51 protein-coding genes (1 of these 51 running past the window's edge) are annotated in these 56,540 nt (G+C 66.2%); 17 read left to right on the forward strand and 34 right to left on the reverse strand.

All coding sequences use genetic code 11. The annotated features are described in order from the left end of the window. The first annotated feature begins 750 nt into the window (after nucleotides 1-750). The 3 genes from msrA to ACQR1B_RS17995 all read left to right on the forward strand — a co-directional run bounded on the left by msrA (nucleotide 751) and on the right by ACQR1B_RS17995 (nucleotide 2,642). Nucleotides 751-1,467 carry a peptide-methionine (S)-S-oxide reductase MsrA gene (gene msrA, locus ACQR1B_RS17985; RefSeq protein ID WP_434836237.1) on the forward strand — a complete coding sequence of 239 codons (717 nt, stop codon included), beginning with the start codon at nucleotides 751-753 and terminating at the stop codon, nucleotides 1,465-1,467. A gap of 60 nt (nucleotides 1,468-1,527) precedes the next feature. Next, nucleotides 1,528-1,953 carry a peptide-methionine (R)-S-oxide reductase MsrB gene (gene msrB, locus ACQR1B_RS17990; protein ID WP_434836236.1) on the forward strand — a complete coding sequence of 142 codons (426 nt, stop codon included), beginning with the start codon at nucleotides 1,528-1,530 and terminating at the stop codon, nucleotides 1,951-1,953. Between the two features lie 401 nt (nucleotides 1,954-2,354). Beyond that, on the forward strand, nucleotides 2,355-2,642 hold the full coding sequence (locus ACQR1B_RS17995) for a hypothetical protein (protein WP_434836235.1): 288 nt from the start codon (nucleotides 2,355-2,357) through the stop codon (nucleotides 2,640-2,642). Nucleotides 2,643-2,730: 88 nt separating this feature from the next. Here the strand turns inward: ACQR1B_RS17995 and ACQR1B_RS18000 are convergent, their stop codons facing one another. From ACQR1B_RS18000 to ACQR1B_RS18030, 7 genes are all read right to left on the reverse strand, one after another. Further along, on the reverse strand, nucleotides 2,731-3,270 hold the full coding sequence (locus ACQR1B_RS18000; protein WP_434836234.1) for a DUF4112 domain-containing protein: 540 nt from the start codon (nucleotides 3,268-3,270) through the stop codon (nucleotides 2,731-2,733). A 60-nt stretch (nucleotides 3,271-3,330) separates the two neighbouring features. Then, nucleotides 3,331-3,771 carry a DUF5413 family protein gene (locus ACQR1B_RS18005; RefSeq protein WP_434836233.1) on the reverse strand — a complete coding sequence of 147 codons (441 nt, stop codon included), beginning with the start codon at nucleotides 3,769-3,771 and terminating at the stop codon, nucleotides 3,331-3,333. Nucleotides 3,772-3,825: 54 nt separating this feature from the next. Beyond that, complete coding sequence (locus tag ACQR1B_RS18010; RefSeq protein ID WP_434836232.1) at nucleotides 3,826-5,472, reverse strand: hypothetical protein; 1,647 nt, start codon at nucleotides 5,470-5,472, stop codon at nucleotides 3,826-3,828. A gap of 36 nt (nucleotides 5,473-5,508) precedes the next feature. After that, the gene (locus tag ACQR1B_RS18015; protein WP_434836231.1) at nucleotides 5,509-6,801 is read right to left on the reverse strand and encodes an adenylosuccinate synthase; all 1,293 of its coding nucleotides are present in this window, start codon (nucleotides 6,799-6,801) and stop codon (nucleotides 5,509-5,511) included. Between the two features lie 380 nt (nucleotides 6,802-7,181). After that, on the reverse strand, nucleotides 7,182-7,865 hold the full coding sequence (locus ACQR1B_RS18020; RefSeq protein ID WP_434836230.1) for an ABC transporter ATP-binding protein: 684 nt from the start codon (nucleotides 7,863-7,865) through the stop codon (nucleotides 7,182-7,184). Continuing rightward, nucleotides 7,858-9,084 carry an ABC transporter permease gene (locus ACQR1B_RS18025; protein WP_434836229.1) on the reverse strand — a complete coding sequence of 409 codons (1,227 nt, stop codon included), beginning with the start codon at nucleotides 9,082-9,084 and terminating at the stop codon, nucleotides 7,858-7,860. Before ACQR1B_RS18025 ends, ACQR1B_RS18020 begins: the two co-directional genes overlap by 8 nt. Beyond that, nucleotides 9,081-10,346: an efflux RND transporter periplasmic adaptor subunit gene (locus ACQR1B_RS18030; RefSeq protein ID WP_434836228.1), complete on the reverse strand. Its 1,266-nt coding sequence runs from the start codon at nucleotides 10,344-10,346 to the stop codon at nucleotides 9,081-9,083. The genes ACQR1B_RS18025 and ACQR1B_RS18030 overlap by 4 nt, the downstream gene beginning before the upstream one ends. Nucleotides 10,347-10,565: 219 nt before the next feature. Between ACQR1B_RS18030 and mgtA the strand changes: the two genes are divergently transcribed. Both mgtA and ACQR1B_RS18040 read left to right on the forward strand, forming a co-directional pair. After that, entirely contained in the window at nucleotides 10,566-13,130 is a 2,565-nt protein-coding gene (mgtA, locus tag ACQR1B_RS18035; protein ID WP_434836227.1) for a magnesium-translocating P-type ATPase, read from the forward strand. Between the two features lie 143 nt (nucleotides 13,131-13,273). After that, complete coding sequence (locus ACQR1B_RS18040; protein WP_434836226.1) at nucleotides 13,274-14,203, forward strand: DMT family transporter; 930 nt, start codon at nucleotides 13,274-13,276, stop codon at nucleotides 14,201-14,203. 9 nt (nucleotides 14,204-14,212) lie between these two features. On the opposite strand, the gene ACQR1B_RS18045 is transcribed toward ACQR1B_RS18040, so the two are convergent. Then, on the reverse strand, nucleotides 14,213-14,983 hold the full coding sequence (locus ACQR1B_RS18045; protein WP_434836225.1) for a sulfite exporter TauE/SafE family protein: 771 nt from the start codon (nucleotides 14,981-14,983) through the stop codon (nucleotides 14,213-14,215). 36 nt (nucleotides 14,984-15,019) lie between these two features. After that, nucleotides 15,020-15,625 carry a TetR/AcrR family transcriptional regulator gene (locus ACQR1B_RS18050; RefSeq protein WP_434836224.1) on the reverse strand — a complete coding sequence of 202 codons (606 nt, stop codon included), beginning with the start codon at nucleotides 15,623-15,625 and terminating at the stop codon, nucleotides 15,020-15,022. A gap of 172 nt (nucleotides 15,626-15,797) precedes the next feature. Here ACQR1B_RS18050 and ACQR1B_RS18055 point away from each other — a divergent pair, with 172 nt between their 5' ends. Both ACQR1B_RS18055 and ACQR1B_RS18060 read left to right on the forward strand, forming a co-directional pair. Further along, on the forward strand, nucleotides 15,798-16,748 hold the full coding sequence (locus tag ACQR1B_RS18055) for a DMT family transporter (RefSeq protein WP_434836223.1): 951 nt from the start codon (nucleotides 15,798-15,800) through the stop codon (nucleotides 16,746-16,748). 121 nt (nucleotides 16,749-16,869) lie between these two features. Next, nucleotides 16,870-18,225 (forward strand): esterase-like activity of phytase family protein, encoded by a 1,356-nt coding sequence (locus ACQR1B_RS18060; protein ID WP_434836222.1) that lies wholly within the window; start codon nucleotides 16,870-16,872, stop codon nucleotides 18,223-18,225. Nucleotides 18,226-18,285: 60 nt separating this feature from the next. Here ACQR1B_RS18060 and ftsH read toward each other — a convergent pair whose 3' ends face one another. The 6 genes from ftsH to ACQR1B_RS18090 form a co-directional block, all read right to left on the reverse strand. Next, nucleotides 18,286-20,121 (reverse strand): ATP-dependent zinc metalloprotease FtsH, encoded by a 1,836-nt coding sequence (gene ftsH, locus ACQR1B_RS18065; protein ID WP_434836221.1) that lies wholly within the window; start codon nucleotides 20,119-20,121, stop codon nucleotides 18,286-18,288. 188 nt (nucleotides 20,122-20,309) lie between these two features. Continuing rightward, nucleotides 20,310-21,896 (reverse strand): ABC transporter substrate-binding protein, encoded by a 1,587-nt coding sequence (locus ACQR1B_RS18070; RefSeq protein ID WP_434836220.1) that lies wholly within the window; start codon nucleotides 21,894-21,896, stop codon nucleotides 20,310-20,312. 8 nt (nucleotides 21,897-21,904) lie between these two features. Beyond that, nucleotides 21,905-22,108 carry a hypothetical protein gene (locus ACQR1B_RS18075; protein ID WP_434836219.1) on the reverse strand — a complete coding sequence of 68 codons (204 nt, stop codon included), beginning with the start codon at nucleotides 22,106-22,108 and terminating at the stop codon, nucleotides 21,905-21,907. A 298-nt stretch (nucleotides 22,109-22,406) separates the two neighbouring features. After that, nucleotides 22,407-24,074, reverse strand: coding sequence for a mucoidy inhibitor MuiA family protein (locus tag ACQR1B_RS18080; protein ID WP_434836218.1), 1,668 nt, complete (start codon nucleotides 24,072-24,074; stop codon nucleotides 22,407-22,409). Between the two features lie 198 nt (nucleotides 24,075-24,272). Next, on the reverse strand, nucleotides 24,273-25,862 hold the full coding sequence (gene serA, locus ACQR1B_RS18085) for a phosphoglycerate dehydrogenase (RefSeq protein WP_434836217.1): 1,590 nt from the start codon (nucleotides 25,860-25,862) through the stop codon (nucleotides 24,273-24,275). A 189-nt stretch (nucleotides 25,863-26,051) separates the two neighbouring features. After that, nucleotides 26,052-27,224, reverse strand: coding sequence for a phosphoserine transaminase (locus tag ACQR1B_RS18090; RefSeq protein ID WP_434836216.1), 1,173 nt, complete (start codon nucleotides 27,222-27,224; stop codon nucleotides 26,052-26,054). A gap of 316 nt (nucleotides 27,225-27,540) precedes the next feature. Here ACQR1B_RS18090 and ACQR1B_RS18095 point away from each other — a divergent pair, with 316 nt between their 5' ends. Together ACQR1B_RS18095 and ACQR1B_RS18100 are read left to right on the forward strand one after the other, a co-directional pair. Further along, complete coding sequence (locus ACQR1B_RS18095) at nucleotides 27,541-28,527, forward strand: aldo/keto reductase (protein ID WP_434836215.1); 987 nt, start codon at nucleotides 27,541-27,543, stop codon at nucleotides 28,525-28,527. Then, entirely contained in the window at nucleotides 28,524-29,375 is an 852-nt protein-coding gene (locus tag ACQR1B_RS18100) for an amidohydrolase family protein (protein WP_434836214.1), read from the forward strand. Before ACQR1B_RS18095 ends, ACQR1B_RS18100 begins: the two co-directional genes overlap by 4 nt. Here ACQR1B_RS18100 and ACQR1B_RS18105 read toward each other — a convergent pair whose 3' ends face one another. The 4 genes from ACQR1B_RS18105 to glmM all read right to left on the reverse strand — a co-directional run bounded on the left by ACQR1B_RS18105 (nucleotide 29,376) and on the right by glmM (nucleotide 33,467). Then, a complete protein-coding gene (locus tag ACQR1B_RS18105) occupies nucleotides 29,376-29,831 on the reverse strand; it encodes a GNAT family N-acetyltransferase (RefSeq protein WP_434836244.1) in 456 nt (151 codons plus the stop codon). Between the two features lie 28 nt (nucleotides 29,832-29,859). Next, complete coding sequence (locus ACQR1B_RS18110) at nucleotides 29,860-30,687, reverse strand: outer membrane protein (RefSeq protein ID WP_434836213.1); 828 nt, start codon at nucleotides 30,685-30,687, stop codon at nucleotides 29,860-29,862. Between the two features lie 199 nt (nucleotides 30,688-30,886). Continuing rightward, nucleotides 30,887-31,729, reverse strand: a complete 843-nt coding sequence (locus ACQR1B_RS18115; RefSeq protein ID WP_434836212.1) for an outer membrane protein — start codon at nucleotides 31,727-31,729, stop codon at nucleotides 30,887-30,889. A 385-nt stretch (nucleotides 31,730-32,114) separates the two neighbouring features. Continuing rightward, the gene (glmM, locus tag ACQR1B_RS18120; protein ID WP_434836211.1) at nucleotides 32,115-33,467 is read right to left on the reverse strand and encodes a phosphoglucosamine mutase; all 1,353 of its coding nucleotides are present in this window, start codon (nucleotides 33,465-33,467) and stop codon (nucleotides 32,115-32,117) included. 438 nt (nucleotides 33,468-33,905) lie between these two features. Between glmM and ACQR1B_RS18125 the strand changes: the two genes are divergently transcribed. Continuing rightward, nucleotides 33,906-35,042 (forward strand): alpha-hydroxy acid oxidase, encoded by a 1,137-nt coding sequence (locus tag ACQR1B_RS18125; RefSeq protein WP_434836210.1) that lies wholly within the window; start codon nucleotides 33,906-33,908, stop codon nucleotides 35,040-35,042. Nucleotides 35,043-35,329: 287 nt separating this feature from the next. On the opposite strand, the gene ACQR1B_RS18130 is transcribed toward ACQR1B_RS18125, so the two are convergent. The 9 genes from ACQR1B_RS18130 to ACQR1B_RS18170 form a co-directional block, all read right to left on the reverse strand. Next, a complete protein-coding gene (locus tag ACQR1B_RS18130; protein ID WP_434836243.1) occupies nucleotides 35,330-35,890 on the reverse strand; it encodes a hypothetical protein in 561 nt (186 codons plus the stop codon). Between the two features lie 161 nt (nucleotides 35,891-36,051). Continuing rightward, entirely contained in the window at nucleotides 36,052-36,894 is an 843-nt protein-coding gene (locus tag ACQR1B_RS18135; RefSeq protein ID WP_434836209.1) for a shikimate dehydrogenase, read from the reverse strand. Nucleotides 36,895-36,959: 65 nt separating this feature from the next. Next, nucleotides 36,960-38,720: a SulP family inorganic anion transporter gene (locus tag ACQR1B_RS18140; RefSeq protein WP_434836208.1), complete on the reverse strand. Its 1,761-nt coding sequence runs from the start codon at nucleotides 38,718-38,720 to the stop codon at nucleotides 36,960-36,962. Between the two features lie 94 nt (nucleotides 38,721-38,814). Further along, on the reverse strand, nucleotides 38,815-39,117 hold the full coding sequence (locus ACQR1B_RS18145; RefSeq protein WP_434836207.1) for a helix-turn-helix domain-containing protein: 303 nt from the start codon (nucleotides 39,115-39,117) through the stop codon (nucleotides 38,815-38,817). A 135-nt stretch (nucleotides 39,118-39,252) separates the two neighbouring features. Further along, entirely contained in the window at nucleotides 39,253-40,278 is a 1,026-nt protein-coding gene (locus ACQR1B_RS18150; RefSeq protein WP_434836206.1) for a histidine kinase dimerization/phosphoacceptor domain -containing protein, read from the reverse strand. Nucleotides 40,279-40,535: 257 nt separating this feature from the next. Continuing rightward, the gene (locus ACQR1B_RS18155; protein ID WP_434836205.1) at nucleotides 40,536-42,584 is read right to left on the reverse strand and encodes an elongation factor G; all 2,049 of its coding nucleotides are present in this window, start codon (nucleotides 42,582-42,584) and stop codon (nucleotides 40,536-40,538) included. A gap of 191 nt (nucleotides 42,585-42,775) precedes the next feature. Further along, nucleotides 42,776-43,246, reverse strand: coding sequence for a DUF992 domain-containing protein (locus ACQR1B_RS18160; RefSeq protein ID WP_434836204.1), 471 nt, complete (start codon nucleotides 43,244-43,246; stop codon nucleotides 42,776-42,778). Nucleotides 43,247-43,406: 160 nt separating this feature from the next. Then, nucleotides 43,407-43,931: a DUF992 domain-containing protein gene (locus ACQR1B_RS18165; RefSeq protein ID WP_434836203.1), complete on the reverse strand. Its 525-nt coding sequence runs from the start codon at nucleotides 43,929-43,931 to the stop codon at nucleotides 43,407-43,409. 122 nt (nucleotides 43,932-44,053) lie between these two features. Beyond that, on the reverse strand, nucleotides 44,054-45,256 hold the full coding sequence (locus tag ACQR1B_RS18170; RefSeq protein ID WP_434836202.1) for a pyridoxal phosphate-dependent aminotransferase: 1,203 nt from the start codon (nucleotides 45,254-45,256) through the stop codon (nucleotides 44,054-44,056). Nucleotides 45,257-45,447: 191 nt separating this feature from the next. On the opposite strand from ACQR1B_RS18170, the gene ACQR1B_RS18175 reads away from it, so the two are divergent. The 5 genes from ACQR1B_RS18175 to ACQR1B_RS18195 all read left to right on the forward strand — a co-directional run bounded on the left by ACQR1B_RS18175 (nucleotide 45,448) and on the right by ACQR1B_RS18195 (nucleotide 48,754). Continuing rightward, complete coding sequence (locus tag ACQR1B_RS18175) at nucleotides 45,448-46,680, forward strand: glycosyltransferase family 87 protein (protein ID WP_434836201.1); 1,233 nt, start codon at nucleotides 45,448-45,450, stop codon at nucleotides 46,678-46,680. Between the two features lie 193 nt (nucleotides 46,681-46,873). Beyond that, the gene (locus tag ACQR1B_RS18180; RefSeq protein ID WP_434836200.1) at nucleotides 46,874-47,524 is read left to right on the forward strand and encodes a glutathione S-transferase family protein; all 651 of its coding nucleotides are present in this window, start codon (nucleotides 46,874-46,876) and stop codon (nucleotides 47,522-47,524) included. Nucleotides 47,525-47,732: 208 nt separating this feature from the next. After that, complete coding sequence (locus tag ACQR1B_RS18185) at nucleotides 47,733-47,966, forward strand: hypothetical protein (protein WP_434836199.1); 234 nt, start codon at nucleotides 47,733-47,735, stop codon at nucleotides 47,964-47,966. Nucleotides 47,967-48,040: 74 nt separating this feature from the next. Then, nucleotides 48,041-48,229: a hypothetical protein gene (locus tag ACQR1B_RS18190; RefSeq protein ID WP_434836198.1), complete on the forward strand. Its 189-nt coding sequence runs from the start codon at nucleotides 48,041-48,043 to the stop codon at nucleotides 48,227-48,229. A 63-nt stretch (nucleotides 48,230-48,292) separates the two neighbouring features. After that, entirely contained in the window at nucleotides 48,293-48,754 is a 462-nt protein-coding gene (locus ACQR1B_RS18195; protein WP_434836197.1) for a GNAT family N-acetyltransferase, read from the forward strand. Nucleotides 48,755-49,014: 260 nt separating this feature from the next. Here the strand turns inward: ACQR1B_RS18195 and ACQR1B_RS18200 are convergent, their stop codons facing one another. From ACQR1B_RS18200 to ACQR1B_RS18220, 5 genes are all read right to left on the reverse strand, one after another. Continuing rightward, a complete protein-coding gene (locus ACQR1B_RS18200) occupies nucleotides 49,015-50,997 on the reverse strand; it encodes an AI-2E family transporter (protein ID WP_434836196.1) in 1,983 nt (660 codons plus the stop codon). A gap of 349 nt (nucleotides 50,998-51,346) precedes the next feature. Then, complete coding sequence (locus ACQR1B_RS18205) at nucleotides 51,347-51,610, reverse strand: endonuclease domain-containing protein (protein WP_434874929.1); 264 nt, start codon at nucleotides 51,608-51,610, stop codon at nucleotides 51,347-51,349. 276 nt (nucleotides 51,611-51,886) lie between these two features. After that, entirely contained in the window at nucleotides 51,887-52,207 is a 321-nt protein-coding gene (locus tag ACQR1B_RS18210) for an antibiotic biosynthesis monooxygenase family protein (RefSeq protein ID WP_434836195.1), read from the reverse strand. A gap of 140 nt (nucleotides 52,208-52,347) precedes the next feature. Next, complete coding sequence (locus ACQR1B_RS18215; protein ID WP_434836194.1) at nucleotides 52,348-53,571, reverse strand: DUF1501 domain-containing protein; 1,224 nt, start codon at nucleotides 53,569-53,571, stop codon at nucleotides 52,348-52,350. After that, nucleotides 53,568-55,091, reverse strand: coding sequence for a DUF1800 domain-containing protein (locus tag ACQR1B_RS18220; protein ID WP_434836193.1), 1,524 nt, complete (start codon nucleotides 55,089-55,091; stop codon nucleotides 53,568-53,570). Before ACQR1B_RS18220 ends, ACQR1B_RS18215 begins: the two co-directional genes overlap by 4 nt. 149 nt (nucleotides 55,092-55,240) lie before the next feature. Between ACQR1B_RS18220 and ACQR1B_RS18225 the strand changes: the two genes are divergently transcribed. Further along, entirely contained in the window at nucleotides 55,241-55,462 is a 222-nt protein-coding gene (locus ACQR1B_RS18225; RefSeq protein WP_434836192.1) for a cysteine-rich CWC family protein, read from the forward strand. Beyond that, nucleotides 55,459-56,142: an HAD family hydrolase gene (locus tag ACQR1B_RS18230; RefSeq protein WP_434836191.1), complete on the forward strand. Its 684-nt coding sequence runs from the start codon at nucleotides 55,459-55,461 to the stop codon at nucleotides 56,140-56,142. Before ACQR1B_RS18225 ends, ACQR1B_RS18230 begins: the two co-directional genes overlap by 4 nt. A gap of 6 nt (nucleotides 56,143-56,148) precedes the next feature. On the opposite strand, the gene ACQR1B_RS18235 is transcribed toward ACQR1B_RS18230, so the two are convergent. Next, nucleotides 56,149-56,540 carry the 3' portion of a TetR/AcrR family transcriptional regulator gene (locus ACQR1B_RS18235; protein WP_434836190.1) on the reverse strand. It continues 235 nt past the right edge of the window, so only the last 392 of its 627 coding nucleotides appear in the window; its start codon lies off the right edge, out of view; its stop codon occupies nucleotides 56,149-56,151.

The following is a 56,540-nucleotide window of genomic DNA, read 5'->3' on the forward strand; positions in this document are numbered from 1 at the left end:
TCGCTATCGCTCGTGATCACGCCGGTGCGGGCGGTCCCAGACCCATAATCAGGATTCTTGCCCAGCCTCGACGGGCAAATCGGCCGGGACGACGTCACAAGCTGTCAAGCCCTTCCGAAAAACATAAATCATTTCACGATTTGCCAAATCAGGCCTATCCTCGCGGCGTTTCGTTGCACGGCAGGGGACGGATCGCGATCGTCACGGACGTTGGCAGCGGAATGCGATGGACGCGACATGTTGCAGCGGGCGAAAGCCTGCGGACGAACGGCATGGCGCGGACTGCGAAAGCGTGTGGTCCTGACCTCCCGACGCTGAGGCCAAGCCGGCGGTGATGATCCGCTGGCGACGGGGGCAAGAGAGCCCGGTCCCCGGGGAGAGCACGTATAAGCGTTAACACCATCGCGCAGGGAGGGCCGGGTGGATCCGGCTGAACCTGTGGTTCTGCCGCGTGCTTTTTTGCTGCACGCGGACCATGGGTGTCAGTCGACGCCCGGCCTTCCCTGCGCCCTCCGCCAGTCGGACGGGCCAGAGATCCAGCATCCCTCGGGCCTCCATGCCGCGAGAACGAATTCTCGTGACCGGACCGATCGCGTCCATCTTTGCGGCGCAAGGCGGCCCCATCTTCACGCAGTCGTGTGGCGGCCGCTGTAACGCCGGCCGAGCCTCGACGTATCTTGCGACAGAGGCCGGACCGGGCCAGTGTTTCCGGCCGGCGATACGAGACGAGCCACCCAGCGAGGATCCAAGATGCGCCTCCCCCGATCCCTCTTCGTGAAGACAGCCGTGCTCGGCGCCATCGCGGCCGCCGGCATCCTGGCCTTGAAACCGCTGCACGCCGCCGAGGACGCGGTCGTGATCCCGCCCCCGGCCCAGGATCAGCCGGCGTCCGACGGGCTCGAAACCGCCGTGGTCGCCGGCGGCTGCTTCTGGGGCGTCCAGGGGGTCTACCAGCACACCGCCGGCGTCGTCAGCGCGGTGTCCGGCTATGCCGGCGGCACCAAGGCGACGGCCGACTACCGCACGGTGTCGGGCGGCGGCACGGGGCACGCGGAGTCGGTGCAGATCAAGTACGATCCGAAGAAGGTCACCTACGGCAAGATCCTGCAGATCTTCTTTTCGGTGGTACACGACCCGACCCAGCTGAACCGCCAGGGCCCGGACTCAGGGCCGCAATATCGCTCGGCGATCTTCACCACCTCGGAGGCGCAGAAGAAGGTCGCCGAGGCCTATATCGCCCAGCTCGACAAGGCCAAGGTGTTCGGCAAGCCGATCGTCACCAAGGTCGGCAAGCTCGAGGCGTTCTACCCGGCCGAGGCCTATCACCAGGACTACCTGACGCTGCACCCGAGCCAGCCCTATATTGCCTATAACGACCTGCCGAAGATCGAGAACCTGAAGAAGATCTTCGCGGAGAACTATATCGAGAAGCCGACGCTGGTCGGCGAGGCCAAAGCGACGAATTGAGGGCGCGCCAGGCCGGCACAATGAAGGGGCGGACCGGACGGGTCCGCCGGAGGAGCTGACATGAGCGACACCAAGACCGGAGATACGAAGACGAGCGACAAGGTCGTCAAGAGCGAGACGGAGTGGCGCAAGGAACTGACGCCGATGCAATATGCGGTGCTGCGCGAGAAGGCGACCGAGCGCCCGTTCAGCGGCGAGTACGAGCATGATCATCGCGCCGGGACCTATGTCTGCGCCGGCTGCGGCCAGACCCTGTTCGAATCCGACGCCAAATTCGATTCGGGCTGCGGCTGGCCGAGTTTCACCCGACCGGCGGCGGAGAGCCACGTCGACGAAGAGACCGACGTCAGCCATGGCATGGTCCGCACCGAGGTGCTGTGCTCGAAATGCTCGGGCCATCTCGGCCACGTCTTTCCGGACGGTCCGGGGCCGACGGGCCTGCGCTATTGCATCAATTCCGCGGCATTGAAGCTGAAGCCGCGCTGACATGCTGCGAACGGCCCCCTCGTTCCGTCGATTGGCGGTATTGGGGGGCCGGCAGACGGTGGCCGGCGGCTCCGCGGCAGCCAAAATCGGCCACAACGCGCGAGATTTTCGCCGCGCGGATCCGTCTCCCCTGCATTCACAAGTTGCGGATCATTCAAGCTGTTGAAAAAATAGGATATTTCGTGACAGGCGGAAGCAGCCTGGATTTACGATGTGACCGGGCGGGATTCGCATTTCTGCCAAATCGGCCTATATTAGGGGCCGTAACTGACAATGCAGGGCCGGGCCGCCTGGAGCGGCAAATACCGCCCTCCACCCCCGCAATCGCTGGCGTCATGCCAAGCTGAATGTTTTGAAAGCTCGCGTCAGCGCTTCAAGCCGACAAGAAGAGGTCTCAGACCATGCGTCCACTGCGTCCGTTCAACTTCAACACCTCCGCCGAACTGTTTCCCGCCGCCATTCGCAAGAAGAAGCGGGCGGGCTTCGCTTATCGGCGGTTCGGCACCGCGGCCGAGGCCGTGCGCTTCGCCATGGAGGAGTTGCCTGCGGATTCGCTGAATGGCGCCTATCTGCAGGTCGAGGAGGCCCGGTTCGACCAGAACGGCATCCGCACCCTGTATGAGAGCGAGGCGTTTCCGCTGCCGCGCCGCCCCGTCGAGGACAAGGCGCCCGACGCCGATGCGGCCTGACAGCAGCTGGTGCATCAGACGACACCCTGCCCCGCCTCGCGCGGGGCAGTTTTTTTCTGGGGGCCACTTTAACCGGTTTTGCCGCGTCTCACCGCGGCTGCGTATCGAGCCACCGCCGCAGCAGCTTGGCATTGCGCATGTTGGCGCGGAACAGCACGTCGAAGGCGTCGCCCGCCACCGGCACCATGCCGATCACGCCCTCGACCGCGACGTTGCCGAGCATGCGGGTGACGACGTGCCATGGGGCGCCGAGCGCACGGGCCTCGCGCACCAGCCACAGCGACAGCGCGGTGGCGATGAGGTCGCCGACCACCGGGATCAGGCCGAGGATGCCGTCGATGCCGTAGCGGATGTTGGTGCCGGGCAGCACGAAGGCGACGTCGAGCAGCTTCGCCACCGCCTCCAGCCGCGCGATGCGCTGCTCGCGGGTCAGGTTGCCGAACAGGTTGGCGGCGTGGACGTCGAAGCGAAGCCCTCCGGGCCCCTCGAAGGTTCCGGCGAACGGCCCCTGGAACGGACCTTGGGGGATCTCCCGCCCGTCCTGGTCGATGACCGGCCCGCGCGCTTCACGGGCGTCGAAATGCGCCTCCGAAGCCCGTCCGGAGGCGCGGCGAGACGAACTCGTCATCTGGTCCTGCATGCTCATCACATGGAAACGCAAAAGCCGGGCGCAAGTTGCGTCACGCCGTCACGCGCCGTGCGAGCTCGGCTGGGCGGCGGCCGCGGGCGTTTCATCGACGAATTTGTGCACCAGCCAGGAGGACACCGTGGCCGGAATGAAGCCGACCAGCCCGTAGAGAATCCACTGCACGGCGCCGGAGTCGGAGCCATGCGATGCGTAATTGAAGCCGGCGAGCACGAAGGCGATGCCGCCCACGATCAGCATCCGCAGGACCGGCGGGATCCGCCTGACGTGAAACAGGATGTCGTCGATCGCGCACATCATCAGCGCGGGAAGGAAACCGAACAGATAGCTGTATTGCAGCGAGGTGAGGAACACCTTGAACAGCTTGGCCACCTCGCCGGAATCGGTCTTGGTCCAGTAGCCGGACATGTAGGTGATGACCAGGAGCAGCGCGAAGCCGCCCAGCGCCGGGCCGACGGCGACGAAGATCAGGTAACGCTTCATGCCAAACCTCCTGCCTCGCCGGTGCGCCGACGGCGCGAAGCCCGTGCCGTCCGGTCAGTCACCCCACAGCGCGAAGGCATCGTTGAAGGCGCGCTCGCCGGGGGCGCCCTTCTCGATCGCGATGATCGCCCGGCGTTGATTGCTGTAGACCAGGGGAACGTCGAACCAGGACCGCTCCTTCAGGAGCTGCACGTTGCGGCTCCTGTCGGCGTCGACATTCGACAAGCCGACCAGGAAGAAGCCGTCGGTGACCTTGACGGCAAGGCCGGCCAGCGGCGTGCCGCGCGACTGCTCGTTGGACTTCATCAGGATGCCCGGCACGTTGCCGACGCCACCGCCGGTGAAATCCTGCGGCAGGATGAAGGTCAGCTCGGCGGTGTGGCTCGCCGGCAGCGAGGTGTCGGTGTTGCGGCGGAACGACATCGTCATCTTGAACTTGCGATCGGGAATCTCGATGTCGGCGCGCACGGCGATATCCGCCTTCTGCGTCCCCGTCGCCTTGATCTGCTCGGTGCGCCAGACCACCGAGCCGATGTACTGCTTGCCCTTAGGATCGGCGGGATCCTCGTCATACAGCACGACCCGCTGCGCCACCGGCGCGATCTGGTCCGAGGACGGCGCCTGGCCGACGCGATCGGTGATCTTCGGCTTGGTGAGCGGAGCGCCGGTGTCCTTGGGCGCCTCGACCATCGAGGACGATTTGAACAAATTGGCGACGGTCCCGACCAGCGGCCGGCCCCACAGGATGCCGGCGCCGATCAGGATCAGCACGACGCCGGCGGCAATTGCGGCCTTGAACGGGAAGGTCGAGCCGCCGCGCTCCGACTTCTTCTTGGCCTCGCGTTCGCCGGCCGTCCGCTGCCGGGTCGAGGTGGCCGGCACCGCGTAGCGTTCGGCCTCCTGGACCGACTCGTCGTAGGAATAGGGCGCCTCCGGCAATGGCGGCCGATCGTCATCGTCCTCCAGCCGGTCCAGATCCGTGGCCGGAACATTGGCGTAGGTCTTGCGCGCAGCGCGGTTGGCCTGGGCGGTGGCCTTGCCGAGATCATCGACATCGGCGGTGATGTCGCGGAAACCGCGCATCGACGGCGTCGATGGCAAGGTGCCGTTGTTGTCCTGGCCGCGGCGCGGTATGGCCGGACGCTCGCGGACGGCCGGCGGCGTATCCGGAGCGGCAGCCTGGGGCGGTTGAGGACGCGACGACGGCGCGGCGGGTGCTGCAGCGGCCGGAGGCTGCTCGGGTCGCGAGGCGCGAGCCGGCCTTGCCTCTGCCGGCTCGCCACCGAGCGGCGGCCGGTCGGTACGGGCCGCCGGCTGGGCAGCGGCTGGCCGCGGCCGCGGCGCGGGAGCCGCCGCTTGATCGGGCGTCGGGCCGGACTGAGCCGCGGGGACCGCCGGAGCATCGGAATTGCGCGAGCCGGCGCGGCGGAGCGCATCGCCCGGTCGCCCAGCGGCGCTGGTGCTGGCGCGCTGCGCCTCGCGGGCGCGCTGGGCCGCTTCGGCTTCGACCTTGCGGACCGCCTCCTCGAGCGACAGCCGCTCGCGCGTGATCTCGGATTCGCTCAGCGGCGGCTGCACGCTGCGCAGCTGCGCGATCAGCGCCGCACGAGCCCGCTCGTAAAGCGCGCGCCGGCTTTCGCCGGGAGCGTTGGGGTCCAATCCGGCAATGGCACGGGCTATCAGCGGGTAGTAGTCGGCCATATCAACTCAATTCGCGGGCTTCGCTGTCGGGTCCCTTCACGCCTCGAAAGGATTCTGGACCAGAATAGTATCCTCGCGTTCGGGGCTGGTGGAAAGCAGCGCAATTGGGCAACCCACCAGTTCCTCGATGCGCCGGACGTATTTGATGGCCTGGGCCGGCAGATCGGCCCAGGAGCGCGCATTCGCCGTCGGCTGCTTCCAGCCTTCGATGGTCTCGTAGATCGGCTCGACCCGGGCCTGCGCACCCTCACCTGCCGGAAAATGATCGATCTCCTTGCCGTCCAGCCGATAGCCGGTGCAGACGTCGATCGTGTCGAAACCATCGAGAATGTCCAGCTTGGTCAGTGCAAGACCGTTAATGCCGCAGGTCCGCACCGCCTGGCGGACCAGGACGGCATCGAACCAGCCGCAACGACGCGGCCGGCCGGTGTTCGTTCCGAACTCGCGGCCACGCTCGCCGATCTTGCGGCCGGTCTCGTTGTCCTGCTCAGTGGGAAAAGGTCCCTGCCCGACCCGGGTCGTGTAGGCCTTGCACAGGCCGAGCACGTAGCCGATCGCGCCCGGTCCGAGGCCGGCGCCGGTCGCGGCCTGCGCCGCCACCGTGTTGGACGAGGTCACGTAGGGATAGGTGCCGTGGTCGACGTCGAGCAGCGCGCCCTGGGCGCCCTCGAACAGCATCCGCTTGCCTTCGCGGCGCTTGATGTCGAGCAGCCGCCAGACCGTCTCCGCATAGGGGAGCAGCTTCGGCGCAAAGGCGGTCAGTTCGCGCAGGATCTGCTCGCCGTCGATCGGCTCGAGGCCGAGGCCGCGGCGCAGCGCGTTGTGATGGGCGAGCAGGCGATCGATCTTGTGCGGCAGCGTATCGAGATCGGCGAGGTCCATCAGCCGGATCGCGCGGCGTCCGACCTTGTCCTCATAGGCCGGGCCGATGCCGCGGCGGGTGGTTCCGATCGCGGTCGCGGCGCTGGCGGATTCCCGAAGGGCGTCGAGCTCACGATGCAGCGGCAGGATCAGGGTGACATTCTCGGCGACGCGGAGATTGTCGGGGCTGATGGCGACGCCCTGCGACTGGAGCTTGCCGACCTCGTCGAGGAAAGCCTGGGGATCGAACACGACGCCATTGCCGATCACCGACAGCTTGCCGGAGCGCAGGACGCCCGACGGCAGCAGCGCCAGTTTGTAGATCGCGCCGTTGATGACGAGGGTGTGGCCGGCGTTGTGGCCGCCCTGGAAGCGCACGACGATGTCGGCCTGCTCCGACAGCCAGTCGACGATCTTGCCCTTCCCCTCGTCACCCCATTGGGCGCCGACGACGACGACGTTAGCCATTCGCAGCTCTTTCCTCTGCCAAGATCCAAAACAGCACGATCGGCTCGTACGATATCGCTTCCGATGAGGGGCCGTCCTGGCCAACCATGCGCCCAGCCCAAATCGCGGCCGGGACCGCTCGCTTGCGAGGCGTCCCACCGGATAAAGGAAGCCGCCGGGCTAGGCAAGCAAGAACGGGCCGTCGGAGCACACAAGAGCGCCACCAAGCCTTTGATAAGCCCCAAAATTTCATGCCGCCCCGGCTGCGGATCGGGCGACCCGGTCCGGCGCTTCTGGCGGCGCGTGGATACGGGCAGCCGCATTGAGCAATGGAACGGCGGCAAATCTACGATGGAAGCCGCAAACACGACGCCGCGGTACCAGACGACGGACCCCAATTGTCAGGTCCGGATGCGGCCATCGACAACCTCGATGATGCGATCGCAGCGCCGTGCCAGATCGAGGTTGTGGGTGACGAGCAGGAAGCTGGTGCCGACATCCCGGTTTACCTGGCGCATCAGATCGAACACGGCCTCGGCCGACTTGGTGTCGAGGTTGCCGGTCGGCTCGTCCGCCAGCACCAGATCGGGGTTCATCGCCAGCGCCCGCGCCACCGCGACGCGCTGCTGCTGGCCGCCCGACATGTTGGTCGCAAGGTTGTCGGCGAATTTCGCCAGACCGACCTGGTCGAGCAGCCTGCCCGCTTGGGCCTCGATCTCCGGGCTCGGAAAACCGCGATCGACCAGCAGCGGCATCATCACGTTCTCCTTGGCCGTGAAGGCGGAGATCAGCAGATGAGATTGGAAAATGAACCCGATCGTGTGCCCGCGCAGATGAGTGAGTTCGGTATCGCCGAGCGCGGCGGTGTCCTGGCCCTTGATCGTCAGCCGGCCGGAGGTCGGCCGGTCGAGCAGGCCGACGATGTTGAGCAGAGTGCTCTTGCCCGAGCCGGACGGGCCGATCAGCGCGACGAACTCGCCGCTGTCGACCTCGATGTCGATGTCGTGCAGCACCTCGGTCTCGGTCGGCAGGCCGACATTGTAGGCCTTGCAGACCTTCTCCAGGCGCAACAGGACCTCAGCCACGGATCGCCACCACCGGATCGAGCTTGGCCGCGCGCAGCGCCGGCGCGGTGGCCGCGAGCAGTCCCGTCACCGTTGCGAGCAGCGCCGTGATCACGAACAGGCGACGCTCGAGGATAAGCGGAAACAACTCCGAACCATCGGCCTGGCGCTGCACCGCATGCCAATAGATCAGAGCACCCGCGCCCATCGCCGCGCCGAACAGCGAGCCGATGAAGCCGAGCAGCCCGCCCTGCAACAGGAACACGCGCAGGATCTGGCCGCGCGAGGTGCCCATCGCCCTGAGGATGCCGATCTCCTTGGAGCGCTGGATCACCGAGACGATCAGCACGGCGGCGATGCCGAAGGCGACGGACAGCGCGACGAAGATGCGGATCAGCGTGTTGGACGTCTCCTGCGCGCGGACAGCAACAAAGAACTGCGCATTGGTCTTGATCCAGCTGTCCGCCTTGACGAGATTGGCCGCCTGGATGCGCTGAGCGATGTCCTCGGCCGCGTAGATGTCGTGCACGGTGATGTCGATCGTGGTGACGCCGCCGACCATGCCGAGCAGCGACTGCGCGGTGCGCAACGCCACATAGGCGGCGCGCTGATTGACGCCCTTGTTGCCGAAGTCGACGAGCCCGGCCACGGTCAGCACACGGTTGGCGCCCGAGGCCGCCTGGACGTTGAGCTTGTCGCCGACGACGGCGCCGAGGTCCTTGGCCAGCTCGGTGCCGATGATGATGGTCTCGCTGGTCAGCCGCGGCTCACCGGCCACGATGTAGTCCGGCACCTTCACGATGCTGAAATAGCTGTCGGGCTCGATTCCGGACAGCGTCACGGCGCGGCTGGCGTCGCCGCGAATGGCAAGGGCCGAGCCCGAGATGGTCGGCGACACCGCGGCGACCTCCGGCATCGCCAGCATCTGATTGCGGATCTTCGGCCATTGATCGATCGAGATCACGCGCTGGCTCGGGCGCTGCACGATCGCGTCCTCGATGACGCCGCTGCCGTTGCGCAAGGGGCGCGCGACCTGGTCCGGCGTCAGCAGCTGGATCTGCGGCTGCGAGGTCAGCACGCGCTTGATGAAGTTGGCCTCGAGGCCGGCCAGCATCGCCGACATGAACACGATCACGCCGACACCGATGGCGATGCCGCCGATGATGAACAGAGTCTGCAGCCGGCCCTCGCGAAGGAAGCGCACCGCGGCGATCCACTCGAACGGCAACCAGCGATTCACGGCAGCACCGGCCGCAGGCGCTGGCCGGTCACCACACCCGAACTCGCGGGCACCGCGATGTCGCCCGCATTCAGGCCGTCGACGATCTCGACATGGCTGTTGCCGCGGATGCCGACGTGCACCGGCTGCTTGACGGCGCGGCCGTCCTTCACACCAAGCACCCAGGGCTGTCCCGAGGTGAGATCGTGAACCGAGCGCACCGGCAGCTCCAGCGCATCCTTGCGGGAGGCGACCTCGATGTCGACCGACACCGTCATGTCCTGGCGCAGATAGTCGGGCGGGTCCTTCACCGTCAGTTTGACCTGCACCGAGGCGCGCGAGATGTCGACACCGGGATTGATGTAGCTGACGATCGCGGCGAAGCGCCGGTCCGCATAGGCATCAGCGGAGGCCACCGCGGTCTGACCGAGCGCCAGCTTGCCCAGATTGCGCTCGTCGATCTGCAGCACCAGCTGGACGTCCCCGGCGGGCGCCAGCACCAGCAACGCCTTGCCCGGCTGCGCCACCGTGCCCTTCTCGACATTGCGCGTGATCAGCACGCCGTCCCGCGGCGCCGAGATCGTCGCGTAGCCCAGCCGCGACTGCGCGGTATCGAGGTTGGCGCGCGCCTGATTCAGCTGCGTCTCGGCCATGACGTCGTCGCTGCCGCCGGGGCTTGCCGTGAAGACCTGGAATTCGGCCGCACGCTTCTGCGCCAACGCCACGTCGAGCGTCTTCTGCGCCTCATCGAGCGCGGCCCGCGTCGCGTAGCCATTGTTTGTCAGTTGCGAGGTCCGGTCATAGGTTTGCTGCGCATTGAGCAAGGTCGCCTGGGCCTGGCGCAGGGATTCCCTGGCCGAGGGCAGGGTCAACTCGGCGAGCTGGCGCATGCGCGCCTCGGCCTGCGCCACCTGCCCCTGCGCCTGCACCACCGCGGCCTTCAGCTCGCGCGCTTCGAGCGAGATCAGCGGCTGGCCCTTGGTGACGCGCTGACCTTCCAGCACCAGGACGTCCTCGACGGTGCCGGTGATCTGGCTGCCGATCTCGACGCGAAAGGGGGTTTCCACATGGCCGCTGGCAACGACCGTCTCGACCAGGTCGCCGCGCTGAACCTGATCGACCACGATGGCCGGGCCGAGCATCACTCGGATGCTCTGCCAGCCGCCGAGACCGAGCAGCGCCGCCACCGCGAGCACGAACCAGCGATGCGTCCACAGCGCCGCCCCGACGGCGGGAACGACTGTACTGGTGCGGGATGGCGAAGCAGTGGCTTGATCGGCCATGGTCGTCAACACAGACCCCGTCGATGCGGATGGGGCCCGGTCACGGCCCGGATCCATTCCTCGTGCGCTGATGATGCAGCCGCCAGCCCGCGGTGCGTTGCACGCAACGTAGGTTATCGTGGCTGCCGGGATGTTGCGATAGGTCAACCGCAGCGTCATCGTTCATGCAAATCAGGCACAACGGCATGACCATTTATCCGGCAACATGAACGGACGCATGTGAGCACCGATACGACCTCCAGCCTGCACCGGTTCTGGCGGCTCTCGCCGGCTCAAATCGGCGAGACCCTGGGCTGCGGCCTGGACGGCCTCGACGCGCGGGATGCGGAAGATCGGCTGCGACGCTACGGCCACAACGCCGATTCCCCGTCGCACGTCGTCGGTCCCGCGCGCGCCGTGCTGCGCCGGCTGCTCGAGCCGCTGTCGCTCATTCTGCTCGTGGCCGGCATCATCTCCATGGCGACCGGCGACGTGATCGGCGGCGCGATCATCGTCCTCATCCTCACGCTGTCGATCGGACTTGATACGGTCCAGGAAGGACACGCGGTCAAGGCGGCCGAGGAGCTGCGCCGTTCGGTGGCCCTGAAGGCCGAGGTCAAGCGCGACGGCGCCTATCGCGAGATCGACGTCGACGCGGTCGTGCCCGGCGACATCATGCGCGTGCGCGCGGGCGACATCGTTCCCGCCGACGCGCTGATCATCACATGCAAGGCGTTTACCGCCGGCGAGGCTGCGCTCACCGGCGAGCCCTATCCGGCGACGAAACGCGCCGGCGTGGCGGCCGATGAGAACGACACCTCCAACGCGCTGTTCCGCGGCTCGGTGGCGCAGACCGGCGAAGCCGTCGCCCTCGTGGTCAACACCGGGCCGAATACGATGTTCGGCGCCGCCGCTTCGGCGCTCGCCGAAGTACAAGCGCGCACGCCGTTCGAGCGCGACCTGCACGAATTCGGTCTCGTCATCGCGCGGCTCACGCTGGCTCTCGTCGTCATCGTGCTCGCCGTCCGCGTCGTGTTCGGCCGCGACGTGCTCGACTCGCTCTTGTTCTCGGTGGCGCTCGCCGTCGGATTGACGCCCGAGCTGCTGCCGATGATCACCACCGTGACGCTGTCCCGAGGCGCACTACGCATGGCCAAGCGCAAGGTCATCGTGAAGCGGCTCGCCGCCATCCACGATCTCGGCGCCATGTCCGTGCTGTGCACCGACAAGACGGGCACGCTGACCTCGGCCGAGATCACGCTCGCCCGCAGCATCGCGCCCGACGGCAGCGACGACCCGCGCGCCGCCGAGCTTGGAGCCGTCGCCGCGGCGCTCGGGGGTGACAGAGGCTCGCTCGACACCGCGCTCATTGCCGGCGCAGATCATGCCGCCGCTGGATGGTCCCTTGGCGGGCAGCAGACCTTCGACTTCTCCCGCCGGCTCGGCTCGGTGCTGGCGATCCGCGGGGCGGATCAGATCCTGATCGTGAAGGGCGCACCGGAAGCGGTGATCGAACTCTGTACGCGGCAACGGCAGGGCAGCACGATCACCGCGCTCGATGACGCGGGCCGCGCCGAGATGTGCGAACGCGTTCACGCGCTGGCGCGAGAAGGCTTGCGCACCGTTGCGATCGCATCACGGCCGTGGAGCGGCGCGCCGCGCGAAATCGAGACCGACGACGAGCAGGAGCTGATCTTCGAAGGATTGTGCGCGTTCGCCGATCCGCCCAAGCCGACCGCGACCGCCGCCATCGCGCAGCTCGCCCGCGCCGGCATCGCGCTGAAGATCCTCTCCGGCGACGATCCCGTCGTGGTCAAACGGCTGGCCGGGCTGGTCGGGCTGAAAGCCGACCGCGTGCTGTCCGGCAGCGACATCGCCGAGCTCAGCGACGACGCGCTCGCGGTGCAGGTGCACTCGGCCGATGCGTTCGGCCGGCTCGCACCCGATCAGAAGTCGCGCATCGTCAAGGCGCTGCAGGCCTCGGGCGAGGTCGTGGGCTTCCTCGGCGATGGCATCAATGATGCGCCGGCGCTGAAGGCGGCCGACATCGGCCTGTCGGTCGACGGCGCGACCGGCGTCGCGCAAGCGGCCGCCGACATCATTCTGCTCGCCTCCGATCTCGACGTCGTCGCCGACGGCGTCGAGGAGGGACGGCGGACCTTCGCCAACATCCTGAAATATGTCCGGATGGGTGCGAGCTCGAATGTCGGCAACATGCTTTCGATGGCCGCGGCATCGATGGTGCTGCCGTTCCTGCCGATGCTGCCGACGCAGATCCTGCTCAACAACCTGCTCTACGATCTGTCGGAGCTCGGCATTCCCTTCGACCGCGTCAGTCCGCAGGCGACCGCGCGGCCGCAGCGCTGGGACATGAAACGGCTGATACGCTTTGCCGCGATCATGGGCCCCCTGTCGTCTCTGTTCGACGTCCTCACCTTCGGCGCCCTGCTCTACCTGTTCCATGCGACGCCCGATGAATTCCGCACCGCCTGGTTCCTCGAATCCATGGCGACCCAGATCCTCGTCATCTTCATCATCCGCACCAATGGGCGGCCCTGGAGCAATCGTGCGGATCCGGTGCTGACGGCCTCGTCGCTGATCGCGCTGGCCGTCGCCCTCGGCTTGCCGTTCACACCGGCCGGCGCCTGGTTCGGCTTCGTTGCGCCCCCTGCCCTCGTGCTGGCCGCCATCGCGGGGCTCGTCGTCGCCTATCTGGTCAGTGCGGAGGCGCTCAAATCCCTGGCCGTGGGACCCGGAGCCATACGATCTCGCCGGCGGCGCCACCCCCACCACGGACCGCCATGACCGCCGTGGCCGCATGGTCGCGATGCATCTGCCCTCTTGATGGGCAGCAGCAATTGGTGTCTGTCGAGGAGGCCGGGGAGGAACAGCGGCCTGAAGCGCCGGGCTGATGCCGCGGCGCACCGAACCGGGACCAACACCGTCGCATGTCTGCCGCCGATCCCACCGCGTCCGCCGCGCCCGCGCGCAGCTGGATCGCGAACCAACCCTATCTGCTGCTCAGCATCACGGCGCTGTGCTGGGCCGGCAACGCCGTCGTCGGCCGGCTCGCGGCCGGGCACATCCCACCGGTCACCCTGTCCTTCCTGCGCTGGTCGCTGGCGTTCCTGCTGATCCTTCCCTTCACCTGGAAGCAGCTCCGCCAGGACTGGCCGGCGATCCGATCGCGGCTCGGCATCATGATCGTGCTGTCGGTGACCGGCATCGGCGCCTTCAACACCCTGCAATACTGGTCGCTCGAATATACCCAGGCGCTCAACACGCTGCTGCTGCAGTCCGCCGGACCGCTGATCGTCGCGATGTGGTCGCTGCTCCTGCTCCGCGTGCACCTCACTTTGGCCCAGGCCATCGGCATCGTGCTGTCGCTCGCAGGCGTGCTGCTGATCCTGACGCGCGGTCATCCCGCCGCGCTCGCCGGCATCACCTTCAACAAAGGCGACCTGATCTTCCTGCTCGCGATGGCGATCTTCGGCTTCTACTCGGTGCTGTCGTTCAAGCGGCCGCCGATCCACGGCCTGTCGATGGTCACCTTCACCTTCGGCTGCGGCGCCGCCAGCCTCATTCCGCTGCTGATCTGGGAGCTCAATGCGCGCCCGGTGATGGCATTCGACGCCAAGAACCTGCTGTCGCTGCTCTACGTCGCGATCTTTCCCTCGACCATCGCCTATCTCTGCTTCAATCGCGGCGTGCTGCTGATCGGCGCCAATCGCGCTGCGCCCTTCTTCCATGTCACGCCGGTGTTCGGCTCGATCCTGGCCTTCATCTTTCTCGGCGAACAGCCGCAGATCTTTCACGTGGTCGGCTTCGCCCTGGTGCTCGCCGGCGTGTTCGCGGCCTCGCGCAAGCAGGCGACGTGAGGCGGTCGGCTATCTGATTGCCTTCAGCGTCATGTAGAAGGCCATCAGCAACACGAAGCAGACCAGCAGGACGCGCAATCGCGCCGGCGCTACGCGGCTCGCAAGGCGTGCGCCAAGATCGGTCCCGACAGCCAGGCCGATGATCACGGCGACCAGCGTGGACCAGGCCGGCAAGACGCCGTGCTGCCAATAGATCCAAGCCGACGGAATCGTCGCCGGCACCAGCGTCAGGACCAGGCTGATCATCTGCGCGCGATGCTGGGCCATGCCGAGCACCGCGCTCAAGCCGACCACCGTCGCCAAGCCGCCGCCGATGCCGAGAAAGCCGGACGACACGCCCGCTGCACAACCGACAGCCAGCAGCGCACCGCCGCGCGGATCGACCGCTGCAGCCTCCGCCTGCCGGACGGACGAGCGACACAGCATCAGCGCGGCAAGCAGCAGCAGGTAGATCACATAGGCCCATTGCAGGACCGCCGCCGCCACCCGGTTGGCGATGAGGGCGCCGATCACGCCGCCGAGCAGAAAGCCGAGACCGAGCCAGACCAGCATCGACACGGCCACCCGGCTGCCACCGTCCCAGTAGCGCCTGATTCCGGCGGCGCTGGTCGGCGGAATCTGCGCGATGAGCGAGAGCCCTTGCGCCATGTGCTGCTCGGCTCCGAGCAGCAGCACGGCAAAGACGACGAGGCCGCCGCCTGGACTGACACCGAGCAGCCCCGAGGTGAATCCGCTGACAAGGCCGGTGGCGAGGCCGCCCATGAGGTCGAGAACAGTCATCCGATCGAACCGCCATGTCCCGTTGGACGTCGTCGCTCATGATCTCGGCGCAAGCCCCGCCAGCAGCGTCTCAAACCCCGTCATCGCCTCGGACGTCGAAAACGGCTCGCCCCACAGCCGCTGCAGCACGAAGCCCTGAAACATCGCGATCATGGTGCGGGCGATGCTGCGCGGATTCACCGTGCGGTCGACGACGCCGAGCCGCTGGCCGCGTTGCAGCAGTTCGGTGACCAAGGCGATCGGCTTGCGGACGCCATCGGCGACCTGCTCGCGGATCGCGTCATCCCGCAGGGCCTCTGCCCAGAGCTGCAGCGCGATGCGGCGGCTGCGCAGCCCATCCTCCTTCTGGATGTCCGCCAGTGACGCGCGCGCGATCGCGCGCAGGCCTTCGAGCGGATCAGGGATGTCGCGCGCGGCGGCAAGAAGGGCCCCGTCGCGGTCGTGCCGGCGCGCGCCGATCGCCTGGATCAGGTCTTCCTTGCTGGCGAAATGGCCGTAGATGCAGCCCGCGCTCAGACCGGACTCGGCGATGACGTCGGAGATGGTCGTCTGGTGGAATCCCTGGCGCGCAAAGCAGACTTCGGCGGCCAGCAGGATCTCGCCGCGGCGCGCGGCCATCGTCGCCGGTTTCAGCTTCGGCATCCGCAACTCCTGACGACCGGCCGCATCGTGCCGATCAGTTCTCACCATACAAAACGAATATTCGTTTTGTAAAGCGGCTGGCTAGCCTTTTGACATGGCGGCATTCCGCCGTGCGCTCTTGTCCCGGCCGCGTTTCGGGCACAACCTCTGCTCGACGAGAGAATCCGAATCCTTGCCCGCCCCATCCCCGCCGACCTCGCCCTTCGCCTGGCTCAACAACCAGCCCTATGTACTGCTCACGCTGGCCTCGCTGTTCTGGGCCGGCAACATCGTGCTCGCGCGCTACGTCGCCGGCCACGTCCCGCCGCTGACGCTGTCGTGCATCCGCTGGATCGGGACCTTCCTGATGCTGTGGCCGTTCGCGCGGGCGCATCTGGTCCGGGACTGGCGCACCCTGCTCGCGCATTGGCCCCTGATCCTGCTGTTCTCGCTGACCGGCTTTGCGATCAACAACGCGCTGTCCTACTGGGCGATGCAATACACGCAGGCACTCAACGGACTCCTGATCCAGTCGTCGACGCCGCTGTTCGTCGCGTTGTGGTCGCTGCTGCTGTTCGGCGTCCGGCTCACTCCGGCGCAATTCGCAGGGATCGCGACGTCGCTGACCGGCGTGCTGGTGATCCTGCTGCGCGGTGATCTCGGCGCGCTGGCCGCGATCCAGTTCAACCGCGGCGACCTGATGTTCGCCGGCGCGCTGCTGGTGTTCGGGCTGTACTCGGCCACCATGACACGGCGGCCGGCGGTACATCAGCTGTCGCTGATCTCGGCCTGCACGGCCATCGGCGCCGTGCTGCTGCTGCCACTCGCGCTCTGGGAATATTCGACGGGATTCGTGCTGAGGCTCGATCTGCTGTCGGTCGCGACGCTCGGCTATGTCGTCGTGTTCGCCTCGACGCTCGCCTACCTGTTTTTCAATCGCGGCATCGGCCTGATCGGACCGAATCGCGCCGCGCCGTTCCTGCACCTGGTGCCGCTGTTCGGCTCGGTGCTCGCGATCCTGCTGCTCGGCGAGGAGCTCCAACTGTTCCACCTGGTGGGATACGCGCTGGTCATCGCCGGCGTCATCGTCGCCTCGCGCGTCCCGATCCGACCGCTTCGCGCTGGTGATCAGAGCCGGACGTGAGCGTGCGGCAACGCGCCCCATGAAGGCGGGGAAGCATCATCCGGCTGTCATCGAAATGTCAGCGTCGCGTCAGGGCTCCTGGTCAGAACCGGGATGGTTCGAGCTTTCAGGAGGCTTTCTCATGCATCGATATCTACTGACCACCGTGGCCGTGCTGGCGCTCGGCACCGGCGCCGCCCTCGCCCAGGGCGAAGGCGAATTTCCGGCGACACTGGCGGGGCACGCCGTGATGCCCGCTCAATCATTCCTCGACGCGCCTGCCGACGCCCCGAACGATCTCAAGACCTCCGGCAAATACACCACCGGCAAGCGTGTCGACGCGATCGGCAGCGTGATGGGCAAGTCCTATGAGCGTCCGACCGGCGTGTCGCTGCCGTTCAAGGGCCAGCCGCTCCAGGGCCACTCCGGCATCAAGACAATGGCCGATGGGACCTTCTGGGTGCTCACCGACAACGGCATGGGCTCGCGCTACAACTCGCCGGACTCGATGCTCTATCTGAACCACCACAAGATCGACTGGACCAGCGGCAAGGTCGAGCGGCTCGAGACCATCTTTCTGCATGATCCCGACAAGAAGGTGCCGTTTCGGATCGTCCACGAGGACACCGCCAACCGCTATCTGACCGGCGCCGATTTCGACACCGAGGGCTTCCAGATCATCGGCGACCATCTCTGGATCGGCGACGAGTTCGGCCCCTATGTCATCAAGGCGGACAAGACCGGCAAGGTGCTCGCCGTGTTCGAGACCTTTGCCGACGGCAAGCCGGTGCGCTCGCCGGACCATTGGGCGGTGCAATCGCCGGGCGCGCCGGGCGCGACCTACGGCAACGTCAACCTGCGCCGCTCCAAGGGCTTCGAGGGTTTTGCATCGTCGAGCGACGGCAGGTTCGTCTACGGCCTGCTCGAAGGCCCGATCTGGGACGCCGACAAGAAGGACTGGGAGCGCGTCGACGGTCGTGAAGCGTCGCGCATCCTCGAATTCGACGTCGCGGCGGAGAAGTTCACCGGCCGCTTCTGGCAGTACGTGTTCGAACAGAACGGCAATGCGATCGGCGACTTCAACATGATCGACCCGACGCAGGGTCTGATCATCGAGCGCGACAATGGCGAAGGCACCGCCGACAAGGCCTGCCCGCAAGGCACGCGCGGCGAAAACTGCTTTCCCGATCTGGCCAAGTTCAAGCGGGTCTACAAGATCGAGCTCTCCGACGCCAATGTCGGCAAGCCCGTGCGCAAGATCGCCTATGTCGATCTCATGAAGATCCGCGATCCGGACAAGAAGGCGCGCAAGCCGCTGAACGACGGCGTGCTCACCTTTCCGTTCTTCACGATCGAGAACGTCGATCGCGTCGACGATACCCACATCATCGTCGGCAACGACAACAACCTGCCGTTCTCGTCGAGCCGCGATCCCAACAAGGCCGACGACAACGAGTTCGTTCTGCTCGAAGTCGGCGACTTCCTGAAGGCGAAATAGCCGGCTGCCGGCCGTTGCGCCGTGGGGCGACCGCCTCCCGCAACGGCCGGCCGTGCGGCCTCAGGCCGCCGCCGATGACGGGGTGGGCCGCAGCGGCGCAAACTCCTCGGCGGTCAGCGTTTCCTTTTCGATCAGCAGCGCGACGCCGCGCTCCAGGTCGTCGCGGTGGCTTTCGAGAATCGCGCAGGCGCGGTCGCCACCTTCCGCAATCAGGTCGCGGACCGCCAGATCGATCTCGCGCCCGGTGATGTCGGCCGCCGATACGATCTGGTCCTGCGGCTGCAGGAACGACACCTGCGGCCGCGGCGCGTAGGTGCGCTGTCCGACCTTGGCATCCATGCCGTATTTCGTGACCATCTCGATCGCGATCTCGGTGGCGCGCTGCAGATCGTCGGCCGCGCCGGTCGAGATGTCGCCGTCGAAGATCAGCTGCTCCGAGGCGCGACCGCCCATGAGCACGGCGATGCGGTTCTTCAACTCGCTGAGCGCGAGCAGGAAGCGGTCCTCGGTCGGCCGCTGCATGGTGTAGCCGAGCGCACCGACGCCGCGCGGAATGATCGAAACCTTCTGCACCGGATCGACCCCGGCGAGATTGGCCGCCACCAGCGCATGACCCATCTCGTGATAGGCGACGCGCCGCCGCTCGGCGGGGTTGAGCACACGGCTCTTCTTCTCGATGCCGGCGACGATGCGCTCGATCGCCGTCGTGAAGTCGTCGAAGGTCACGTCGTGGCCCTTGCGGCGGGTCGCGGCGATCGCAGCCTCGTTGATCAGGTTGGCGAGGTCGGCGCCGGTGAAGCCGGCCGTCAGGGCCGCGACCTTGTCGAGATCGACACCATCGGCCACCGTGATCTTGCGAACATGCACATTGAGAATGGCGAGCCGTCCGTTCCTGTCGGGACGGTCGACCAGCACCTGACGATCGAAGCGGCCGGCACGCATCAGCGCGGGATCGAGAATCTCCGGCCGGTTGGTCGCGGCGAGCAGGATGACGCCGGAGGTCGGATCGAAGCCGTCGAGCTCCGCCAGCAATTGGTTGAGCGTCTGCTCCTTCTCGTCGTAGCCGCCGAACTGGCCGCCGCCGCTGCGGCTGCGCCCGAGCGCATCGAGTTCGTCGATGAAGATGATGCAGGGCGCCGCCTTGCGCGCCTGCTCGAACAGGTCGCGCACCCGCGCTGCACCGACGCCGACGAACATCTCGACGAATTCGGAGCCGGAGATGGAGAAGAACGCAACGCCCGCCTCGCCGGCGACGGCACGCGCGAGCAGGGTCTTGCCGGTGCCGGGCGGACCGACCAGCAGGATGCCCTTCGGCACGTGCGCGCCGAGCCGGCCATAGCTCTTCGGATCCTTCAGGAACTGCACCACCTCCTGCAGTTCGAACTTGCCCTCGTCGACGCCGGCCACGTCGGCGAAGGTGACCTTGGTGTCGGTCTCGACATAGACCTTGGCGCGCGACTTGCCGATCGACATCAGGCCGCCGAAGCCCTGGCGGTCCATCACCTTGCGGCCGAGGAACACCCAGATCAGATAGAACATCAGCGCCGGCACGACCCACGACAGCAGCGTCTGGACCAATCCGCCCGAGGGCACGCCAGTCACCGTGACGCCCTTGGCCGCGAGCTTCTCCGCCAGCGGCGGATCGACCCGCGCCGTGACGAACGCCGTCTTGCCGTCCGGTTGCTTGTCCTTGAACCTGCCCTGGATGGTGTCCTGACCGACCGAGACCTCGGCGATCCTGCCCTGTTCCACCAATTGCTCGAACTGGCTGTAGGGAATGGTCTCGACGGTGTTGTAGGTCGTCAGCAGCCATTGCAGCAGCAACATGCCGACACCGGCGAGAAAGATGTAGCCGACGGCAATGGCCTGCTTGCGGGCGTTCGGATCGGATTCCATGTCGGCACTCGTCTCGCAGCGCGCCCCGCCGATCGACCGACCATGATCGATACCGCGGGAGCTGCGAGAGCGTTTAACAAGCGCACCCGTCCCCGCGCTTGTCCTGGATCAAGTCCAGACGGCGCGACGGGCCGTCTGGCCCGAGGCGCGCGTCTTGCGATCATGTGCCGCTCGGCAGCGGTCCGGGATCATTCCAGCTCGATCGGCTGGTAGGCCCCGGACTTGTCGAGCTGGGTGCCCCAGACCTTGTGCAGAGCCTGATGATCGCCGCGACTGAGATTGAGCGATACGCCGAGTCCCATGTCGAGATTGCGCGTGTTCTCCAGCGCCTCCACGAGCCGTTCGCTATCGAGTTGCGGACCGCAACGCTTCAGAGCGTCGATCAGCAGATTGGCGGCGATGTAGCCTTCGAGGGAGATGTAGTCCGGCACCTCGCCGGGAGACGCCTGCGCCAGCGCCGTCTTGAATTCGAGCACGGTGCTCGAATAGCCCGACACGGCCGGCACCGCCTGCGTCACGATGACATTCTCGGTGAAGCGCGGCCCCAGCATGGTCAGCTCCTGCGCCAGCGCGGTGGCGCCGACGATCGACATGTTGGTGTAGATCATGCCGGGAAAAAGGTCGCGCGTCCTTTCGATGAATTTCGCAGCCGGCCGCGTCGTCCCCACCATCACGATCGCGCGTATCGGCACCTTCTGCGCCTTGAGCTGGGCGACCGCCTCGTCCATGTCGATCGAGTTGCGATTGTAGACCAGTCGCAAAATCGCGGCATCGTTGAGACCGGCCGCGCGATAGGCCTTGGCGACACCTGCGAAGCCCTGCTCGCCGAGGTCGTCGTTCTGTCCGAACACCGCAATCTGGTTCGGCCTGATCTTGCGCATCTTCAGGAGATAGCGCACCGCTGCGTCGGCCTCTTCGACGAAGCTCGGCCGGTAGTTGAAGACATAGCGATCCGGCGGATCGTGCCGCACCACGCTGCCGCCGGTGAACGGCGCGAAGAACAGCGCCCGGCGTTCGAGGGCGAACGGGACTGCGACCGCAGCGGTGGGCGTGCCGAGATTGCCGAGAAAGCCGAACACCTGCTCCCTGTCCCAAAGCAGCTTCATCGCCTCCGGCGTCCGCGTCGGCTCGAAACCATCGTCGGCCGCGATCAGCTTGAGCATCCGTCCATTGACGCCGCCGGCGGCATTGGTCCGCGCGAACGCGACCTCGATACCGCGCCTGTAGCTCTGTCCGTTCTCCTTGGCACTTCCCGTGTACGGGATGACCATTCCAAAGCGGATCTCCTGATCGGTCACGCCGCGCACGGGGCCGGACGCGGCAGGCCTTGCCGCGCTGGTCGCCGCATTGGCCGTGGCCGGCGCAACAGCCATCGACGAGGCCTGTGGCGGCGCGTTGACGCTGCGTTCGAGCTCGGCGAGCTGACGCTCAACCAGCCTGCAATCGGCTCGCCCGCCGTTGACCGCGGCCCGCCCGTCGGCAATCTTTCGTTCGAATTCGCGCGCCAGCTCGTTCCGATCATTCGGATTGGCCGAGGCCTCGCGGATCGCCTGCTGAAACTTGCCGAGGATCACCTGGACGCGACGCGGAGGAATGCTGGTGCAAGCCTGGGCAGAGCCAACGATCGGTCCAACACGGCCGGCGAGCTCACGAACCAGGTTCACATTGTCGGCCGCGACGGCTCCGCTGACGCTGCCGGCCAGCACGGCGGCGGAGATGACCGCGATCGGACGCGAACGCCCCATCATCCACGCGGTGAGAAGCAAATGCTGCATGTGGTAGCTTAAGACCTCCGTTGCTGTCCGCGGATCGACACGGACAAATTGGACGCAAGGTCGGGGCCGGCCGCAAAGACCGTCCGATGCTGTGATTCGGACATCACCGTGAGGTTCTCGAATACCGCAAACATCGGAAGAGAATCAGCTTGCCGCGTCGGACGATGTTGCGCGGTGATTCTTTCCCACGCCCGCCTGATCGTCGACAGCATGGTCGTCTCGTTCTCTTGCAAGTCGCAATCTGTCGCCCCAACCGTCGATCGTTTGCCTGCGCGTCCGCATTGAGGCGGAGGCACGGCATCGTTGGCAGCTACGACAGCTTTAAGTTCGGATCAGGGCACGCGGGATACAATGTGGCCGCAGCTGTACCTATCCCCGACAGAATCATGTCGTGATCCGACACTTCGGGTGTCGATGGCAGCTGCGGCCCGATCTCAAGTTGCAAGCGACGCCACGAGCGCGTGTCGAACGGGATGTTGCGCATACCGAACGGTAGGACCCGGCGATCAACTAACCGGATGGACTCATCACGATCGCCTTGTCCTTCGGCCAGCGGACGCGCCACGCGAACGAGATTTCCTTCGTCTCGCCAGGCTTGGCATCGACCATCCATTCGGTCACGCCGCGCCGGTCGCGGACGTTGGTCGATGTCGGAGGCGTGGTCGCGGGCAGCATCTCGACCACGATGTCCTCGTTCTCGCTGACCGGCAACTGATCCTGGATCGCGACCTTGACCGGGAAGTCGTGGGCGTTGCGGATCGTGGTCTTGAACGCGCGCTCGTCGATCTTCGCCGTCGTCACGATCAGGCCGGCCGAACCTTCGTTGCGCTTGACGACGCTGCGCTCGACCTTGACCTTGTCGTCGGCGCCGAAGCCGAGACGAACGGCATCGTCCTTGCCGGCGGCTGCCAACCGCGATGTTCCGACAAACATGCCGTCGCGATAGATCGAGACCTTGCCCGGCAGCAATGGCGCGTCCTCCGCCTGCGTGAAGCTCGCCTCTAGATAAGCGGTGGGATCTGCCACCGGCGCCGAACGAATGATCAGCTCCGGCGTGATCGTCGCAGTCGAGATGCGCAGGCTCTTGGCGCCGTCATTGGCGTTGACACTGACGCGCCCCGGAAGGCGGAACGCGGTCTGGTAGGCGCCGATGTCGACAGCGGTCTCGCGCTCTTCCGCCTTCTTTGCAGGCTCTGGAGCTGCGGCCGGGGCATATGCCTCGACGCTCCGCTGCCTGACCGCCTTATCCGACAGCGTGCCGAGCTGGGCCATCGGCGGAGCTGGCGGCTGCGGATATTGCGCGACCACTGTCCTGAGCTCGGGCGCACTGCCACCTCGTCCGGTTCGCACCGTCGACGCTGACAATGCGACGTCGGACCAGTCTTCGCCGGTGCTCTGCTGAATCTCGGCGCGGCGCACCAGCTCAAGTGCGGGCTTGCGATCCCTGGCCGAGGTGTCGAGACGTGCGTCGTAGAGCGGCACCCAGCGGGCATTGCGGACAGCATAGGTCACGCGCAGCGTCGCCTTGGTCGCGGCGGCCGCAGACAGCTCGATCTGCACCTCCATCTTGCTCGGCGGCTTCGCCGCCCGATCCGCCTGCAGGCGCGCGATCTCGCGATCGATCTCACGCTGCTTGCGCTCGGCATCGCGAATCGCCGCATCGGCCTGGCCGACCTCTTCGGCCACGGCCGCGAAGGCATTGCGCCACTCCGCGATCGGACGTGCCTCACCCTTCTCGCCAAGGCCGGCGGGCGCCGCTTCAGCAAACCGCTCGGCGAATTTCTTGCGCGCCAATGCGGCGGCGATCACGCCGTCCTGATTGGCGCGCTCGTCCTTCAAGGCCTCGATGCGCTTGTCGATGTCGGGCAGATTGACCGGAGGCACCGGGCGCGGCGGCTTGGCATCGACGGCGCCGATCACGAGCTTGCCTCCAGCCTCGCCTTCGACGCGCAGCGAGGAGGCATCGAGCCCGAGCGGAAAGTCCTTGGCGATCGCGGTGGTGTCGCCGGCGGGAAGGTCGAGCGTGATCAGCCGGGTGACGGTTGCGCCATCGGGGTAGACGGTGACGGCATCGACCATGGAGGAGGCATCGAGGTTGGCCGCGTGGCCGGGCACCGTCGTCAGGGCAGCTCCGAGCATCAGGCCCGTGGTGACAAGGCCCATTTTTCGTATCGTCATCGCTCTCTCCGCATTCCCAGCACCCGCAGGATCGGATCGACCGGTCCTTTGCACGGCGTTAGACGCGACCAGAGAACGCCCGGTTCAATTCAAGCTCCGGGAAAGACGATCATGCGAATGCCGCAAAGAAAGAAGAAGAGGCCGTACGGCGATCGACCGTACGGCCTCTTTTTTGGCGGGACCTGATGCGTGGCGAAATCAGAACGCCAGCGCCTTGGCCTGCTTGACCTGCGGCAGCGCTTGGATCTTGGCGAGCAGTTCGGCCGGAACGGCGCCGTCGATCTCGACCAGCGCGATGGCGTCGCCGCCGGCCGCGACACGGCCGAGATGGAAGGTCGCAATGTTGATCTTGGCGTCACCGAGCAGGCTCGCGAACTTGCCGATGAAGCCCGGCTTGTCCTCGTTGGTGACATAGATCATCGACTTGCCGAACTCGGCGTCGACGCGGATGCCCTTGATGTCGACCAGCCGCGGCTTGCCGTCCGCATAGACAGTGCCGGACACCGCGCGCTCCTGCTGCTCGGTGATCACGGCCACGGTGATCAGGCTTTCATAGTCGCTCTCGCCCGCGCGCAACACCTCATCGACGATCATGCCGCGCTCCTTGGCAATGACCGGCGCAGAGACGACGTTGACCTCGCCCAGCATCGGCCGCAGCAGACCCGCCAGCACCGCCGAGGTCAGCGCCTTGGTCTTCATCTCCGCGACCTGGCCCTCATAGGTGATCTGCACCTTGGTGATGCTGCTCTCGGTGAGCTGGCCCGCGAACGAGCCGAGCTTCTCGGCGAGCGCGATGAACGGCTTCAGCTTCGGCGCTTCCTCGGCCGTGATCGAGGGGAAGTTGATCGCGTTCGAGATCGCGCCGGTCAGCAGGTAGTCCGACATCTGCTCGGCGATCTGCAGCGCGACGTTCTCCTGCGCCTCGGTGGTGGAGGCGCCGAGATGCGGCGTGCAGATCACGCAGGGATGGCCGAACAGCGGATTGCTGGTGGCGGGCTCCTCGGCGAACACGTCGAGCGCCGCGCCCGCGACATGCTTGGAGTTGAGCGCCTCGAGCAGCGCCGCCTCGTCGATCAGGCCGCCGCGGGCGCAATTGATGATGCGCACGCCCTTCTTGGTCTTGGCGATCGCCTGGGCATCGATGATGTTGCGGGTCTTGTCGGTCAGCGGCGTGTGCAAGGTGATGAAGTCCGCGCGCTTCAAGAGTTCATCGAGCTCGACCTTCTCGACGCCGAGATCGCGCGCGCGCTCCTCGGTGAGGAACGGATCGAAGCCGATCACCTTCATGCGCAGGCCCTGCGCGCGGTCGCAGACGATCGAGCCGATGTTGCCGCAGCCGACCACGCCGAGCGTCTTGCCGGTGATCTCGACGCCCATGAAGCGGTTCTTCTCCCACTTGCCGGCCTGGGTCGAGGCATCGGCCTGCGGAATCTCGCGCGCCAGCGACAGCATCATCGTGATCGCATGCTCGGCGGTCGTGATCGAATTGCCGAACGGCGTGTTCATCACGATGATGCCCTTGGCGGTGGCCGCGGGAATCTCGACATTGTCGACGCCGATGCCGGCGCGGCCGATCACCTTGAGCCGCTTGGCGCGCTCGATGATCTTGGCCGTGGCCTTGGTCGCGGAGCGGATCGCAAGGCCGTCATAGTCGCCGATGATGTCGGCGAGCTTGTCCTTGTCCTTGCCGAGATTGGGCTGGAAGTCGACCTCGATGCCGCGATCCTTGAAGATCTGCACGGCGGCCGGCGAGAGCGCATCGGAGATGAGAACTTTGGGTTTCGACATGACGATGTTCCTTCACGCCCTCTCTTGAGAGAGGGGCGGCGCAAGGCGCCGGGATGAGGTGAAAGCTGTCTGCTCGTAGGGTGGGCAAAGCGAAGCGTGCCCACCGTCTTTCGCGTCGGGTGACATTGATGGTGGGCACGGCGCTTCGCGCCTCTGCCCACCCTAGGCAGCTCGCATCGACGGCCCGCCTCAGGCCGCCTTCGGCAACGCGGCCTTGGCTTCCGCGAACGCCCAGTCGATCCACTGCGTCAGCAGCGCGACGTCCTTGGCTTCCACGGTGGCGCCGCACCAGATGCGCAGGCCGGCCGGCGCATCGCGATAATGCGCGAAGTCGAAGCCGGCGTTCTCCTTCTCGACCAGCGACACCAGCTTCTTGGCGAACTCGGCCTGGGCATCGGCCGACAGCGACGTGATGGCGGGATCGGTCACTTTCAGACAGACCGAGGTGTTGGAGCGGATCGCGGGATCCTGTGCCAGGAAATCGATCCACGGCGTGCGCGCCTTCCAGTCCGCCAGCACCTTGGTGTTGGCGTCGGCGCGCGCGATCAGCGCCTTGAGGCCGCCGATCGACTTGCCCCAATTCAGCGCGTCCAGATAATCCTCGACGCACAGCATCGACGGCGTGTTGATGGTCTCGCCTTCGAAGATGCCGGCATTGAGCTTGCCGCCCTTGGTGAGGCGGAAGATCTTCGGCAGCGGCCAGACCGGCTTGTAGGTCTCCAGACGCTCGACCGCGCGCGGCGAGAGAATGAGCATACCATGCGCGGCCTCGCCGCCGAGCGCCTTCTGCCAGGAGAAGGTGACGACGTCGAGCTTCGGCCAGTCGAGCGCTTGCGCGAACGCCGCCGAGGTGGCGTCGCAGATCGTCAGGCCTTCGCGGCTCGCGCTGATCCAGTCGGCATTCGGCACGCGCACGCCGGAGGTGGTGCCGTTCCAGGTGAAGACGATGTCGGACGCGGGATCGACCTTGGAGAGATCAGGGATCTCGCCATAGCCGGCATGCAGCTTGGTGACGTCCTTGAGCTTGAGCTCCTTGACGATGTCGCTGACCCAGCCCTCGCCGAAGGATTCCCAGGCGATCGTCGTGACGGGCCGCGCGCCGAGCAGCGACCACAGCGCCATCTCCACGGCGCCGGTGTCGGACGCCGGCACGATGCCGATCTTGTAGTCGGCCGGCACTTCGAGCACGTCGCGCGTCAGCTCGATGGCCTGCTTGAGCTTGGCTTTGCCGACCTTCGCGCGATGCGAGCGGCCGAGCGGGGCGTCCTTGAGATTTTCGGCGGTCCATCCGGGGCGCTTGGCGCAGGGGCCGGAGGAAAAATGCGGCACGGCGGGCCGCTGCGAAGGCTTCGCTGCAGTCATCGTCTATCCTTCCAGATAGTAAGCCTCCCGTTGGGGGGAGGTGTCCCGCCGGCGTGATTAAGGGAACGGCCGTTCCGCGTCAAGGAACTTCGCGATGCCGCCGCTATACGTTCACGCAGTCGTGCTGGCATGCAAGCGAAGGCGGCTCACTCCGGCGCGGCGCCGACCGGCGTCTGACCGCCGGGCGGACGATGCAGGAACGTCATCGATGTAGAGGCGCCGATCGTCGTGCCGCAACATGCGACGTCATTGTCTCGTCCACGACATCCATGCACAATGACGCGATCTGCACGCGCCGAATAACAAGGATAAAAGAATGGAACGCGTTCGTCTCGGGAGGAGCTCGCTCGACGTCACCCGGCTCGGGCTCGGCTCGGCGCCGCTCGGCGGCCTGTTCGAACCGGTCAGCGACGGCGATGCGGAGGCCACGATCGCCGCGGCCTGGTCGCGCGGCGTGCGCTTCTTCGACACCGCCCCGCTCTACGGCTTCGGTCTCGCCGAGCAGCGGCTCGGCGCCTTCCTCCGCCGGCAGCCGCGCGACAGCTATGTGCTCTCCACCAAGGTCGGGCGGCTGCTGCGGCCGGATCCGACCGCGTCGGGCGAAGATCCGCACTACAAGGGCACACCGCCGCTGCGGCCGCGGTTCGACTATTCCTACGACGGCGTGATGCGCTCGGTGGACGAGAGTCTGGTCAGGCTCGGTCTCGATCGCATCGACGTTCTGCTGGTGCACGATCCGGACGATCACTACGACGAAGCCGTCGCCGGCGCCTTCCGCGCGCTGCAGCGGCTGCGCGACGACGGCAGCATCAGGGCGATCGGCGCCGGCATGAACCAATCGGAGATGTTGGCGCGCTTTGCGGAAGCCGTTCCGGTCGACTGTTTCCTCCTCGCTGGTCGCTACACGCTGCTCGACCAGGGCGCGCTGACGGCGCTGTTCCCGGTCTGTGAGCGGCAGAACATCGCCATCATCCTCGGCGGCATCTACAACAGCGGCATCCTGGCCAATCCTCACGGACAAGCGAAGTTCAACTACGAAGATGCCGACGAAGGTCTGATCGCTCGCGCCCGCCAGCTCGATGCCTTGTGCAAGCAACACGGCACCGAGCTCAAGGCCGCGGCCATTCAGTTCTGCCTCGCCCATCCGGCCGTGACCGTCGGCCTGCAGGGCGCGCGCACCGCGAACGAGGCGGCCGACAACATCGCGATGGCGCAGGCGACGATTCCGGCCGCGTTCTGGCGCGACCTGCGCGCCAGCAATCTGGTCGATGCCCGTGCGCCGCTGCCGGGAGAGTCGAGATGAGTCGCGTCCTCGACGCGCATCAGCATTTCTGGGATCCCGGCCGTGCCGACTATCCCTGGATGGCGGGCGACGCGCTGGCGCCGATCCGCCGTCCGTTCGGCCCCGCCGACCTCGCCCCCCTGCTCGCCGAGAATGGAATCGACGCCAGCATCCTGGTGCAGACGCGGTCGTCGCTCGAAGAGACCGAAGAATTCCTGCGCATCGCGCACGCGACGCCGTTTGTCGCCGGCGTCGTCGGCTGGATCGACCTGATCGATCCGTCGGTGGCATCGGCGATCGACCGGCTGCGCAGCCTGCCCGGCGGCGACAGGCTGGTCGGCATCCGCCATCAGGTCCATGACGAGGCCGATCCGGACTGGCTGGCGCGCGGCGACGTCCGGCGCGGCCTCGACGCCGTGTTTGCCCACGACCTCGCTTACGATCTGCTGGTGCGCACGCGCGAGTTGCCGGCGGCAATTGCGACGGTGCGCGCTTTTCCAAAGGCGCGCTTCGTGCTGGACCACGCCGCCAAGCCGCCGATCGCAACCGGGTTCGATCAGGCCTGGGCCGACCGCATCGCCGAACTCGCGGCCTGCGGCAATGTCTGGTGCAAGGTGTCGGGGCTCGCGACGGAGGCCGTCTGGACGGACTGGGATGCCGAGCGATTGCAGCCCTATGTGACCCATGTGGCGCGCTGCTTCGGCGAGGATCGCTTGATCTTCGGCTCGGACTGGCCGGTGTGCCTGCTCGCCGGCAGCTATGGCGAAATCAAGCAGGCGCTCGAACGATGCCTGACGCAGCTCGGTCCCGGCGTCCGCGCCAAGGCGTTCGGCCCGAACGCGATCATCGCCTATCGGCTGCCGCGCTGATCAGAACCGCATCACCATGCCGAAATGGCTCTTGGCGAAACCGAGCCGCTCGTAGAAGCGCTGCGCGTCGGTCCGGCTCTGATGGGTCATGAGTTCGATCAGGTTGCAGCGCCGGCTGCACGCTTCCGCGATCGCCCAGTGCAGCAATTGCTCGCCGATGCCGCGGCTGCGACGATCCGTGGCGACGCGAACATCCTCCACCAGCGCGCGCGACGCCCCTTGCGAGCTGAGCCCAGGCAGGATGCACAATTGCAGGCAGCCGACCACCGTGCCCGCCTCCTCGGCGACGACGAGCGTGATGTTCGCCGCACTGGAAATCGCTTCGAAGGCCGCGAAGTAGGACGCCGGCAAAGGCGTCTCGAGCCGCTCGCGCGCCCGGCCTAGATGATCGTCGGCGAGCATCGCGACGATGGCGCCGACGTCCTCGCGCCGTGCAGGCCGGATGGTGATCGCTATGGAGTCCGCCATCGTCCTGACGAGAGGCTCAGAACTTGTAGCCGACGCCGGCGCGCACCGTGTTGACGCTGGTGTCGACGGTCGAGGTGAAGCGGATGTATTCGTACTCGGCGCGCGCGAACAGGCCGCCGACCAGATTGACGTCGACGCCGAGGCCGGCGCTATAGCCATAGATCAGGTGATTGTGCTGCAGGTTGTTGGCGCTGAGCGGCGTCAGCGCCGTATAGGTGCCGAGCAGCGTGGTGCTGACCCGGTCCTGGACGGTCACGGTCTGGCCGATGTCGGCATTGCCGAGCGCGAGGCCGACGAAAGCATAGGGCAGGAAGCAGCCGAGCGCATAGCCGGCGCGGCCGCGGATGGTCGCCATGTCCTTGATCGAGATCTGCGAGGACTGCGTCGCAGTCACGCTGTGGAAATTGCCGTCCGACAGCGCCGCGCTGCTGACCAGCGAGCGGGTCGACGAGGCGCTGCCGCCGTACTTGCCGTGCAGGTAGCTCGCCTCGACGCCGAGCACGACGTCGTCCCACTGGCTGTTGTAGCCGACGAAGGCGCCGAACCCCGAGGAGCGTGCAGATTGCTTGCCGAGATTGGTGTTCCAGGACGAGACCTGCATCTCGCTTTCGATCAGCGTATTGGCCAGCAGGGCGGCCGTCATGGTGCTGGTCGAGCCGTTGAAATTTTCGTCGGACGAGCCATAGCCGCCCTGGACGCCGACATAATAGCCGTCCCAGTTGACCCTGGAATTGGTCAGGCCTTCGGTCAGGCCGCCTCTCAGGATCGGCAGGTCGGGCAAATCGGCGGCCTGCGCAGCCGAGACCATGCCACACACCGAAACCGCCACCATCAGGCTACGCATCGCAACGCTCCAATCAGCACTTCAACTCTCTGTTGCCGATCATCGCGCGTTAACCTTAACCATCCGTTGCCGGAGCGCGCCTGCCGGCAATTCTTTCAGCGGAGGCGCGATTAGTCGAACTGATGAGAACGCAAATCTGAAAACGAAACGGCGCGGAAAGCCCGCGCCGTTTGCTCCGTTGAATGGAAGACCGTCCGGCTCAGCCCTTGCGGATCAAGGGCATCATCGGCGGCGGCGGCGGCTGGTCGAAATTCCAGCGCACGCCGAGCTTCAGATCATGCGACGTGATGTCCTTGAACTTGAACACGTTGCCGGTGGTGTTGCCGACGTAGTCCGACAGCACTCCGGTCTGTCCCTGGCCAAGATCGACGTAGCTGTAGGCCAGTTCGAGCACGAGGTTCGGATTCACGTTGTAGGCAAGACCGGCATGCGCCGCCCAGGCAAAATTCCACTTCGAGGAGCTCGGCGCCGTCGCGAAGCTCGTGGTCGTGAACGGCAGGTTGTTGATGCCGGTATCGGTGAAGTTCGAGATCGTCACCCGCGAGCCGCCGACACCCGCGCCGATGAACGGCGTCACGCACCACCAGGTGCCGAGATCGACATAGGCGTTGGCGAGCACCAGCCACTCGGACTTGCTGCCGGTGTAATTGTCGATGCCGTTGTAGGGCACGCCGCCGGCGGTCGCCGTGAAGCGGTCGGTGGCCTTGAAGTTGGCGTTGCCGCGATACTGGCCCGTGACGTCCATGCGGAACCAGCTGTTGAAGCGATAGCCGACGCCGACGCCGTAGATGCCGGCGGCATCGAAGGCGGAGGTCTGATTGAACGACGTCATCGGTGTGTAGGCCGACTCGCGGCCGTAGTGGACGTCCTTGACCTTCTGATTGCTGAAGCCGATGTCGCCGCGCAGGTACCAGCCTCCGAAATCGGCCGCCGGCGGCGGCGCGTAGACCGGAGGGGGGGCGATGGGCATGTCGGCCGCAAAGGCCAAAGTGGAAAACAGAGAGGCCGCTCCGGCGGCGATCAAAGACTTAACGCTACGCATTGGTTTCGTCCCTTTGGCCGGTGAGGCAATCGGAATCTGGCCCCACATCACAACTGACAGCTGTACAATCGCACCAAATGCTTAAGCAGCGCTTAACCCTAATAATTAAGGTTGACATTCCATGAGCGCGAGGAACCCGTTAACGGCCGCGCAATTCCTCCTAACGATTCGTTAGCGGCGGCCGCACGCGCGAATACAAACTGATTAGTTGCAATCGCACCCCGGCCCCCTGCCGCAAGCCCGGTCGGGAACCACGGGCGGCTGCGCCCGCCGTCCGACGCGATTGATCCGGACCTCCGGCCTTGCGATTGGTGGAGCGCCAACGAAAAAGGCCTGCCATCCCGGAACGATGACAGGCCGCAACGACGATATGGCTCCTGATGGACTATGCGGCCGCAGCAGCCGCGTGGCCGACGGCGGCGACGATCTCGTCGACGACCTCTTCCACCAGCGACCGGTCGTCGCCCTCGCCCATCACGCGGATCACCGGCTCTGTGCCGGAGGAGCGGACCAGCAGACGGCCATGGCCATTCAGGCGCTTCTGTCCGGTGTCGATCGCCGACTTCACCTCGTCGGCGTCGAGCGGCTTGCCGCTGCGGTAACGCACGTTCTTGAGGATCTGCGGCAGCGGATCGAAGCGGTGGCAGACCTCGGAAACCGGACGGCGCAGCCTCTGCACCGTCGCCAGCACCTGCAGCGCAGCGACGAAGCCGTCGCCCGTCGTCGCGTAGTCCGAGAGAATGATATGGCCGGATTGCTCGCCGCCGAGATTGTAGCCGTCGGCCAGCATGCGCTCGAGCACGTAGCGGTCGCCGACCGGCGTGCGCACCAGTTCGAGCCCCTGCCCTTGCAGGAAGCGCTCCAGACCGAGATTCGACATGACGGTCGCGACGATGCCGGACCGCGCCAGGCGGCCGTCTTCCTTCCAGCTCTGCGCGATCACCGCGAGCAGCTGATCGCCATCGACGATGTGGCCGCGTTCGTCGACCAGGATGACGCGATCGGCGTCACCGTCGAGCGCGATGCCGATGTCGGCGCGCATTTCACGGACTTTCCGGCACAGCGCCTCCGGCGAGGTCGAGCCGCATTCCTTGTTGATGTTGAAGCCGTCCGGCTCCACGCCGATCGAGATCACGTCGGCGCCGAGCTCCCACAGCGCCTCGGGAACGACCTTGTAGGCCGCGCCATTGGCGCAATCGACCACCACGCGCAGGCCGTCGAGCGACAGGTCGCGCGGCAAGGTGCGCTTGGCGAATTCGATGTAACGGTCATGCACGCCGTCGATGCGGCGGGCGCGGCCGAGGCTTGCGCTCTGCGCCAGCTTCTTGTCGAGCGACTCGTCGAGCAGTTGCTCGATCTGCTTCTCGACGTCGTCCGACAGCTTGAAGCCCTGCGGCCCGAACAGCTTGATGCCGTTGTCCTCGAACAGATTGTGCGAGGCCGAGATCATGACGCCGAGATCGGCGCGCATCGACTTGGTCAGCATCGCGACCGCCGGCGTCGGCATCGGTCCGACCAGCAGCACGTCCATGCCGACCGAGGTGAAGCCTGCCACCATCGCGTATTCGATCATGTAGCCGGACAGGCGGGTATCCTTGCCGATCACCACGCGATGGCGGTGCTCGCCGCGCTGAAACAGAAGACCAGCGGCCTGTCCGACCTTGAGCGCGAGCTCCGGCGTGATCAGGCCGTTGGCACGGCCACGAATCCCATCGGTCCCGAAATAGTTACGGCTCATATCACCCCCAGCAACGGCTTTCTGGATTTCGTTACCGGCGGGCGCGAATCAGAACGCGAGCCGCGGCCGGCCAGCCCGCGGGTTATAGTCGCCTTAAAGCTAAGATGGCTTCAAAAAATGTGATGAATCATTACCACGAAACCGCCACCGCAGCCGTAACCCATTGTTAACGCTAATTTTCCGCCATCCTCGCGTATTCCCCGCAGAACGTGCGCGGGGTATCGGGAGATCCGTCCAGCGGGAAAGTCCCGAGCCGTCATGCAGGTTCCTCGGGCACTTCGAGCATCCGCGGGATGCACCCGGCGCAGACGAGGTTCTTCGCCCGCTCAGAAAGGCCGAAGCTGGATTTGGCAGTCGCCGCAAAGATGATAGAGGACTGCCAGCCCGAGTACTGCCAGCCAAAGAAACGAGAGCGTCGGTGGGGAGCCGAAGACCGCGATGAAACACGTCACCTGCATTGAAGACCTGCGCCTCTTGCACAAGCGCCGCGTGCCGAAGGCGTTCTTCGATTACGCCGACCGCGGCTCCTATGCCGAAGAGACCCTGCGCGCCAACCGCGACGATCTGCAGAAGATCAAATTCCGCCAGCGCATCCTGGTCGACGTCTCCAAGCGCGACCTGTCGACGACCATCCTCGGCGAGCCGTCGTCGATGCCGCTGATCCTGGCCCCGGTCGGGCTGCTCGGCATGCAGCATGGCGACGGCGAGATTCACGCCTGCCGCGCGGCTCAGGCCGCGGGTATTCCGTTCACGCAGAGCACGATGTCGATCTGCTCGATCGAGGACATCGCGGGCAGCGTCGAGAAGCCGTTCTGGTTCCAGCTCTACGTCATGAAGGACCGCGGCTTCATCAAGGCCCTCGTCGAGCGCGCCATCGCGGCCAAGTGCAGCGCGCTGTGCCTGACCGTCGACCTGCAGGTGATCGGCCAGCGCCACCAGGACATCAAGAACGGCATGAGCGTGCCGCCGGAATGGACGCTGTCGAAGCTGTTCGACTTCGCCACCAAACCCGCCTGGGTGCAGGGCGTGCTGCAGGGCAAGCGCCGCACCTTCGGCAACATCGCCGGCCACGTCAAGAACACCGAGGATCTCACCAAGCTCTCGGCCTGGACGGCGGCGCAGTTCGACACCTCACTGAACTGGAAGGATGTCGACTGGATCCGCTCGATCTGGCCGGGCAAGCTGATCATCAAGGGCATCCATGACATCGAGGACGCCAAGCTCGCCGCCGAAACCGGCGCGCAGGCGCTGGTCGTGTCGAACCATGGCGGCCGCCAGCTTGACGGCGCTCCCTCCTCGATTCACGTGCTGCCGGGCATTGCCGAAGCGGTCGGCGACAGGATCGAGATCATGTTCGACGGCGGCATCCGCTCCGGCCAGGACGTGATGCGCGCGCTCGCGCTCGGCGCCAAATCCTGCATGCTCGGCCGCGCCTATGCCTATGGCCTCGGCGCCGGCGGCCAGACCGGCGTCGCCAAGGCCATCGACATCATCCGCAACGAGCTGCTGACGACGATGGGCCTGTGCGGCGTCAATACGGTGGCGGAGATCGACAGGAAAGTGCTGGCGAATTAGCCGGCAAGTAACAGCTCGGGACAACCGCCAACATGGTTCTCGTTGGGTTGATGTGAAGCGCTTGCCAAGCAAAAATTGTCGTCCCTGCGAACGCAGGGACCCACAACCACCGCCGTCGATGATCCAGGGCGGTAGCGCGACAGCATAACAAAAGCGGTTCGCGTCGGCCGCGCCGAGACGCCCCGGCGTGCCCCAAACCCGATCCCGGGGTTATGGGTCCCTGCGTTCGCAGGGACGACACCTTCTCTGGAGACCCGGCAGGGCACTCAGGCGCAGTGTTTCGAAACTCACATCGGCGGCGTCAGCCCGTCGCGGCCGACGCTGACGCGGCTGGTTTCGAATGAGCCGTCCGGCAGCTGCTTGATCGTGGCCATCACTTTCGCGCCGGCCTTCAGTTCGGATTTGTCGCCGGGCACGAAGGTCACGATCGGCGTCTCCGGCGTGATGTCGACCCGCTTCTCGCCGCCCTTGTATTTGACCAGCAGCGTATGGCCGTCGGTCGACACCGAGCTTTCGGACACGGTGGCGTTGGTCATGCTCGAATTCGGCTTGAGGTCCCACGCCCGCGAGCCTTCGCCGGTACCGCGCATGTCTTCGGGGAAGATGTGAATCTCGACCGCCTTGGGCGCGCCGTCGGGACCTGGCACCGTGGTCGCGCCGATGAACGAGCCGAGCTTGATGTCGGAGAGCTCGGCCTTGACGACGCCGGACACGCGCAGGTCCGAGGCCATGCGCAGCTTGAAGATCTCGCCGCTGCGCGCTTTCACCGTCATCGTGTCGGCGTCGACGCTCTCGATGGCGCCGCGCACGCGCGTCGGCACGGGGGCCTGCTGAGCAATTGCGAGCATCGATGTCACCGCAACCATGGCGAGTGCAGCGACAGGGCGGATCAGGGCGAGACGAGCGGACATTCGGGAGCTCCGGGGCTTCGAGACATGGCTCCACGCTGAGTACCAGGGCGCAGACGCATGAGGAATGAGACGCCGCATCTCCCCTTGTTATTCCGTCCTCAAGCCTTTGTGAGATCGGCCTCGACCACCGCGCGCAACCCTGGCGTCACCTGCGGACGCCGGCCGAACCACAATTCGAAGCCGCGCACGGCCTGGTGCAGCAGCATGCCGAGCCCGTCCGCGGTGCGCAGGCCCTTCGCCCGCGCCGAAATGAGCAATGGCGTCTCCAGCGGGACGTAGACGATGTCGGCGACGACGGCCTGCTGCGGCAACAGCGCGACGTCGAGGTCGAGCGGCGGCTGGCCGTGCATGCCGAGCGAGGTGGTGTTCACGAACAGGCCCGCACGCGGCAGCAGCGCGCCGACGCGGTCCCAGCCTTCGGCAACGACACGGCTGCCGAACTGATCGGCCAGCGCCTGGGCGCGCGCGGCGGTGCGGTTGATGACGTGGACGCGACCGATGCCGCGCTCCAGCAATCCGAACACGACGGCCCGGGCCGAGCCTCCGGAGCCGAGGACCAGCGCCTCGTCGGTGCGGTCCCAGCCGGGGGCGGTCGCATCCAGATTGTCGATGAAGCCTTCGACGTCGGTGTTGGTGGCGCGCAAGGCTCCGCGCTCGTACCAGAGCGTATTGGCGGCGCCGACCGCACGGGCGCGCGCGTCCGGCTCGGCGAGATCGAGCACGCGCTCCTTGTGCGGGATCGTGACATTGGCGCCGACGAAGCCGCGCTGATGAAGATGGGTGACGAAGCCCGCCAATTCCTCCGGCGGTACGGCCTCGATGGTGTAGCCGCCGGGAATGCCGAGTTCGTGCAGCCAATGATGATGGATCAATGGCGAGCGCGAATGCGCGGCGGGCCAGCCGATCAGGCACGCAGCGCGGGTTTTGGCAGCGACGGTCATGACGGTGACATCGGACAAGCTCCAGCCGGAGTCAATGCTCCCCGGCCAGGATGCCGGTGCCGGCCTCAGCTCGCCGCCAGGCCGTCGGCGATCTCGTCCCGCGGCGCCTCTTTGCCCTTGATGTCGGCGACCGCCCGGTCGATCGTTTCACGGTAGCGCACCAGCGGCGGCCGCACGCCATGGGTCAGCAGCGCCCGGCGCACGGTCGGCGAGGCGCCGGTGATGAACAGCCGGATGCCCTGGCGCCTAGCCTTGGCGGCGACGCGGCTCATCGCATTCGCAGCCGTCGAATCCAGGAACGGCACTGCGGCGAAGTCGACCACGAAGGCCTTGCGGCGGTCGGCGATGGAGTCGAGCACGGTGCCGACGGTCGAGGCGGCGCCGAAGAAGAACGCGCCGGTGATGCGATAGACCAGCACATCCTTGTCGGCGCTGAGGTTCGCATTGTACGGCACCCGCGCGCCGCCCTCGAAATCGGCGCGGTCCTCGGCGACCAGCGGCGAGCCGTCCTCGACCCCGGTCATCTGCGCCATGCGGTTGATGAACAGCACGGCGCCGAGCGCGAAGCCGACCAGGATGCCCTCGGTGAGATCGCGGAAGATCGTCAGCCCGAAGGTCGCAAGCAGCACCGTGGCGTCGCCCCAGGAGGAGCGAATCAGGGTGGCGAATTCGTGCTTCTCGGCCATGTTCCAGGCCACGACCACCAGCACGGCCGCCAGCGCCGACAGCGGGATGTAGCTCGCCAGCGGCGCCGCGATCAGCATGAACACCAGCAGGAACACCGAATGCAGCATGCCCGACACCGGCCCGCGGGCGCCGGCGCGGACGTTGGTCGCCGTGCGCGCGATGGTGCCGGTGACGCAGATGCCACCGAACAGCGCCGAGCCGATGTTGGCGAAGCCCTGCGCCACCAGCTCGCAATTGGAGCGATGACGGCGGCCGGTCATGCCGTCGGCGACGACCGCCGAGAGCAGCGATTCGATGGCCCCGAGCAGCGCGAAGGCGATGGCATCGGGAAAGACCGCCTGGATCTTGGTGAGCGACAGCGTCGGCAGCGCCGGCGCGGGCAGCTCGCGCGGAATGCCGCCGAATTTGGTGCCGATGGTTTCGACCGGCAGCTGCAGCACGTAGGTGATGACGGCCGCGATGACGACCGCGATCAGGATACCGGGCCAGGTCGGCCGCTCGTGCCTCAGGCCGACGATGATCGTGATCGAAAACACCGCCAGCCCCACCGCCGGCAGGCTCGCGGTGGGCGCGCCATGGGCAAGCGCGATCAGCTTCGGGATCAGATCACCCGGCTCCTTGCCCGCCAGCGTGATGCCGAACAGGTCCTTCAACTGACTGGCGAAGATGATGACGGCGATGCCCGCAGTGAAGCCGACCGTGACCGGATAGGGAATGAACTTGATGTAAGTGCCGAGCCTCAGGTAGCCGGCGATCACCAGCATCACGCCCGACATCATGGTCGCCAGCAGCAGGCCATCGAGGCCCTGGCGGTCGACGGTGGCCGCGACCAGCACGATGAAGGCGCCGGCGGGACCGCCGATCTGGAAGCGGCTGCCGCCGAGCAGCGAGACCAGGAAGCCGCCGACCACGGCGGTGTAGAGGCCGCGCCCCGGCGAGACGCCGGAGGCGATCGCGATCGCCATCGACAGCGGCAGCGCCACGATCGCGACCGTCAGGCCCGAGAGCGCGTCGGCGCGAAGATCGCCGAGGCCATAGCCCTCGCGCAGGACGGTCAGGAGTTTCGGCGCGTATAGCTCGGCGAAGGTCGGCTCATGATGTCCGCCCCGCCGCGTGTCGCGCTCGCTCGCAATGCTCATGCCCATCACGCTCCCGTCGCATCGTCGGGCAGCCCTGCAGCCGACGAGGCGTCTCCCACGGAGCGCTCAGGAGCCCCGTGCCGCGCGATGAACCTCAGGACGCGCCATCGCGCGCAGTCTCAGTTTGACGGCCCATGCGGCGGGGCGACCCTGGGTCCTTCAGGCGAACGCCACGCCCGCCATCCTCGCTGCGGGCATGCTCACCGATCAGATCCACGCCCGCACGATTGAGCGCATCGACGACCTTGGTCAGCGAGTCCACGACGCCGCGGACGTTGCCCGTGGAGGCTTCCATCCGCTGGATCGTCGGCAACGACACGCCGGCCAGCTCGGCCAAGGTTTTCTGATCTATCCCGAGCAGCGCACGCGCTGCCCGCATCTGGAACGACGTGATCACAATGGCCTCACGTGGCACACACCATAATTGATGCATGAGACTAAGACAATGATGTAAAATACATCAATCCAAGGCAATGGCAAGCGCGGGACCGCGGCTGATCGCGACGACCCCGGCGGACGCGCGCGCCCGGCCTCAGGCAGGACCCTGCCTGGGAAAATCGAGGCGAACCGTCGTGCCGCGGCCCGAGCTGGTGGTGAGCTTGCCGTCGAGCTGCGCGGCGAGGCCGAGACAAATCCGCCAGCCCAAGCTATCGCCCTTGCCCGGGTCGACGCCGGGAGCGAGGCCCCTGCCATCGTCGGAGATCGCGAGGACATAGCGCGCCGCATCGAGCGGCCTGAGACTCACGGTGATGATGCCACCTTCCTCCGGGCCGAAGGCATGCTTGAGCGCATTGGTGACGAGCTCGACGACCAGCAGCGTCAGCGCGGTGAGACGCGTCAGATCGAGCTTCGCCGGTATGAAATCCACCACACAGGCGACGTGACGCGCGCCGCTCGACTCCAGCACGTCGTTGCAGATCTCCTGCAGATAGGGCCCGATGTCCAAATCCATCCGGCCGGGATCGTGAAGCATGCGGTGGATCCTGGAGATCGTCTCGAGCCGCGTCTGAGCCTCGTTGAGGATCGCCGTCGCTCGCGCGGGATCTGCAGCAGCCTGTCGCTTCTGCATCCTCAGCAACCCTGCAATGAACTGGATGTTGTTGGCGACGCGGTGCTGGAGCTCCTGGAACAGCACGCGCTGATTTTCGTAGAGGCCCTCTGAGACGGTCCGTTCCTGGCGGAGATGCCGGGCAGCCTGATGCATGATGTGGATCAGCGTGATGTCCACCGCGACGATGATCGCGTAGAAGCCGAGTGCGAGCGCGCTCTGAGAGCCGGACGAAGGTATGAAAAAATACCAGGCCAGCACGCCGCAAAGCACCGCACACAACACGCCTGGCCCGAGACCGCAGAAGAAGGCCGTCAGAATGACAGCCGGGAAAAACGTCAGATAGGGAAAGCCGTCCGGGAGCGTATCGACCAACGCGACGCGCAGGACGAAAGCGACGAACGTCGCGCTGAGGGAAATCGCGTACCCCGCAACAACGTGCCGGCGGAGCTGTTCTGTCGCCTGGGCGGCGCGCAGATAGAACGGGACGGTCGAGAGCTTATGGATCACGGGACGTTGGGCTTGGGGGGACGGAAAAACTCTCGTGCCGACGACAGATTCCCGTCCGACCCGACACGCCGAAGGACCGGTGGACCGCAGAGCGTCCATCGGCTGCAAATGGCATATCAGTTTCGAGGAGCCGACGGCATTAACATAGCACCGTATCGGGAACCGATTGGTGCACAAGTGAACATTGCGTTGCAATATGGGAGAACGGCGCGCCGCCGGGCTCGGTCAGCCCGGCGGCGCTGCAAGTCTGGTCGCCGCTAGGCCGCGTCGCGGTGCGAGGCGATGATGTGGTCGGCGGCGCGGCCCGTCACTTCGGCCATGTGGTCGAACTGGCGGGTGAAGCTGCCGGCGCCGGCGGTGGCCGAGCGCAGCTCGACGATCAACTCGCCAATCTCGGCCTCCGGCATCATGGCACGGACGCAGTCCCAGCCCGGCCAGCCGTCGCGGGTGTCGAACGACAGGATCTGGCCGCGCCGCGCCGACAGGATGGCGTTGATCTTGGCGGTCGCGTCGGTCGGACAGACGATCTCGACGGTGTGGATCGGCTCCAGCAGCACCGGTTGGCATTGCGGCAAGCCCTCGCTGACGCCGGCCCGCGCCGCCGTCCGGAAGGCGAGATCGGACGAATCCACGCTGTGATAGGAGCCGTCGGTGAGCGTCACCGCGACGTCGATCACGGGGAAACCGAGCGGCCCGCGAACGAGCGCATCGACGACGCCCTCCTCCACCGCCGGGATGTAGTTGCGCGGCACCGCGCCGCCGACCACCTTCTCGGTGAAGTGAAAACCTTCGCCACGCGGCAACGGCTTGATGTCGAGCACGACGTCGCCGAACTGGCCGTGACCGCCGGACTGCTTCTTGTGCCGGCCGCGCTGCGTGATCGGCTTGCGGATGGTTTCCTGATAGCCGATCGCAGGCGTATGCGATTTGACGTTGACGCCGAAGCGGTCGCGCAGCCGCTCCAACGCCACCCGCAGATGCATCTCGCCCTGCCCCCACAGCACCGTGTCGTGGGTGCGCGGGTTCTGCACCATCGTCAGCGACGGATCCTCCTCGTTGAGCCGCTGCAGGGCCTGGCCGAGCTTGACATCGTCCTTACGGTCGACGGCGGCGATCGAGATCGCCAGCACCGGCGGACAGGCCACGACGTTCGCCAAAGCCTGCGGCGCCGTCTTGCCGGTCGCGACCGTCTCGCCGGTCTTGACCGCATCGAGCTTGCCGAGCGCGACGGTGTCGCCGGCCTCGGCGCCGGTGCGCTTGCTGTCATGCGCACCGGTCGCGGCGAGAATGCCGGATACGCGCGCCGCCTCGCCCGAGGCGGCATGCAACGTCGCACCGTCGTCGAGATGGCCCGACAGCAGGCGCGTCAGCGACAGCTTCCCACCGTGCTGCAGATGCTGCGTCTTGAAGACGTAGCCGAGCGCCTCCTTGGTCTCCTTCACGCCGAGCCGCTTCGCCGTCTCGGCGACGCCGGGCGCCTCGTGGCGCAGCGCCTTCATCAGCCTGAGCACGCCGTTCTCGCGCAACGCCGAGCCCAGCAGCACCGGGCAGATCAGGCCCTCGCGAAGTTCGCGCGCGAGATCGTCGAACACGGCATCGCGCGGCGGCGGGATGTCCTCCAGCAACTGCTCCATCAGCGAATCGTCGTGGTCGGCGAGCTTCTCCAGCATCGAGAAGCGGGCCTCCTTCTCGCGGTCGAGATTGCCGCCTTCGAGCGCGATCACCTCGCTCGCCTTGTGCTCGCGGTAGATGAAGGCGCGCTCCAGCGCGAGGTCGACGAAGCCCTCGATCAGCTCGCCGTTCCAGATCGGAATCTGGCGCAGCACCAGCGGCACGCGCGAGGCCGGCTGCAAGGTGGCGAGCGTCTCGCGGATGCGCGCATTGGCGCGGTCGATCTTGTTGAGGAACAGGAAGCGCGGAATGCGCAGCTCTTCGAGTTCGCGCAGGATGATCTGCAGTTGCGGCAGCTTCTTCTCGTCGGCCTCGCAGACCACGATCGCGGCGTCGACCGCCGGCAGCGTGGCGCGCATGTCGTGGATGAATTCGATCGAGCCTGGACAATCGAGGAAGGTGTAGCTGTCGCCCATGAAGGTGGTGGTCGCCGCCGTCATCGCGACGCTCATCTTGTGCTGACGCGCCTCCGGACTGGCATCGCCGACACATGTGCCGGCATCGACGCTGCCGGCGCGCGGGATCGCGCCCGTCCGCGCCAGGATCGCTTCCAACAGAGTGGTTTTACCGCTTTGGAAAGGGCCCACCAGCGCGATGCACCGTGGACCTCGGGGACTTCTCAGATCTTGTCCCATTCGCCGCCTCCTTCTTCTGGAGCTCGGCCCGTGATTGGGTCGGCAAAGCCGAATGCTCTGCCTGACCAGATGTTTTGGCAAGGGGGGACAAAAGCGGAAAACGTCGCTGCGGTGCGGCGTCAGCCCTCTTCCCACACGATTGCAGGAAGAGTGATAGTCAAGAGCGACGACGGCTCACGCCGCGGGGCCGTTCAACGGCCGGGTCGCAATTCGAGACTTTGCAGCCCCGCGGACACGCTGAGGCCCACCTGCCCCTGCACGCTGAGCGGCTGTAGCGCGATCGAGTTGGCCGAGCCGCCGACCAGCACGTTGCCACCGAGCCCGACGCCCACCGCTGCCGAGCCCTGTGCGCCGGCGTAGTCGCCGGAGAGATCGCCCGGCCCGAGTCGCGCAACCGGCGCGTAGACCACCCAGGCCAAGAGCGATTCCTGAGTGATGCCGAGATCGAGCCCGACCTTGCGGATGGTCGCGACGTAGCGGTCCTCGGGGATGCCGTCGGCGCGCAGCACGCAGCCGAGATGGGTAACCGAGCCGACGATGAAGCCGACGCTGGCGCCGCCACGGCATTCGAGGACGCCGACCCGCACGCGATCTTGCGCCTGGGCGGCGCCCGCCATGCAGAGAACCGCAGCAGTGAGCCCGGCGAGGATGGTCGAGCGCATGAATGAACTCCGACTGAAATGGAAATGATGGTGATGCAGACCCGCCGATCGGCCTGACGATCACGGGCGATCACATCTATGCCACAAGGCTCACAGCCGCACCAGTTTCGCCGCACCCGCGCGCGGGCCATTGCGACGCGCTCGCGAATGGTGATGCGGCTCAGCGATAGAATCGTGAGAAGTAGGATGATGACCGGCTCGGGCTCGGGTGCATCGGCAGCAGCGGCACCAGTTCGACCTCGGTGATCCCCGCCGCGAGGTTCAGGCCGGTTTGGCCCTGCAGGCTGATCGGCTGCAAGGCGGCGGCGCGATCGGTGTCGCGCACCAGGAAGCTGCCCCCGAACCCGACCAGAGCGGCGGCGTTGGCAGCCAGGCCGCCGTAACGCCCGCGCAGCTCGCTGCGGCCGAAATCGTTGACGGGGGCGTTCACGACCCATGCCATCCGGGTCTCATCGGTCAGTCCGAGATCGAGGCCGTAGCGCCGGACCTTGGCGACATAGCGCTCCGGCTGCCGGCCCTGGCTGCGAAACACGCAGCGCAGCCGCGCCTGCGACATCACCAGTCTGCCGGACGTCCGGCGTCCCTCGCATTCGAGCACGCCGGCGCGCATGGGCCGATTGGCGTGGGCCTGCGCCAACGGCACGACCGACACCAGCAACACGATCGACAGCAGAAGCAGCCGCATCGAACTTCCCAACCCCACGCCACCAAACTTACCGCCCGACAAGAGAAAGGCGCCATGTTGAAAACATGGCGCCTTTTGGGGCGGAACTTGGCTGCGGGAGATTCGGCAGGGCTGTTGCCCGATTACCTCAGATTGCCGCAGAAACGCTGGATGCGCTTGCAGGCGTCTTCCAGGTCGGAGGTCTTGGTGGCGTAGGAGATGCGGAACGCCGGGCCGAGGCCGAACGCCGAGCCCTGCACGACGGCGACGCCCTCGGTCTCCAGCAGTTCGGTGACGAAGGCCTCGTCATTGTCGATCACCTTGCCCGACGGCGCGGTCTTGCCGATCGTGCCGGCGCAGGACGGATAGACGTAGAACGCGCCCTCCGGCCGAGGGCACTCGATGCCGCTCGCCTGGTTCAGCATCGAAACCACGAGGTCGCGGCGCTCCTTGAACACCTTGTTGTTCGCCGGGATGAAGTCCTGCGGACCGTTGAGCGCTTCCACCGCCGCCCATTGCGCGATCGAGCACGGGTTCGAGGTCGACTGCGACTGGATCGTCGCCATCGCCTTGATCAGGCTCGCCGGGCCGCCGGCATAGCCGATCCGCCAGCCGGTCATGCAATAGGCCTTGGAGACGCCGTTCACGGTCAGCGTGCGGTCGTACAGCGACGGCTCGACCTGGGCGGGCGTCGTGAACACGAAGTCGTCATAGACCAGGTGCTCATACATGTCGTCGGTCATGATCCAGACGTGCGGATGCCTGACCAGCACCTCGGTGAGTGCCTTGAGCTCGGCCTTGGTGTAGGCCGCGCCGGTCGGGTTCGACGGCGAGCACAGGATTAGCCATTTGGTCTTCGGCGTGATCGCCTTCTCCAGCGCCTCCGGCTGCAGCTTGAAGCCGTCAGCCGCGGTGCAGACCACCGGCACCGGCTCGCCGCCGGCGAGCGCCACCATTTCCGGATAGCTGACCCAATACGGCGCCGGGATGATGACCTCATCGCCCGGATTGATGGTCGCCATCAGCGCATTGTACAGCACCTGCTTGCCGCCGACGCCGACGATCACCTGGTTCGGCTTGTAGGCGAGAGCGTTCTCGCGCTGGAACTTGCCGATGATGGCTTCCTTCAGCTCGGGGATGCCGTCGACCGCGGTGTACTTGGTCTTGCCGGACTGGATCGCCTTGATCGCGGCCTGCTTGATGTTCTCAGGCGTATCGAAATCCGGTTCGCCGGCGCCGAGGCCGATGACGTTGCGGCCCGCCGCTTTGAGGACGCGCGCTTTGTCCGTGACCGCGATGGTCGCGGACGGCTTCACACGGTCGAGCGCAGCGGCGAGAAAGGACATCATCAGCTCCTATGCAGGCGTCGTGGATCACCCCCTCGGGGCCACGACCAGTCATGTCAGGGAAACGACTGCTTTTAAGGCCCGCAAGCTTGCATCGCAAGAAGCTTGGGCACATGGCCCCCAAGAGTTTAGAGAACGTTAAAGCCGCCCCGCTAGCGTGCCCCAACGATTGTCTCAATTTTCAGGCCGAAATGACCGCTATCGGGTGCGCCCTGCGATCCGGCGACTGGCTGACGGCCACGCGGATCAAGTCCTACAGCTGGATTCTGCTCGCGTTCACGATCGCGGCAATCGCCGGCTGGATCGCGCTGTCGGACGGCCTGATCGACCGCAACGGCAAGCCGATCGGCACCGATTTCTCCAACGTCTATGCGGCAGGCGTGCTGACCCTTCAGGGCAAGGCGGCCGATGCCTATGACCCGCCGCTGCAGCATGCAATGGAAAAGGCCGTGTTCGACGGCCGCGACGTGCCGTTCTTCGGCTGGCACTATCCGCCGTTCTTCTTCGCGATCGCCGCCATCACCGCGCTGCTGCCCTACGCCGCCGGACTCGCGCTGTGGGTGGTGTCGAGCCTGGCAGCCTATCTTGCCGTGATGCGCGCGATCCTGCCGCGTCCGGAGACGCTCCTGGTCGCGGCCGCCTTCCCGGCCGTGTTCGTCAACATCGGCCACGGCCAGAACGCATTCTTCACCGCCGGCCTGCTCGGCGGCGCGCTGCTGCTGATGGAGCGCGGCCGGCCGTGGGCGGCGGGCGTGCTGATCGGGCTCTTGGCCTACAAGCCGCAATTCGGCGTGCTGATTCCCGTGGCCCTGATCGCTGGCGCGCGCTGGCCGACCGTCGCAGCCGCGGCCGCCACCGTCGTCGCCCTGGTCGCGATCAGCTTCGCCGCGCTCGGCGGTGACGTCTGGCACGCCTTCTTCCAGTCGATGACCTTCACACAGACCGTCGTTCTCGAACAAGGCGGCACCGGCTGGGAAAAAATCCAGTCGGTGTTCTCGGCCGCGCGCCACTGGGGCGCCGACGTCCGCTCCGCCTACGCGCTGCAGACCATGCTGGCGCTGGCGCTGGCGGCCGGTCTCGCCTGGCTGTGGCGGAGCGAGGCGGCGTTCGACCTGAAGGCCTCGGCGCTGGCGAGCGCGAGCCTTCTGGCCACGCCCTACGTGCTCGACTACGACCTCGTCGTGCTTGCAGTCGCGATCATCTTCTTCGTCCGCCACGGCCTCGCCAACGGCTTTCGCGACTACGAGCTCAGCCTGCTCGCAGCTGCCTGGATCGTGCCGCTGCTGTCGCGCAGCATCGCCGGGCTGACGACGATCCCGCTCGGTCTTGTCGTGATGATCTGCCTGTTCGCGCTGACGCTGCAGCGCGCGCTCGCCGATCGCGCATCCGAGATCGACGGACACGCGCGCATCGCACAAGCGTGATCTCGATTGTTTGAGTTTGATGGAAGGTTGTTATGCGCTAGTGCAGTGCAGTAGCGCTTTTCAACTTTTTCCATTGCCCGGCTCTTGCAGCCCGGGCCCATCGGCATCATTGTCTGGCCGCATTGCGGGACGATCTGGCGTCCTGATGCGTGATTCCACGACACGATGATTCCTCGAACTCGACATTGGCCGGATGTACAAGCTCTATTCGATGCAGCGATCAGGCAACAGCTACAAGGTCCGCCTTGCGCTCGCGCTTCTCAACGCACCCTACCAGGCAATCGAGATCGACATCCTGCGCGGTGAAAGCCGCACGCCGGACTTCCTCGCCAGGAATCCGAGCGGCCAGGTGCCGCTGCTGGAGGTCGGCGAGGACCGCTACATCGCCGAGTCCAATGCGATCCTGTGGTATGTCGCCGGCGGCACGCCGCTGGTGCCGGAGTCCCGGATCGAGCGCGCCGAAGCGCTGCAGTGGATGTTCTTCGAACAGCATGCGCTGGAGCCCAACATCGGCGCCGCCTATTTCTGGCTGCTGCTGGTGAAGGGCGGACGCGACCTGCAGACGCATGCGCTGGAGGACTGGATGGAGCGCGGCTATGCGGCGCTGCAGGTGATGGAGAATCATCTCAAGAGCAACGAGTACTTCGCGGCCCAACAGCTGACGGTGGCCGACATCGCGCTCTACGGCTACACGCACGTCGCCGACCGCTGCGACTTCGACCTCTCGACTTTCCCGAAGATCCGCAGCTGGCTGCGCCGCGTCGAGCAGACCACCGGCTTCGTGGCGATGGACTGGCAGCCGGCGTTGATCGATTCTGCCGGGATCGCCGCCGACTACGATTGAGCTTCACCCGCAAGAATACCGACCATCCGTAGAACAGCGGGGAAAATACACGCGCAGGCAGGAACGAATACCGCTGACGCCATGTTTTCGCCGTTTTGAGCACGAACGCGCCGTAATACTGCCCAGCGTGACCTTACTATTTACCTCTGCGAGTGATTCGCTCGCGGACGTAGGGGTAAGGGATTTCGACTTCATGTCCCGGTGGCGTATGGCTTCCGATCTGCATTTCGATTGGGTCCGCGACCTCGCGTCGCCGCAGGACTCTGAACGGCGCGAAGAGCCGTCGCACGCGCTCATCAGCGGCTTTCACGACGACGCGATGCTCACCCTGTCGCCCAGCCTGACCACCGCGGTGGTCGCAATCATCGCGGCCTGCACGGTCTCCTTGGGCGTGAGCGTCACCATCGTCGTATTGTCGATTCAGGCGATCATGTCCGCTTAGCAGGAAGACAGTTTTGACAACCCTTCGCGGTTTTCGCGACAACAGGCGATGATTGTCTCGCGCACCAAATGGCGATGAAATCGACGGTCGTAATCGTTGCCGTGACCCTGGCACTCGCGATCCTGCTGGCGGCGTCACTGCTGGTCTTGATCGAACGGCGGGGCGAGCTCTCGCTGTCGCCGCTGACGGAGGATGATCGCGTGGTGAATGCCCGGCTGATGCAGCCGCCGTCTCCGGATCTGGTGGCACCAGTCGCCGATTGATCGCGGATGCGATCATGGCGTATCGAAGGCACGTCGATACTCGAACCGGACGACGAAGCCACGATGACCGTTGCACTCACCATTCGCGCCGTCGCGCGCGAGGACCATGACCACTGGCTGCCGCTATGGGACGGCTACAACGCATTCTACGGCCGCTCCGGGCCGACCGCACTGCCCGCCGAAATCACCGCCACGACTTGGGCGCGCTTCTTCGATGCGAACGAGCCCGTGCACGCCCTGGTCGCCGAGAGCGGCGGAGAGCTGATCGGCCTCGCCCACTATCTGTTTCATCGCGCCACCACCACGATCGGGCCGCTGTGCTATCTCAACGACGTGTTCACGAGCGAAGCCGCGCGCGGCAAGGGCGTCGGACGCGCGCTGATCGAAGCCGTCTACGCACAGGCGCGCCAGGCCGGCGCGCCACGGGTCTATTGGCAGACCCACGAGACCAACACCACGGCGCGGGCGCTCTACGACAAGATCGCCGAACGTTCGGGCTTCATCGTCTACCGCAAGGCGTTGTGAGCCGCGCGCCATGTTCGACCTCGCGACAATGGCTTGGTCGGACGGGCCGATGGCGAGGATGTCACGCAGCCGTCACGCCCCGCGCCTAGGCTCCATCGAGCGCCTGATCATCCCCGCCACCGATCACGCGTTTCAGCGGTCCCCGTCAGTCGCCGTCTCTGACCGGGGCCGCATTTTTTTGTCCTGATATCTGCGGACCGGGGACACATAGCCATCGCGGCAGCCCGTCATCGAAGCGCAGCGCATCTATCCATCGCGTCTTACGCGACAGCAGCCGGTGGCTCCCGCACGAGCGAGGTGTGCTGAGAGGCCTTGGCCTGTGCGGCTTCGACGCACATTCTGACAGCTTCGCCCATGCTGGCAGCGACCAGATCGGCCTTGGTGGCCTCTTGCAGCCCCTTCGCAGCGTCCTGATCAACATCCGCCGCGCAGCAGACCAACATCACGCTGGCTCTGGGGAGCCGCCGCTTCAGGCGACGCACGGAATAGCGCATATGAGCAACGCCGGAATTGCCCAGATAAACGAGACAGGCGATCGCAACCCCTGCGGGCTCCAACTTGATGACGTTTGCCGTCGAGAGCGACTCTGCTCCCGAAACCTTCGCGCCCAATCCATGAGCCGATGACAGTTGTGCGAGAAGCAACGCGGCCGCTTCGTCGATCGGGGTTCGCCCCGCGACGCAGAGGACGGGCTGCTCGCTCTGCCATTCCTCGGCGAGCCTGTCCCTGGCGAGAACGGGAATCGTGTCGCCTGCCTGGTTTGTGACCAAGCCGTCGACGGCCGATGCCGTTTCCGGATCGCTGATGGACTCGCTTTTCGGCAACGGACCATCGGTCTGATCGGAAAGATCCGCGGTCAACTCGGCAACGGAGTCCCGGATCGTCGCAAGGCGATCGACGGCGAGCGCCCCTCGGTCGGCGTCGGCCTGGGCCAGTTGCAGCCCCTTGACCGCGACTTCGTCGCAATAGGCGATCAACGAGCGCTCCTTCAAGAACTCTTCTGCCTTCCCGGCCGCTTCGGTCGGATCGTTTGCCAGCATGCGCTGGTAGAAGATCTCCGGAGGGGACAGCGCCGGACGATCACCGAACATGACGTCCAGGAACTCCAGGCTTTCGACGTGTCGTCCGATGACCACCAGACAGACCGTCAGCGGCGTTGCGAGCACGAGTCCGATGGGTCCCCACAGCGCGGTCCAGAACGCGGCCGAAACGACCACGGCGACGGGGGACAGACCGGTGCTGCGCCCATAGACCATCGGCTCGATGACGTGGCCCACCAGCGGCTCGACCACGAGGAACAGAACCAGCGTCCAGATCAGCATCGACCAGCCGGGGTCGACCGCTGCCGCCAGAGCCAGCGGAAACGCCGCGCCGATCACGGCGCCGATATAGGGCACGAACCGAAGCGCTGCGGCGAGGATACCCCAGAGGATCGCGCTGGGGATGCCGATGAACCACAACCCCGTGCCGATCACGACGCCGAATGCGCCGTTGACGGCGAGTTGCGTGAGGAACAGCCGGCTGAGCCTGTAGGCCGCATCATCGAGCGCTGCTGTCGTGCGCTGCATATCGGATGAACCCGCAAGACGAATGAGACGATTCCGCAGGTCCTCGCGCTGAAGCAATATGAAGATGACGAAGATGATGATGATGCCGGTCGTCGCCAAGGGATGAATGAGCGGCGAAATCAGCGTACGCAGACTGTCCAGCGCTCCGGGATCGGGCTGCCGGACCTCCACCGGGATCGGCGCCTGGGCGGACGGAGAACTGGTTCGCAGCCCTCCGCTCGGAGCCCGGGCCGCCTCCGGCTCTTTCGGCTTGTCGAGCTCCTTGCCCAGATCCTTCAGCATGTCCGATGCACGCTCGAGCGTCCCCCGCCCCGCTTTGGTGTCGCGGAACGACTGGATCTTGTTGCTCATCGTGGATTGATAGCTCGGCAACTCGCTGGCGAGCTGGGTGAGCTGAGTGGCGAGCAGACTGCCCAGCGTGAAGATCACGACGAATGCGAGAACGACCACGCTGACGACGGCCAATCCGCGCGGGGCGCGGAGCCGCTGCAGTTGCGCGACCAATGGAGCCAGGACGAAGCTGAGCAGGATGGCCAGCGCCACCGGGACCAGAATATCGCGGCCGAAATACAACAGCGCGATGATGATGACCGCGAAAATGGCGACGGCCAAGGCGCTGATCAGCCCAAGAACTTCTTCCGTGGTGCGGGCCTTGAGCGGCTGTCTGCTGATCATCAAACTCTCTTTTCCGAGTGAGGAAGCGCAGCGCGCACGACCGCCGAGACCTTGGCTCGATGGAAACAGGAAGCCCTACGAGCGCGGTCCGCTCCCGTTCGCCCGCTTCCGACACACAATAACTGACTCGTGAGCCTCCAGTTCCAGGGTGCGCGTTGCGTCGCATGGCGCCGATCGGCGGATTCGACGGACCGATCTCTTCGACAGCCCCCGGGGTATCGCTTATGATCATAGACGTCGTTTTGGGGGGAGAGAGTAGCCACGAACGCGGTGCGCCCCCTCTCCCCGTTCTTCACGGGGAGAGGGTTGGGGTGAGGGGCAGCCGCACGGAAGTACCAGCCTCAGCGAGCTAATCGCTCCTCGTCAGCTCCTGCTGAATGATCGCAAGCGCCCCTTCGATGTTTCCAAGAACATCGTTGTTCCAGAAGCGAACAACCTCATAGCCTTCGTCTGCCGGCACACGGTCACGAACAGCATCCTGCGCCGACTCGCTATGTTGGCCACCGTCTAACTCGACAACAAGGCACTGATCGCGACAGACGAAGTCGCAGATGTATCCGGCGATCGGCAGTTGCCGAACAAACTTGTGACCATCGATCTGGCGGTTGCGGATCTTGCCCCCACAAGGCGCTCTCTGCCTTTGTCTGCGCCGTGCGGAGACGCCGCGCGAGTTCGATGGACTTCAGATTGGGGCCTCGCACGTGCCCTGCCCTTAAATCTTTGTGGTCGTGAAACTTCTCATCTTGCAATTCGGCCCGAAGTGAAAGGCAAGGGCGATCTGAAACGATCACCACCCGTGCCGCTGCCCCTCACCCCTGCCCTCTCCCCGTGAAGAACGGGGAGAGGGAGCGCACCGCCTCTATGGCGACATCCTGACTAAAAAGGTGAGCTACTTCTTCCCGCCCACCGTCTGACGGACCTCGAAGCCCTCGAACTGCGGCGGGCCGAGATAGTGCACCTTGGTGTCGCCGGCCCGGTGGTGCGCGGCGCGGAAGGCGTCGGACTTGGTCCAGTCCTCGAAGGCCGTCTTCGACGCCCAGATCGTGTGCGACGCATAGAGCGTGTGGTCTTCGGCTTCCGGTCCCTTGAGCAGATGAAACTCGACGAAGCCGGGCACCTTGTCGAGATGGCTGTCGCGCGACAGCCAGACCTGCTCGAAGTCGGCCTCCGAGCCCTTGGCAACGCGAAAACGATTCATGGCGATGAACATGATGGTCTCCTGGATGATGTGCCGCTGTCCGGAGGAATAGCAGAGTTCAGGCCGCGATGCGCGTGCCGCGATCGTCGCGGATGCGGCGATGCCTTGCGCAAGCGAGGGCGGCAGCCACGATCGAGGAACGCCGGCCGGCCTTACGCGACCAGACCCTTGACTGGCTTCACGGCCGCGCTCTCCGGAAACACCGTCTCGCCGAGCGCGCGCTCGCTCAGGCCGAGATGATCGGCGAGCACGCCCTTGAACACCGCCCGCAGATCGGTGGTCGGCGCGAGGTCACGGCCCTGATAGAGGCTCGCCATCTTCAGCGTCGGCCAGTCGGCGACGACGCGGCCGCCCTTCACCGCGCCGCCGGCGAGCAGCGCAATCGTGCCGGTGCCGTGATCGGTGCCCTGCGTGCCGTTGATCTTCGCCGTGCGTCCGAATTCGGTTGCGACCACCACCACCGTGTCGCGCCAGCGCGGACCGAGCCCGGCCTCGAATTCGGCGAGCGCGCCGTCGAGGCCGGACAGCAGTTGCGCCAAGCGGCCGACCGCGCCGCCTTCATTGGCATGCGTGTCCCAGCCGTCGAACGCCAGCGCGGCGATGCGCGGGCCGTCATCGGCCGCCATCAGCTTCGCCGCGCCGCGCGCCACCTGGCGCATCGCCGCGATCTGGTTGCCGCCCGGCTTGGGCTTCATGTCGTCACCGAACGCCGCCTTCTCCAGCTTCAGGCCTTGCGACAGCGCCGACGCCAGCGCGGGATCACGATGGGCATAGAGATCGGCGAGACGCATCGCCGTATCGTCGTCGGCCTGCGGCAACGTCACCGGCGCCCAGCCGACGGTCGGCGCGGCGCCGCGCAGCACCAGTGGTGCCGTCGGTCCGACCGCGAGCGCGCCCGCAACCCGCGGCCCGCGCGGCAAGGCCTCCAGCGCGCGATTGAGCCAGCCGGACTGCACCCGCCCGGGACCGGCAAAGCCGCTTTCGAGCACGTCCTGCCCATCGAAATGCGAGCGCTCGCGATACGGTGTTGCGACCGCATGGATCACCGCGGCCTGCTTGTCGCGATACATCCGCGCGAATTCCGGCATCGACGGATGCAAGGCGAAGAACGAGTCGAGCGGCAGCGCCGGATGCGGTCCGTCGCCCGCGAGCGCGATCGCGCCATGCAGCCCGGCATAGTCGGGATCGCCGATCGGCGCGACGGTCGCGAGCCCGTCGAGCGCCCCGCGCAGGATCACGACGATCAGCCGCGGGTCGCGCTGGTCGGCAGCACGGGCAAATTTCGGCAGATAGGCCCAGGCGGCGAAGGACGCCCCCGCCAGCAGCAAATGCCGGCGCGAGGTCAGCAGCGACGTCGTGATCCGCTCCATCGTCATCTCCTCTGGAATTCCGGCGACATCAAGAGCAGCGTCAGCGCCTGTTGGCGCGTCTCCGCGCGCTCGATCGTCTGCCGCGTCTCGCTGGACGCCGCGCCAGCCGCGACGAGGTCGAGCAGATCACGCGGATCGAGATTGTTGCCGAGACGCGAGCCGAGCTGTGCCGAGATGTCGAGCCGTAGTTTCATGCCTTCGGGCGCGGCCCACATCGCATTGGTGTCGGCAAATCCGTTCGGGCCCGCCGGCGTCCAAAGCGGCTGGCCGAGCGTGTTGAGGGAGGCGAGATAGAAACCGGGATCCTCGGGCACGCGCGCCAGCAGCCGGCCGCCTGCGACGAGGAACTCATAGGGCGAGCGGATCTTGGTGAGCGGCGCCGACCAGGCTTCGTCCGCGTCGACGAGTGCCAACGTCACCGCCTTGAGGTCGCCGTCGGTCTTTCTGAACGCGCCTTCGAGCCGCGCGACCAGCGCGGGCGGCGGATCGTCGGCGACGAAATGGCGCGCGAGCTTGGTCGCGATGAACTTCGCCGTCGAAGGATGGCGGGCAATGTCGGCGAGCGCGGCCTCGCCCTGCGCGATCCCGTCATCCGGATAGGTCTTGCCGAGCAGAGTCTGCGTTCCAGGCTGATGCGCATTGGCATTGAACACGAAGCGGCCCGGCGAGCCGTTGCGGCTGTTACGTCCCGCGAAGCTCCAGCCGGTGATGATGCGCGCCAGCGACGTCACGTCCTCCTGGGTGTAGCCGCCGCCGACGCCGAGCGTATGCAGCTCCATGATTTCCCGCGCGAGATTTTCGTTGAGACCGCGCTTGCGGTTCTGGCCGGCGCGCGAGTCCGGTCCGAGCGATTCCTGGTTGTCGAGGAAGAACAGCATCGCCGGATGCTGCTCGACCGCCTTGAGCATATCGGCGAAACGTCCGAGCACGTGCGGCCGGATCGCCTCGCGCTCGAACGAGCCGGCCCACATCCGCGCCAGTTCGCCCTTGTTGGCGGAGATGCAGAAATGGTTCGACCAGAACGCGACGAGTCGCTCGGTGAAGCCGCAATCGGCCAGCACCGCCCGCTGCAGCCGCGCCAGCGCTTCGGCGCGAAACGTCTTCTGGACGACGTTGAGCGGCGGCTGCGGCGCAGGCTTGGCCGGCGCGGGTTCGGCTGCTGTCGGCGCCATGTTGGCGCCCATCGTCGGCGCAGGCGACGGCGGCGTGGCCATCGGCGTCTCGGCGCCGTTCATGGACGGGCCGCGCGTCTGCGCCGCCGGCTCCGGTGGCGGAGCCTCCGACCTTGCCGCAGCCTCACGCGCCCGCTTGACCTCCTCCTGATAGACGAAGACGGCGTCGGCGAGTTCAGGCGTTCTCTGCAGGCCGGGCACCTCCAACAGCGCACCATTGGGCCTGAGGAGTTCGGCCTTGACGAAGCCGCGCGGATCCGACGCCGCATTGACGAGATCGCCCGAGGCGCCGCCGCGCGCACCGAAGCCGAACCGGTTCAACGCCACCAGGGCCGCCTGCGGATCACGGGCCATGCCAAGTCCTCATCAAATCCTGCGCCATCGATCGTCGCGTGCGTCGGCATCCTGCGCGGGTTCGACACCGGCATGCTGGCGCCGCCTGGTACTGCGCACTATACTTGCCCTGGCAGATGAACCGGACATGAAAAAGGGGCTGGCCGGACGTGGTTCCGAAGGTGACAAATCGTTTAGCAAACGTGACCGCGCGGCAACTCGTCTGTGAGTCCTGCGGGACGGAATTCAGCTGCGATCCCGGCGGCGCCTGCTGGTGTTTCGACGAGACCGCGCGGCTGCCGCTGCCGAAGGCCGCGCAAAGCGCGTTCAAGGACTGCCTGTGCGTCAATTGCCTGAAGAGGCTGGCCGGCGAACCGGAGCGCGGCGCATGACGCGCTGGCACGTCGACGCCGTCCTGATCGACATGGACGGAACGCTGCTCGATACCGAGAAGGTCTATCTCCAGGCGTCGATCGCGGCGCTGAACGCCCTCGGCTACACCGATGGCGTCACCGAGCTCTGCCACGCCATGATCGGCATTCCCGGCCCCGACAATGAACGCAGTCTGCTCACGCGTTTCGGCGACGACTTTCCTCTCGTCGAGGTCAATCGCCTGTTCGCCGCCAACACCATCGAGATCCTGCGCGCCGGCATGCCGCTAAAGCCGGGCGTGCTCGCGCTGCTCGACGCGATCGAGGCCGCCGGCCTGCCCAAGGCCGTCGTCACCTCGTCCTCGCGCAGCACCGCATCGGAGCATCTGCGGCTGGCGCGTATCGACCACCGCTTCGATGCCATCCTGACCCGGGACGATGTCAGTCGCGCCAAACCTCACCCGGATCTCTATCTGCTCGCCGCCGAGCGGCTGCGGACACGCGCGCCCGCCTGTGTCGCGATCGAGGATTCGAATCCCGGTGTCGCCGCCGCCCACGCCGCCGGCGCGATCACGCTGATGGTGCCGGACATCGTGCCGCCGACCGAAGAGAGCCGCGCGAGGTGCACCGCCGTGCTGCCGGATCTCGACGCCGTGCGCGAGATGCTGGGGCTGCGCCTGCAGCCGATGCTGGCGACGTAACAGCTCCTAGCTGGCGCGGCGCACGGACGTTCGCCGCTTCGTCGCAGCCTTGACGCGCCTTGCCTGTGCCGCCTGGACGAGCGCTCGGGCCGCTTCGGCCGCGGTCTCCATGTAGCTGGCGTCTCGATGCAGCAGCACGACGGCGAAGGAGCCGTCGAACAGCAGCAGCATCTGGCGGGCGAGCTCGCTCGAACCCGCGATTCCCGCTGCCTCGATCGTCGCCTGCAGCCAGGCCTCGAACTTCTTCTTGTGCGCGGCGCCGATCCTGATCGCAGGATGGCCGGGCAGATTGGCGAGCTCGGCCGTGGTGCGCAGGAAGCCGCAGCCGCGCCATTTCGGATGCCGCGCGGCCTTGGCGAGATGGCGGAAGATCGCCGCGATCCTGTCCGGCAACGCGC

The sequence above is a fragment of the Bradyrhizobium oligotrophicum genome, from assembly GCF_051168495.1.
GTDB classification, from domain to species: domain Bacteria; phylum Pseudomonadota; class Alphaproteobacteria; order Rhizobiales; family Xanthobacteraceae; genus Bradyrhizobium; species Bradyrhizobium oligotrophicum_A.

Bases quoted from the DNA above. Each gene is read 5' to 3' on its own strand.
- msrA (WP_434836237.1), top strand. From the start codon at position 751: ATGCGCCTCCCCCGATCCCTCTTCGTGAAGACAGCCGTGCTCGGCGCC.
- msrB (WP_434836236.1), top strand. From the start codon at position 1,528: ATGAGCGACACCAAGACCGGAGATACGAAGACGAGCGACAAGGTCGTC.
- ACQR1B_RS17995 (WP_434836235.1), top strand. From the start codon at position 2,355: ATGCGTCCACTGCGTCCGTTCAACTTCAACACCTCCGCCGAACTGTTT.
- ACQR1B_RS18000 (WP_434836234.1), bottom strand. From the start codon at position 3,270: ATGACGAGTTCGTCTCGCCGCGCCTCCGGACGGGCTTCGGAGGCGCAT.
- ACQR1B_RS18005 (WP_434836233.1), bottom strand. From the start codon at position 3,771: ATGAAGCGTTACCTGATCTTCGTCGCCGTCGGCCCGGCGCTGGGCGGC.
- ACQR1B_RS18010 (WP_434836232.1), bottom strand. From the start codon at position 5,472: ATGGCCGACTACTACCCGCTGATAGCCCGTGCCATTGCCGGATTGGAC.
- ACQR1B_RS18015 (WP_434836231.1), bottom strand. From the start codon at position 6,801: ATGGCTAACGTCGTCGTCGTCGGCGCCCAATGGGGTGACGAGGGGAAG.
- ACQR1B_RS18030 (WP_434836228.1), bottom strand. From the start codon at position 10,346: ATGGCCGATCAAGCCACTGCTTCGCCATCCCGCACCAGTACAGTCGTT.
- ACQR1B_RS18040 (WP_434836226.1), top strand. From the start codon at position 13,274: ATGTCTGCCGCCGATCCCACCGCGTCCGCCGCGCCCGCGCGCAGCTGG.
- ACQR1B_RS18045 (WP_434836225.1), bottom strand. From the start codon at position 14,983: ATGACTGTTCTCGACCTCATGGGCGGCCTCGCCACCGGCCTTGTCAGC.
- ACQR1B_RS18050 (WP_434836224.1), bottom strand. From the start codon at position 15,625: ATGCCGAAGCTGAAACCGGCGACGATGGCCGCGCGCCGCGGCGAGATC.
- ACQR1B_RS18060 (WP_434836222.1), top strand. From the start codon at position 16,870: ATGCATCGATATCTACTGACCACCGTGGCCGTGCTGGCGCTCGGCACC.
- ftsH (WP_434836221.1), bottom strand. From the start codon at position 20,121: ATGGAATCCGATCCGAACGCCCGCAAGCAGGCCATTGCCGTCGGCTAC.
- ACQR1B_RS18070 (WP_434836220.1), bottom strand. From the start codon at position 21,896: ATGCAGCATTTGCTTCTCACCGCGTGGATGATGGGGCGTTCGCGTCCG.
- ACQR1B_RS18075 (WP_434836219.1), bottom strand. From the start codon at position 22,108: ATGCTGTCGACGATCAGGCGGGCGTGGGAAAGAATCACCGCGCAACAT.
- ACQR1B_RS18080 (WP_434836218.1), bottom strand. From the start codon at position 24,074: ATGACGATACGAAAAATGGGCCTTGTCACCACGGGCCTGATGCTCGGA.
- serA (WP_434836217.1), bottom strand. From the start codon at position 25,862: ATGTCGAAACCCAAAGTTCTCATCTCCGATGCGCTCTCGCCGGCCGCC.
- ACQR1B_RS18090 (WP_434836216.1), bottom strand. From the start codon at position 27,224: ATGACTGCAGCGAAGCCTTCGCAGCGGCCCGCCGTGCCGCATTTTTCC.
- ACQR1B_RS18095 (WP_434836215.1), top strand. From the start codon at position 27,541: ATGGAACGCGTTCGTCTCGGGAGGAGCTCGCTCGACGTCACCCGGCTC.
- ACQR1B_RS18100 (WP_434836214.1), top strand. From the start codon at position 28,524: ATGAGTCGCGTCCTCGACGCGCATCAGCATTTCTGGGATCCCGGCCGT.
- ACQR1B_RS18110 (WP_434836213.1), bottom strand. From the start codon at position 30,687: ATGCGTAGCCTGATGGTGGCGGTTTCGGTGTGTGGCATGGTCTCGGCT.
- ACQR1B_RS18115 (WP_434836212.1), bottom strand. From the start codon at position 31,729: ATGCGTAGCGTTAAGTCTTTGATCGCCGCCGGAGCGGCCTCTCTGTTT.
- glmM (WP_434836211.1), bottom strand. From the start codon at position 33,467: ATGAGCCGTAACTATTTCGGGACCGATGGGATTCGTGGCCGTGCCAAC.
- ACQR1B_RS18125 (WP_434836210.1), top strand. From the start codon at position 33,906: ATGAAACACGTCACCTGCATTGAAGACCTGCGCCTCTTGCACAAGCGC.
- ACQR1B_RS18130 (WP_434836243.1), bottom strand. From the start codon at position 35,890: ATGCTCGCAATTGCTCAGCAGGCCCCCGTGCCGACGCGCGTGCGCGGC.
- ACQR1B_RS18135 (WP_434836209.1), bottom strand. From the start codon at position 36,894: ATGACCGTCGCTGCCAAAACCCGCGCTGCGTGCCTGATCGGCTGGCCC.
- ACQR1B_RS18140 (WP_434836208.1), bottom strand. From the start codon at position 38,720: ATGAGCATTGCGAGCGAGCGCGACACGCGGCGGGGCGGACATCATGAG.
- ACQR1B_RS18155 (WP_434836205.1), bottom strand. From the start codon at position 42,584: ATGGGACAAGATCTGAGAAGTCCCCGAGGTCCACGGTGCATCGCGCTG.
- ACQR1B_RS18160 (WP_434836204.1), bottom strand. From the start codon at position 43,246: ATGCGCTCGACCATCCTCGCCGGGCTCACTGCTGCGGTTCTCTGCATG.
- ACQR1B_RS18165 (WP_434836203.1), bottom strand. From the start codon at position 43,931: ATGCGGCTGCTTCTGCTGTCGATCGTGTTGCTGGTGTCGGTCGTGCCG.
- ACQR1B_RS18170 (WP_434836202.1), bottom strand. From the start codon at position 45,256: ATGTCCTTTCTCGCCGCTGCGCTCGACCGTGTGAAGCCGTCCGCGACC.
- ACQR1B_RS18175 (WP_434836201.1), top strand. From the start codon at position 45,448: ATGACCGCTATCGGGTGCGCCCTGCGATCCGGCGACTGGCTGACGGCC.
- ACQR1B_RS18180 (WP_434836200.1), top strand. From the start codon at position 46,874: ATGTACAAGCTCTATTCGATGCAGCGATCAGGCAACAGCTACAAGGTC.
- ACQR1B_RS18185 (WP_434836199.1), top strand. From the start codon at position 47,733: ATGGCTTCCGATCTGCATTTCGATTGGGTCCGCGACCTCGCGTCGCCG.
- ACQR1B_RS18190 (WP_434836198.1), top strand. From the start codon at position 48,041: ATGAAATCGACGGTCGTAATCGTTGCCGTGACCCTGGCACTCGCGATC.
- ACQR1B_RS18195 (WP_434836197.1), top strand. From the start codon at position 48,293: ATGACCGTTGCACTCACCATTCGCGCCGTCGCGCGCGAGGACCATGAC.
- ACQR1B_RS18200 (WP_434836196.1), bottom strand. From the start codon at position 50,997: ATGATCAGCAGACAGCCGCTCAAGGCCCGCACCACGGAAGAAGTTCTT.
- ACQR1B_RS18210 (WP_434836195.1), bottom strand. From the start codon at position 52,207: ATGTTCATCGCCATGAATCGTTTTCGCGTTGCCAAGGGCTCGGAGGCC.
- ACQR1B_RS18215 (WP_434836194.1), bottom strand. From the start codon at position 53,571: ATGACGATGGAGCGGATCACGACGTCGCTGCTGACCTCGCGCCGGCAT.
- ACQR1B_RS18220 (WP_434836193.1), bottom strand. From the start codon at position 55,091: ATGGCCCGTGATCCGCAGGCGGCCCTGGTGGCGTTGAACCGGTTCGGC.
- ACQR1B_RS18230 (WP_434836191.1), top strand. From the start codon at position 55,459: ATGACGCGCTGGCACGTCGACGCCGTCCTGATCGACATGGACGGAACG.